Source organism: Streptococcus merionis DSM 19192, from assembly GCF_000380085.1.
GTDB lineage: Bacteria > Bacillota > Bacilli > Lactobacillales > Streptococcaceae > Streptococcus > Streptococcus merionis.
This window is the reverse complement of sequence record NZ_KB904556.1, coordinates 1-57,671: the sequence shown is the minus strand read 5'-3', so window position 1 is coordinate 57,671 and position 57,671 is coordinate 1. Positions and strand designations below refer to the sequence as shown.

53 protein-coding genes, 1 other RNA gene and 1 pseudogene (1 of these 55 running past the window's edge) are annotated in these 57,671 nt (G+C 44.0%); 18 read left to right on the top strand and 37 right to left on the bottom strand.

The window, feature by feature from the left end; genetic code table 11:
• The 3 genes from rhaD to rhaB all read right to left on the bottom strand — a co-directional run.
• Positions 1 to 379, bottom strand: the start of a protein-coding gene (gene rhaD, locus A3I5_RS0108210) for a rhamnulose-1-phosphate aldolase (RefSeq protein WP_018374115.1). Its footprint begins 443 nt before the window's first position; only the first 379 of its 822 coding nucleotides appear in the window; the start codon lies at positions 377 to 379; its stop codon lies beyond the left edge, outside the window.
• A gap of 71 nt (positions 380 to 450) precedes the next feature.
• Entirely contained in the window at positions 451 to 1,707 is a 1,257-nt protein-coding gene (rhaA, locus tag A3I5_RS0108205; RefSeq protein ID WP_018374114.1) for an L-rhamnose isomerase, read from the bottom strand.
• 21 nt (positions 1,708 to 1,728) lie between these two features.
• Positions 1,729 to 3,177, bottom strand: a complete 1,449-nt coding sequence (rhaB, locus tag A3I5_RS0108200) for a rhamnulokinase (protein ID WP_018374113.1) — start codon at positions 3,175 to 3,177, stop codon at positions 1,729 to 1,731.
• Between the two features lie 244 nt (positions 3,178 to 3,421).
• Here rhaB and A3I5_RS0108195 point away from each other — a divergent pair, with 244 nt between their 5' ends.
• Positions 3,422 to 4,402, top strand: a complete 981-nt coding sequence (locus A3I5_RS0108195) for an AraC family transcriptional regulator (protein ID WP_018374112.1) — start codon at positions 3,422 to 3,424, stop codon at positions 4,400 to 4,402.
• A gap of 456 nt (positions 4,403 to 4,858) precedes the next feature.
• Here the strand turns inward: A3I5_RS0108195 and trmB are convergent, their stop codons facing one another.
• Genes trmB through A3I5_RS0108175 form a run of 4 tightly spaced genes read right to left on the bottom strand, consistent with a single transcriptional unit; the run spans position 4,859 to position 8,094 of the window.
• Entirely contained in the window at positions 4,859 to 5,497 is a 639-nt protein-coding gene (gene trmB / locus A3I5_RS0108190; protein WP_018374111.1) for a tRNA (guanosine(46)-N7)-methyltransferase TrmB, read from the bottom strand.
• Positions 5,487 to 6,284: a cell cycle regulator CcrZ gene (ccrZ, locus tag A3I5_RS0108185; RefSeq protein ID WP_018374110.1), complete on the bottom strand. Its 798-nt coding sequence runs from the start codon at positions 6,282 to 6,284 to the stop codon at positions 5,487 to 5,489. Before ccrZ ends, trmB begins: the two co-directional genes overlap by 11 nt.
• A 47-nt stretch (positions 6,285 to 6,331) precedes the next feature.
• Positions 6,332 to 7,369, bottom strand: a complete 1,038-nt coding sequence (locus tag A3I5_RS0108180; protein ID WP_018374109.1) for an ABC transporter permease — start codon at positions 7,367 to 7,369, stop codon at positions 6,332 to 6,334.
• Positions 7,369 to 8,094: an ABC transporter ATP-binding protein gene (locus tag A3I5_RS0108175; RefSeq protein WP_018374108.1), complete on the bottom strand. Its 726-nt coding sequence runs from the start codon at positions 8,092 to 8,094 to the stop codon at positions 7,369 to 7,371. Before A3I5_RS0108175 ends, A3I5_RS0108180 begins: the two co-directional genes overlap by 1 nt.
• 61 nt (positions 8,095 to 8,155) lie before the next feature.
• Here A3I5_RS0108175 and A3I5_RS0108170 point away from each other — a divergent pair, with 61 nt between their 5' ends.
• Both A3I5_RS0108170 and A3I5_RS0108165 read left to right on the top strand, forming a co-directional pair.
• Positions 8,156 to 8,569 (top strand): HIT family protein, encoded by a 414-nt coding sequence (locus A3I5_RS0108170; protein ID WP_018374107.1) that lies wholly within the window; start codon positions 8,156 to 8,158, stop codon positions 8,567 to 8,569.
• Positions 8,570 to 8,571: 2 nt separating this feature from the next.
• A complete protein-coding gene (locus A3I5_RS0108165) occupies positions 8,572 to 8,865 on the top strand; it encodes a hypothetical protein (RefSeq protein WP_018374106.1) in 294 nt (97 codons plus the stop codon).
• A gap of 178 nt (positions 8,866 to 9,043) precedes the next feature.
• Here the strand turns inward: A3I5_RS0108165 and lytR are convergent, their stop codons facing one another.
• From lytR to A3I5_RS0108145, 4 genes are all read right to left on the bottom strand, one after another.
• The gene (lytR, locus tag A3I5_RS11870; protein ID WP_408640781.1) at positions 9,044 to 10,213 is read right to left on the bottom strand and encodes a glycopolymer--peptidoglycan transferase LytR; all 1,170 of its coding nucleotides are present in this window, start codon (positions 10,211 to 10,213) and stop codon (positions 9,044 to 9,046) included.
• A 2-nt stretch (positions 10,214 to 10,215) separates the two neighbouring features.
• On the bottom strand, positions 10,216 to 10,749 hold the full coding sequence (locus A3I5_RS0108155; RefSeq protein ID WP_018374104.1) for a GNAT family N-acetyltransferase: 534 nt from the start codon (positions 10,747 to 10,749) through the stop codon (positions 10,216 to 10,218).
• Entirely contained in the window at positions 10,742 to 11,182 is a 441-nt protein-coding gene (tsaE, locus tag A3I5_RS0108150; protein ID WP_018374103.1) for a tRNA (adenosine(37)-N6)-threonylcarbamoyltransferase complex ATPase subunit type 1 TsaE, read from the bottom strand. Before tsaE ends, A3I5_RS0108155 begins: the two co-directional genes overlap by 8 nt.
• 536 nt (positions 11,183 to 11,718) lie before the next feature.
• Positions 11,719 to 13,131 carry an NCS2 family permease gene (locus A3I5_RS0108145; RefSeq protein ID WP_018374102.1) on the bottom strand — a complete coding sequence of 471 codons (1,413 nt, stop codon included), beginning with the start codon at positions 13,129 to 13,131 and terminating at the stop codon, positions 11,719 to 11,721.
• A gap of 174 nt (positions 13,132 to 13,305) precedes the next feature.
• Here A3I5_RS0108145 and A3I5_RS0108140 point away from each other — a divergent pair, with 174 nt between their 5' ends.
• The 5 genes from A3I5_RS0108140 (at position 13,306) to A3I5_RS0108120 (ending at position 18,012) form a co-directional block, all read left to right on the top strand.
• The gene (locus tag A3I5_RS0108140; RefSeq protein ID WP_018374101.1) at positions 13,306 to 14,124 is read left to right on the top strand and encodes a Cof-type HAD-IIB family hydrolase; all 819 of its coding nucleotides are present in this window, start codon (positions 13,306 to 13,308) and stop codon (positions 14,122 to 14,124) included.
• Positions 14,125 to 14,500: 376 nt separating this feature from the next.
• Entirely contained in the window at positions 14,501 to 15,493 is a 993-nt protein-coding gene (locus tag A3I5_RS0108135) for a PTS sugar transporter subunit IIB (protein ID WP_018374100.1), read from the top strand.
• Positions 15,494 to 15,663: 170 nt separating this feature from the next.
• Positions 15,664 to 16,476 carry a PTS mannose/fructose/sorbose transporter subunit IIC gene (locus A3I5_RS0108130; protein ID WP_018374099.1) on the top strand — a complete coding sequence of 271 codons (813 nt, stop codon included), beginning with the start codon at positions 15,664 to 15,666 and terminating at the stop codon, positions 16,474 to 16,476.
• A 17-nt stretch (positions 16,477 to 16,493) separates the two neighbouring features.
• Positions 16,494 to 17,405: a PTS system mannose/fructose/sorbose family transporter subunit IID gene (locus A3I5_RS0108125; RefSeq protein WP_018374098.1), complete on the top strand. Its 912-nt coding sequence runs from the start codon at positions 16,494 to 16,496 to the stop codon at positions 17,403 to 17,405.
• 247 nt (positions 17,406 to 17,652) lie between these two features.
• Complete coding sequence (locus A3I5_RS0108120) at positions 17,653 to 18,012, top strand: DUF956 family protein (RefSeq protein ID WP_018374097.1); 360 nt, start codon at positions 17,653 to 17,655, stop codon at positions 18,010 to 18,012.
• Positions 18,013 to 18,321: 309 nt separating this feature from the next.
• Here A3I5_RS0108120 and ldcB read toward each other — a convergent pair whose 3' ends face one another.
• Positions 18,322 to 19,077, bottom strand: coding sequence for an LD-carboxypeptidase LdcB/DacB (gene ldcB / locus A3I5_RS0108115; RefSeq protein WP_018374096.1), 756 nt, complete (start codon positions 19,075 to 19,077; stop codon positions 18,322 to 18,324).
• A gap of 418 nt (positions 19,078 to 19,495) precedes the next feature.
• Positions 19,496 to 19,581, bottom strand: an RNA gene (ffs, locus tag A3I5_RS12370) — signal recognition particle sRNA small type.
• Between the two features lie 174 nt (positions 19,582 to 19,755).
• Between ffs and A3I5_RS12365 the strand changes: the two genes are divergently transcribed.
• Positions 19,756 to 19,875, top strand: coding sequence for a helix-turn-helix domain-containing protein (locus tag A3I5_RS12365; RefSeq protein ID WP_018374095.1), 120 nt, complete (start codon positions 19,756 to 19,758; stop codon positions 19,873 to 19,875).
• A 99-nt stretch (positions 19,876 to 19,974) separates the two neighbouring features.
• Here the strand turns inward: A3I5_RS12365 and ppk1 are convergent, their stop codons facing one another.
• The 3 genes from ppk1 to tadA all read right to left on the bottom strand — a co-directional run bounded on the left by ppk1 (position 19,975) and on the right by tadA (position 23,955).
• Positions 19,975 to 22,113: a polyphosphate kinase 1 gene (gene ppk1, locus A3I5_RS0108105; RefSeq protein ID WP_231869665.1), complete on the bottom strand. Its 2,139-nt coding sequence runs from the start codon at positions 22,111 to 22,113 to the stop codon at positions 19,975 to 19,977.
• Positions 22,114 to 22,145: 32 nt separating this feature from the next.
• Complete coding sequence (locus A3I5_RS0108100; protein WP_018374093.1) at positions 22,146 to 23,039, bottom strand: Ppx/GppA phosphatase family protein; 894 nt, start codon at positions 23,037 to 23,039, stop codon at positions 22,146 to 22,148.
• Positions 23,040 to 23,472: 433 nt separating this feature from the next.
• Positions 23,473 to 23,955, bottom strand: a complete 483-nt coding sequence (gene tadA / locus A3I5_RS0108095) for a tRNA adenosine(34) deaminase TadA (protein WP_018374092.1) — start codon at positions 23,953 to 23,955, stop codon at positions 23,473 to 23,475.
• Positions 23,956 to 24,040: 85 nt separating this feature from the next.
• On the opposite strand from tadA, the pseudogene A3I5_RS11865 reads away from it, so the two are divergent.
• Positions 24,041 to 24,675: pseudogene (locus A3I5_RS11865) on the top strand (YdcF family protein).
• 131 nt (positions 24,676 to 24,806) lie between these two features.
• Here the strand turns inward: A3I5_RS11865 and A3I5_RS0108085 are convergent.
• From A3I5_RS0108085 to A3I5_RS0108060, 6 genes are all read right to left on the bottom strand, one after another.
• On the bottom strand, positions 24,807 to 25,811 hold the full coding sequence (locus tag A3I5_RS0108085; protein WP_018374089.1) for an aldose epimerase family protein: 1,005 nt from the start codon (positions 25,809 to 25,811) through the stop codon (positions 24,807 to 24,809).
• A 310-nt stretch (positions 25,812 to 26,121) separates the two neighbouring features.
• The gene (locus A3I5_RS0108080; RefSeq protein ID WP_018374088.1) at positions 26,122 to 26,526 is read right to left on the bottom strand and encodes a PTS sugar transporter subunit IIA; all 405 of its coding nucleotides are present in this window, start codon (positions 26,524 to 26,526) and stop codon (positions 26,122 to 26,124) included.
• Between the two features lie 2 nt (positions 26,527 to 26,528).
• Positions 26,529 to 27,347, bottom strand: coding sequence for a PTS system mannose/fructose/sorbose family transporter subunit IID (locus A3I5_RS0108075; RefSeq protein WP_018374087.1), 819 nt, complete (start codon positions 27,345 to 27,347; stop codon positions 26,529 to 26,531).
• The gene (locus tag A3I5_RS0108070; protein ID WP_018374086.1) at positions 27,334 to 28,248 is read right to left on the bottom strand and encodes a PTS mannose/fructose/sorbose/N-acetylgalactosamine transporter subunit IIC; all 915 of its coding nucleotides are present in this window, start codon (positions 28,246 to 28,248) and stop codon (positions 27,334 to 27,336) included. The genes A3I5_RS0108075 and A3I5_RS0108070 overlap by 14 nt, the downstream gene beginning before the upstream one ends.
• Positions 28,249 to 28,286: 38 nt before the next feature.
• Positions 28,287 to 28,772 (bottom strand): PTS sugar transporter subunit IIB, encoded by a 486-nt coding sequence (locus tag A3I5_RS0108065; RefSeq protein ID WP_018374085.1) that lies wholly within the window; start codon positions 28,770 to 28,772, stop codon positions 28,287 to 28,289.
• 3 nt (positions 28,773 to 28,775) lie between these two features.
• On the bottom strand, positions 28,776 to 30,557 hold the full coding sequence (locus tag A3I5_RS0108060) for a glycoside hydrolase family 35 protein (protein WP_018374084.1): 1,782 nt from the start codon (positions 30,555 to 30,557) through the stop codon (positions 28,776 to 28,778).
• Positions 30,558 to 31,066: 509 nt separating this feature from the next.
• Here A3I5_RS0108060 and A3I5_RS0108055 point away from each other — a divergent pair.
• The 6 genes from A3I5_RS0108055 to lacD all read left to right on the top strand — a co-directional run bounded on the left by A3I5_RS0108055 (position 31,067) and on the right by lacD (position 37,563).
• Entirely contained in the window at positions 31,067 to 31,771 is a 705-nt protein-coding gene (locus A3I5_RS0108055) for a GntR family transcriptional regulator (RefSeq protein WP_018374083.1), read from the top strand.
• Positions 31,772 to 31,810: 39 nt separating this feature from the next.
• Positions 31,811 to 32,959 carry an AraC family transcriptional regulator gene (locus A3I5_RS0108050; protein WP_018374082.1) on the top strand — a complete coding sequence of 383 codons (1,149 nt, stop codon included), beginning with the start codon at positions 31,811 to 31,813 and terminating at the stop codon, positions 32,957 to 32,959.
• 315 nt (positions 32,960 to 33,274) lie between these two features.
• Positions 33,275 to 33,997 (top strand): GntR family transcriptional regulator, encoded by a 723-nt coding sequence (locus A3I5_RS0108045; protein ID WP_018374081.1) that lies wholly within the window; start codon positions 33,275 to 33,277, stop codon positions 33,995 to 33,997.
• 39 nt (positions 33,998 to 34,036) lie between these two features.
• Positions 34,037 to 35,197: an SIS domain-containing protein gene (locus A3I5_RS0108040; RefSeq protein WP_018374080.1), complete on the top strand. Its 1,161-nt coding sequence runs from the start codon at positions 34,037 to 34,039 to the stop codon at positions 35,195 to 35,197.
• 11 nt (positions 35,198 to 35,208) lie between these two features.
• A complete protein-coding gene (nagA, locus tag A3I5_RS0108035; RefSeq protein ID WP_018374079.1) occupies positions 35,209 to 36,360 on the top strand; it encodes an N-acetylglucosamine-6-phosphate deacetylase in 1,152 nt (383 codons plus the stop codon).
• Between the two features lie 198 nt (positions 36,361 to 36,558).
• Entirely contained in the window at positions 36,559 to 37,563 is a 1,005-nt protein-coding gene (gene lacD, locus A3I5_RS0108030; RefSeq protein ID WP_018374078.1) for a tagatose-bisphosphate aldolase, read from the top strand.
• Between the two features lie 474 nt (positions 37,564 to 38,037).
• Here the strand turns inward: lacD and A3I5_RS0108025 are convergent, their stop codons facing one another.
• From A3I5_RS0108025 to tsaB, 13 genes are all read right to left on the bottom strand, one after another.
• The gene (locus tag A3I5_RS0108025) at positions 38,038 to 39,165 is read right to left on the bottom strand and encodes an LPXTG cell wall anchor domain-containing protein (protein WP_018374077.1); all 1,128 of its coding nucleotides are present in this window, start codon (positions 39,163 to 39,165) and stop codon (positions 38,038 to 38,040) included.
• Between the two features lie 297 nt (positions 39,166 to 39,462).
• On the bottom strand, positions 39,463 to 40,371 hold the full coding sequence (locus A3I5_RS11860; protein WP_018374076.1) for a D-alanyl-D-alanine carboxypeptidase family protein: 909 nt from the start codon (positions 40,369 to 40,371) through the stop codon (positions 39,463 to 39,465).
• Positions 40,358 to 41,050: a histidine phosphatase family protein gene (locus A3I5_RS0108015; RefSeq protein ID WP_018374075.1), complete on the bottom strand. Its 693-nt coding sequence runs from the start codon at positions 41,048 to 41,050 to the stop codon at positions 40,358 to 40,360. The genes A3I5_RS11860 and A3I5_RS0108015 overlap by 14 nt, the downstream gene beginning before the upstream one ends.
• A gap of 222 nt (positions 41,051 to 41,272) precedes the next feature.
• The gene (locus A3I5_RS0108010) at positions 41,273 to 41,470 is read right to left on the bottom strand and encodes a hypothetical protein (protein WP_018374074.1); all 198 of its coding nucleotides are present in this window, start codon (positions 41,468 to 41,470) and stop codon (positions 41,273 to 41,275) included.
• Between the two features lie 220 nt (positions 41,471 to 41,690).
• The gene (locus A3I5_RS0108005; protein WP_018374073.1) at positions 41,691 to 43,028 is read right to left on the bottom strand and encodes a PFL family protein; all 1,338 of its coding nucleotides are present in this window, start codon (positions 43,026 to 43,028) and stop codon (positions 41,691 to 41,693) included.
• A gap of 12 nt (positions 43,029 to 43,040) precedes the next feature.
• Positions 43,041 to 43,307 carry an ACT domain-containing protein gene (locus A3I5_RS0108000; RefSeq protein WP_018374072.1) on the bottom strand — a complete coding sequence of 89 codons (267 nt, stop codon included), beginning with the start codon at positions 43,305 to 43,307 and terminating at the stop codon, positions 43,041 to 43,043.
• Between the two features lie 511 nt (positions 43,308 to 43,818).
• Positions 43,819 to 44,892 carry a type 2 isopentenyl-diphosphate Delta-isomerase gene (gene fni / locus A3I5_RS0107995; protein WP_018374071.1) on the bottom strand — a complete coding sequence of 358 codons (1,074 nt, stop codon included), beginning with the start codon at positions 44,890 to 44,892 and terminating at the stop codon, positions 43,819 to 43,821.
• Positions 44,893 to 45,123: 231 nt separating this feature from the next.
• On the bottom strand, positions 45,124 to 46,227 hold the full coding sequence (locus tag A3I5_RS0107990) for a phosphomevalonate kinase (protein ID WP_018374070.1): 1,104 nt from the start codon (positions 46,225 to 46,227) through the stop codon (positions 45,124 to 45,126).
• On the bottom strand, positions 46,205 to 47,287 hold the full coding sequence (gene mvaD, locus A3I5_RS0107985) for a diphosphomevalonate decarboxylase (RefSeq protein ID WP_051071101.1): 1,083 nt from the start codon (positions 47,285 to 47,287) through the stop codon (positions 46,205 to 46,207). Before mvaD ends, A3I5_RS0107990 begins: the two co-directional genes overlap by 23 nt.
• Positions 47,288 to 47,298: 11 nt before the next feature.
• Entirely contained in the window at positions 47,299 to 48,303 is a 1,005-nt protein-coding gene (mvk, locus tag A3I5_RS11855) for a mevalonate kinase (protein WP_018374068.1), read from the bottom strand.
• Between the two features lie 82 nt (positions 48,304 to 48,385).
• A complete protein-coding gene (tsaD, locus tag A3I5_RS0107975; RefSeq protein ID WP_018374067.1) occupies positions 48,386 to 49,399 on the bottom strand; it encodes a tRNA (adenosine(37)-N6)-threonylcarbamoyltransferase complex transferase subunit TsaD in 1,014 nt (337 codons plus the stop codon).
• 4 nt (positions 49,400 to 49,403) lie between these two features.
• Positions 49,404 to 49,838, bottom strand: coding sequence for a ribosomal protein S18-alanine N-acetyltransferase (gene rimI, locus A3I5_RS0107970; protein WP_018374066.1), 435 nt, complete (start codon positions 49,836 to 49,838; stop codon positions 49,404 to 49,406).
• Positions 49,816 to 50,508, bottom strand: a complete 693-nt coding sequence (gene tsaB / locus A3I5_RS0107965; protein ID WP_018374065.1) for a tRNA (adenosine(37)-N6)-threonylcarbamoyltransferase complex dimerization subunit type 1 TsaB — start codon at positions 50,506 to 50,508, stop codon at positions 49,816 to 49,818. Before tsaB ends, rimI begins: the two co-directional genes overlap by 23 nt.
• 492 nt (positions 50,509 to 51,000) lie before the next feature.
• Between tsaB and A3I5_RS0107960 the strand changes: the two genes are divergently transcribed.
• Both A3I5_RS0107960 and rnjA read left to right on the top strand, forming a co-directional pair.
• Positions 51,001 to 51,231: a DNA-dependent RNA polymerase subunit epsilon gene (locus A3I5_RS0107960; protein WP_018374064.1), complete on the top strand. Its 231-nt coding sequence runs from the start codon at positions 51,001 to 51,003 to the stop codon at positions 51,229 to 51,231.
• 3 nt (positions 51,232 to 51,234) lie between these two features.
• Positions 51,235 to 52,914 (top strand): ribonuclease J1, encoded by a 1,680-nt coding sequence (gene rnjA / locus A3I5_RS0107955; protein WP_018374063.1) that lies wholly within the window; start codon positions 51,235 to 51,237, stop codon positions 52,912 to 52,914.
• 462 nt (positions 52,915 to 53,376) lie between these two features.
• Here rnjA and nifJ read toward each other — a convergent pair whose 3' ends face one another.
• The gene (gene nifJ, locus A3I5_RS0107950) at positions 53,377 to 57,009 is read right to left on the bottom strand and encodes a pyruvate:ferredoxin (flavodoxin) oxidoreductase (protein WP_018374062.1); all 3,633 of its coding nucleotides are present in this window, start codon (positions 57,007 to 57,009) and stop codon (positions 53,377 to 53,379) included.
• Between the two features lie 449 nt (positions 57,010 to 57,458).
• Positions 57,459 to 57,671 (bottom strand): BMC domain-containing protein (locus tag A3I5_RS0107945; protein WP_018374061.1); only part of this gene is annotated, 213 nt, incomplete at its 5' end.

Genomic DNA, 57,671 nt, shown 5'->3' with positions numbered 1-57,671 from the left:
GCTCGATATGGCTCATGAGATGACTCGGAAATTCAGAAGTTGGTTTGCCACCATCTTCAAAGCCCCAAAGCAAGTCCGCAGACCGACCATCCTCAGAGATACGCACCAAGCCAAGGTCAAGAGTCGGCTGGTTGAACACATTACGAAAGTAACGCCCTGTTCCTGTGGTCAAATAGTAATAACCCGCGATAGCACTGGCATCAAAGCCCAGCTCAAAACTACGAATAACTGCTGTATTGTCCTCGTAGCCTGCAACCTCTTCGTCCAGCACACGGACAGAGACATTGCCACCATTACGCTCATCCCAGTAGCGCTCATATGACTGACGGGTCACTTCACACATCTTTTGCACAATGGCTGAATCAACAAATTTTGTCATCATTTTTTCCTTTATTCTTTGTAAAACCTTGCTTGCTATACTTTTTTGTGAATAATCGTTTGTGAAAAGTATTAACGCTCAGTCAATACGTTTTCTTCATAAGCACGAACTTCTTTGAGCCAGTCTAAACCGACAGGAACACCGTTTTGCTCACAGAAATAGTTCCACACGTCACCATATGGGAAGTCTTTAAGCTCTTCCGTGTAGGCCAAACGGCTGGTGAAATCAAAGCTGTTTTCCATTTCTTTGAGCTGATCAGTTGGCTCGAGCATGGCTTTAAGTAGAGCCTTTTGCGTATTGCGCGTACCGATGACCCAAGCTGCTACACGATTGATGGTCGCATCAAAGAAATCCAAACCAATCGCTGTCTTCTCAAGAAGGTCGTTGCGAACAAGCTCCTTGGCAATGTCTTGCAACTCGTCATCCATAATCACGACATGATCAGAATCCCAGCGAACGGGACGAGAGACATGGAGCATGAGATTTTTCTTACTAAAGAGTGCGAGGGAGGACAGTTTATTCGAAATCACTTCTGTCGGATGGAAATGCCCTGCATCTAACAAAATCGCCTTATTGCGCGTCAATCCGTAGCCCATGTAAAACTCATGCGAACCAACCGTATAAGCTTCTGCACCAAGGCCAAAAAGTTTACTTTCCACTGTATCCACATTGTACTGTTCGTCAATTTCCTCTGCAAAAATCTCATCTAGGGATTCCATCAAGCGTTTACGAGGTGACAGACGGTCAATTGGATTATCCTTGAAGCCATCTGGCACCCAAAAATTAGTATAGCAAGTCTCGCCAAGTTCCTTACCGAAGTACTCCGCAATCTTACGGCTACGTTTTCCGTGCTCAATCCAATAATCACGAACAGCCTTATCAGGGTGAGAAAGTGTGAAGCCATCTTTCATCATCGGATGCGAAAAGAAAGTTGGATTAAAGTCCAAACCGAGCCCTTGTTCCTTAGCCCAAGTCACCCATTTTTCAAAGTGTTTCGGCTCAATCTGGTCAAGGTCAACAGCCTCATCCGTGTCCAGATAAATAGCATGAAGATTGAGCTTGTGCTTACCAGGAATCAGCGAGTAAGCTTTCTCCAAGTCTGCCCGCAGTTGGGCAGGTGTATGAGCCGCACCAGGGTAATTTCCAGTTGACATGATTCCACCAGTCAATTCGCCGTCCGGTGTCAAGAAGCCTTTCACATCGTCCCCTTGCCAGCAGTGCATGGAAATCTTCACCTGCTGCAGTTTTTGCAAGGCAGCCTCAGTATCGACACCGATTTCTGCATATTTTGCTTTGGCTAATTCGTAGCGCTCTGTGATAGTTGTCATAAATAGAATCCTTTCCTTTCATTAAACTGTTTTTTCCTGAAATGCAGCTAGATGCTCACGCGCAGCTATATCTTGAGGTTCATAACGGTCATAATCGAACTGTTTTTGCAACCAAGCTCGCGCTGCTTTTAAATCCTCAAACACTCCTTTAGCAATGAGCTGTACCATCAGATTTCCGATAGCCGTAGCTTCGCCAGGACCTGCGATGACTGGCTTTCCGATCACATCTGCTGTCAACTGGTTGAGCAATTTGACATTGGAGCCGCCGCCCACGATATGAAGAGCTTCAAGTGTTTTTCCAGTTAATTCCTGCATAACCTTACACTCATGAGCGTAGAGCAACGCTAGATTGGAATAGACACACATGGTCAACTCGCCGACCGTCTTGGGCACGATTTGCCCCATCTCACGACAGACTGACTGGATCTCAGCAATCATATCATCAGGCTTTGTAAAACGGTCATCGTTGAGATTGACATACTGAAGATACGGCTCGACCTTGTAGGCTTCTTGAGCCATTTCAGCATAGCTATATTTGTAATCCAGCATCCGCGCAATTTCCTGTACTGCCCACATACCCGTGATGTTTTTTAAGAATCGATAAGTCCCATAAGCCCCGCGTTCATTGGTGTAATTTTCCTCAAAAGCACTTGATGTTGCAATAGGAAGACGATTTTCCACGCCAATGAGCGACCAGGTACCGCTTGAGATATAGGCAGGCTGCTCTGCTGTTGACGGTACTCCTACAACCGCTGAAGCGGTATCGTGGGTTGCCACCGCAATGACCTGACACTCTGGCAAATCATAGGACGTTTGAAGTTCGTCTAGCAAGTCACCAATGACCTGCCCCGCTTGAATCACTGCTGGGAACTTCTCACGAGAAATGCCAATTGCCGCAAGCAAGTCTTCATCCAAATCAGCTGAGTTAACCTCCAAAAACTGGGTTGTTGACGCATTAGTTACTTCAAGTGTTTTCACACCAGTCAAACGGTAAGCTAGATAATCTGGCACCATCAAAATCTGGTCTGTTCTCTCTAGCAACTCACGATTCTCACGAAAGAGCTGATAAAGAGTGTTAAACTTGAGAAACTGAATCCCCGTCTTGGCATAGACGGTTTCGGCTGGAACTGCCTCAAAGAACTCTTCCATGACACCGTCTGTTCGCGCGTCTCGGTAAGCAACCGGCTGGGCTAAGAGGTTCCCCGACTTATCTAGCAAACAGTAATCCACCGCCCAAGTATCAATCCCTAACGTGCAATTGTCAACGCCAGCTGCCTTGACCTTGACAAGGCCTAGCAAAATTTCCTCAAAGAGGTAGTCAATATCCCAGCGGTAATGCCCATCAACAAAGGTCATTTCATTTTTGAAGCGGTGCACTTCCTGTAAATCTAGTTTTTTGGCATCATCTAGCCGAGCTAAAATCACGCGTCCGCTTGATGCGCCAATATCCACTGCCACATGATAGGTCATCTGCCACCTCCCCTATTTTTTTGTAATCGTTTTTACACTTCTATTTAACTACTTTTAATATTATGGTACAATGTCTAATATACGTTAAGATTGTATCAAATTTACAGGTGTTAAAAATAAAGCTGTCCCACAAAGGATTCTAGACTCAGTTGCACCCAAATAGCACATTTTTGTTTCAACAAAGACTGCCAGATAATTAGTCAAAAGCGGCCTAATTGTCATTCATTGACCCATAGGAGATTTCATGAACAACCTCGACCAACTTCTCTTTGCCCATACCGAACACGAGCGCGCCCAGCTTCAAAAGCACGACTTCATCGCTGATTTTCCAGAGCTCAAAACCTACTCAGGAAGCCAGATTCCTGTGATCAGCCAGCAAATCTTTGGCAATAATAAGGACGTCTACATTAGCAAGCACAGCCGTTTTGCTGCTTACCCGACCCACTCTCACCAATTTTTAGAGATCAATTACGTCTATCATGGAGAATGTCGGCAGACTATCAATGGCCACGACTATCATTTTCAAGCAGGAGATATTATTCTCATGGATAGTGAGAGTACCCAGTCGATTCAGGCTTTGGGCGAAGAAGATATCCTCATCAATATTCTCTTTCGCAATAAAGACATCTCGCTTGACTGGCTCAATCAACTCCAAAGCCACAACAGCGTGATCTACAACCTGCTTCTAAACGCGACCTTAGACCACAGGCAACAGGCTAATTTCGCTATTTTTCCCAAAGAAAAGACAGGTGCTGTCCTGCCTGTCCTTCATCAGCTCTTGACTGAATACTTTTTTCCAAATGACTTTTCTGATAAGATGATTGAACACTACCTCTCCATCCTCATGTATCATTTGGCACGCACACTCTCCCAAGTCAACCAAGAAGCCATCCTCGCCAAGTCAAACGATCCTTACGCTAAACTGTTAGACTTGATTGAACAAGAATTTGCAACCCTGACCCTCGCTCAGGCTGCTGACAAACTGAATTTTAACAAAAACTATCTCAGCAATCTCGTCAAAACACGCAGTGGCCAGACTTTCACCCAACTGCTTCACCAAAAACGCCTCTCCCATGCTAAGCTCCTCATCACTTCAACAGAGCTTCCGATTCAAGAAATCGCTCAGATGACAGGTTTTTCCAACCGTACTTTCTTCTACCAAAAATATCAAGAAACTTACGGTTGCAAACCTGCTGATAGCCGCAAAAAAACGCAATCAAAATAAACCAGCAAACAAAAAAACGAATGATAGGTAACCTTTGTATTACAAAGAATTGTGATCATTCGTTTTTGGTTTATTAGATTTTGACGAGGCTGGGACAAAAGTAGCTCCAACCTCCTGTATTTTTAGATTTACTAACAAGACGCAGTGGTTGGGAGTAAGACTTGTTGGCTATGCCAACTTAGTCTTACCCCTGCACAGGTCATTAGGCGCTTTAGCGCCAATGAGCCACTGCTGAGTGGGCTCTAATACGTTGATAAATCAACTTTTAGAACCCTACTCAACTGTGCGGAGGTGGGACGACAAAATCGAATTTCTGAGAAATTACCGATTTTTGTCCCACTCTCCCATCTTATCAGCGCTTTAAAGGCGCTAATTTCTTAGATAGTTTTCTTTTAAGCAGGCCTTGGTTGAAGAAGCGCACGCTTGACTGGCCTTGCAGCATTTCTGCATGACTGTCTAAACAAATCTGGCTTCCACTCGATAAATCGGTTGTCCTTTTTGGGAAAATTTTTCCTCATACTCAGTCATGACATTGCCTTCATAATCAGAATCATGCAGGTCTAGCCAGACCTGCTCTAAAATCATGCCATACTGCGAAAAGCTTGCTAGACTGTATTCAAAAAGGCCACGGTTGTCGGTCTTGAAATGTAGCTCTCCTTTTTCGGGCAGGATTTGCTGATAGGTTTCAAGGAAGGTCTTGTAAGTCAAGCGACGCTTAGCATGTTTTTTCTTGGGCCATGGATCTGAGAAATTAAGGTAAAGACGGTCAATCTCTGCCTCTGCAAAGTAGTTCGTCAGGCTTGATCCGTCCACGCGCAGCAATTTAACATTAGGCAGTCTTTGCGCTAGCACGCGATCCAAGGCGTAGCTCAAAACAGAAAGTTGAATATCAATGCCAATATAATTGATGTCTGGATTAGCTGCTGCCATGCCTGTCACAAAACGCCCTTTACCAGAGCCGACCTCAATGTGGATGGGCTTGTCGTTGCCAAAAACCTCATGCCACTTGCCCTTATAGTTTTCTGGGTCTAAAATCACATACTGAGGATTATTCTCCAGCATGCTTTCTGCGCCCTTGCGTTTTCTAACTCTCATACTTTCCTCTCAACTCACGGAAATGGCGCAGGGCATAAACTTCCTTATTGACATTTTCGATATTGTGGGTTTCAAAGCACTTATTGATCTGGTAGAGGTAGGACAGCTGTCCATACCACTCGACCTTGCTCAGCACTAAAGAATTATACTTATAACCATAGAAGGTCAACCACTCCTTCCAGTGGTGACGTGGAATATAATGACTAAGCATATGAGCCACATCAAACATACGATCCGTCAAATGCACCGTATCCCAGTCAGTCAGGTAAATCATACCAGATGACGTTGCCAACCAATTGGTATGGTGAATGTCTCCATGGACAATAGTAGCATGATCCTCATTGAACTTCGGTTGATTCTGCAACAGCTCCTGAGCAATAGATTGCAGGTAGGTATTCTCACGCACTTGATTGACCGAGTCAGACTGCCATCTGCGAACCAAATCTGCTGGACGCTCAATAGTGTAACCAAGCTGCAAGAGTTGATTCACCAAAAGTTTTGAGCGATGCAGACGGGTCAATATCCCAATAATCTGCTTGCTCTCCATCTCTTCTTTTTCAAGCACCTTGCCATTCAGCCATTCCTGGGCACTCATCATTGATCCTGTCTGAGTGCGCTTAGACCAGAGCAACTTCGGTGCAATTTGTTCCTTGGCCAATGATGCCAAAAGCGGTGTCGTATTCATCTTAATGAAGACTTCTGTCCCGTCAGGATAAGTCCCCTTGTAAGCTTGTCCACTGAAGCCTGGAATCGGCGACAGCATCAAGCCATCATCTGTATTTTGCATCTCTTTCTCCTTAGACATTCTTTACCATTTTACTTGTTTTGACCAGCTTAGTCAATCAATTTCTCTATTTTATAAGGCAAATAAATCAAGTTAAAGACCAATTGAACACCAACCAAGCCCAGCAAATAAACCTTATCTTGGAAAAAAATAGTCGCTAAAACCACTTGAAGGACCAGCAAAAACAGGAAAAATCTGTTCAAAAAGACTTTTAGGCTCTTCTTTTTCTCGACTAATGGCAATGGAAATAGACGGGTCAGGTACTGATAATCGTAGTGACCATAAAGCGCCAACAACTGAAAGAGCAAAAGATAATTGAACAGTAAAACCAAAACCGTTGCCACCAAGTCCTGATTGACAAAAACCACAGACAAGATACTCAGAATCACTAAACGCAAACTGAGGGTCAGATAATCCCCTGAGCGCAAGAAGGCACGAGCAAAAAGATGCTGCCAAGTCCCCTGTGGAAACAAGGTCAAAAAACGATCCAGATAAGCCCGCCGCTTGACACCCTGAGAAATCCCCTTGACTTGGGTAAAGAGAGAGAAAAATTTGAGGACAGACTGCCTTTGATGACGGTCATGGTCAATTACAGAGCGCCAATCAAGTCCTGATGTCTTCAAGAGACGATTGACTTGCCACTCAAACATGCCCCACTTTAGCCCTAAAGAAACAAGGCCTAAACCAAGATAAATCATCAGAGGCCACCCCAAAACCCTAGCTAAAGGATAAAAAAACGCTAAAAGGAAGAGCTGAAGCACACTCCAGGTGAGCAAAGCGCGATTCTTAGCCTCTTGGACCTCCTTGATGACATCTTTTTCCTTAGTCAGCAAGAAATGTTGATCTGCCTCCTCCAGGTAAGCATTAAAATTCCCCATAAAGCTAACAGCTAGAAGAACTCCGACCAGAACCATCTGTAAGAGAGTCCTTTGCACCGGTGGATTCTGGATGAGCTGGCTATATTGAACCATGAGAAAGCCTACGCCTAGCATCAAAAAGAGAACAAAGTGATCGTTAAAGACATATTTGAGGTACTTGGCGCACTGGCTTTTGAAAAGCTGGCGCCGTTTCGCAAATAAGGCGTTCATTAGGCCTCCTCCGTCAAACGCAGATAGATGGCATTGAGACTAGCTTCTGGCATAGCAAAAGCCTGACGCAGCTCTTCCAGATTTCCCTCCGCCTTAATCTCACCATGATGTAAAATCACAAAGCGGTCACACATCTTCTCAGCCGAGTCCAACACGTGAGTAGACATCAGTATTGAAGTCCCTTTGGTTTTTTCCTCAGCTAAGAGATCCGTCAAATCCTGAATAGCCACAGGGTCAAGTCCCAAAAATGGTTCATCGACAATCAGAAGACTTGGAGTGACGATAAAGGCACAGATAATCATGACCTTCTGCTTCATCCCTTTTGAAAAATTCACCGGAAACCAATCCAAACGGTCCTGCAATCGAAAAATCTGTAGCAAACGCTGAGCCCTCTCCATAACCACTTCCGTTGATATACCGTAAGCCAATGCCATCAGCTCAATATGCTCACGAAGCGTCAACTCCTCATAGAGACTCGGTGTTTCTGGAATAAAGCCAATTTTTTTACGATAATCTTCAGGATTTTGGGCAAGGCTTAGCCCATCAATCGTGATTTGACCTTGATAGGGAGTCAAGAGTCCGATGATTTCGTTGATGGTAGTAGATTTACCTGCACCATTAAGACCGATTAAGCCGACTAATTCGCCGTCATTAATGGTAAAGGAAATGTTTTTGAGGACAGGGATATTGGCATAGCCACCTGTCACCTTTTCAAGTTTTAGCATCTATTTCTCCGAAATTTTTGATATAATTTATTATAACAGAAAGCCAAAGAGAGGTAAAACCATGACTGACTGTATCTTTTGTAAAATTGTTGCGGGCGAGATTCCATCTTCCAAGATTTACGAAGATGATCAAGTCCTAGCTTTCCTAGACATTACCCAGGTCACTCCTGGCCATACCCTCGTCATTCCAAAAAGCCATGTCGCAGATATCTTTGATATGGACAGTGAAGTGGCCAGTTCAGTTTTTGCTCGCGTGCCTAAGATTGCTCGTCAACTCAAAGAAAAACTAGGGGCTAAGGGGCTCAATATTGTCAACAATAATGGCGAAATAGCCGGACAGACTGTCTTTCATAGCCACATCCATCTCCTGCCTCGACTAGAAGAGACAGATGGATTAGACATTCGCTTTGATACCCACGAGCCAGATTTTGAAAAACTCGGAAAACTGGCTCAAGAACTTTACTTGGAGGCTTAATCATGAGTTTAAGACGACTTCTTTGGGCAGGAACAGCTGCCTATATTTCCTATAACTTAGTTAAAAACCGTAAAGTCATCCAACAAGAAGCGGTGGAAACCAAAGAATTGACAGATGAAGCCACCGCTCAAGTCAAGGATATTCTCAAACAGATGACCATTATCCAAAATCAACTTCCTGTTGTTACAGGAATCGTACAGGATTTGAATAAAAAGGCCGAAACCTTCAAACATGAAGTTGACATTCGAACCAAACAGATGCCACTTCTCCATAAAGAAGACACCTCCACCAAATAAAGTCACTGAAAATGTGATACTCGCGACACTCCACTAGATCAAACAAGGCATCCCTTCATCAAATCTATTACCTTAGATTTGGTAGGGATGCCTTTTTTCAGAGTTTCAGAGAATGAGAAAAATCAGTCAATCATGGATAGATATTTGCTCTTGTCTGACTCTCCCTCCTAATCATCACCTACTCTGCTCCCACATTCCCAGCCTGTTCAGGACTTTCTACTGCTGTATGAGACTGATCATAAGCAGGTGCTTGATTCGTTGCGACCGCAGGTGTCTCTGCACTCCCTTGCGTACCATTGTAATAGGATGAAGTCCCCTCATTTCCAGTATAGTCTGGTGTCTCTGCACCAGCGCCGTAGAGGGTTTCGTAAAGAACAGCCGTTGTCACAACATTTGTATAAGCTTGTCTCCCTAGAGACGTTTGCAAAATATTTTGCATCTCAAGCATGTGATCCGTCGCGACAATCTGATAACTCACGCCATCAATCGTCGCGTCCAAACCGGCTAACTGATAGGTTTTAATATTTTTCAGAGCATCACGGTAACCAAGCAATTGTGGAATGGTCTCTGTGGTAATTTCAACGTCTGTCTGCACATTTCCAGAGACCGCTTTGAGGATTCGATTGTACGAACTCACACTGTTCATGCTGAGCAGCTTCGCTACAATCAGCTGAATCACCTCACGCTGACGCTTTTGGCGACCATAGTCACCCTCAGGATCTTGATAGCGCATGCGAGCGTAAACCAAGGCCTGTTCCCCATTGACTTTTTGAACACCCGGTGGGATAGTAGCCGTGTACTCAGGCTCTTGTTCCTCAATCGAAATATCAAAATCAAAGGTGTTATTGACCGTAATGCCACCAACAGCATCAACCAGATCAATCAAGCCCTGCATGTTAATCATGGCATAGCGGTCAATCTGGATATTCATCATATCTTCAATCGTCGCAATGGCAGACTGGGCGCCACCCTCTGCATAGGCCGCATTAAGCTTAGCTTGAGTGCCTGAAGGTGCACCATTTTTCTTCGAGATATCAACCAGAATATCCCGCTCCAAACTCATCATGGTCGTGGTTTTGGTATCGGGATTGACCGTGACTAAAATCATGGAATCACTATTTCCAGCCCAATCGTCTTCACGAGAGCCTGTCCCCGTATCCACCCCCATAAACAAGATGGTTAAAGGCTCCGTTGCCTCGATCACCTCATTCGATTTTTTGGAAAAAGGGGTGTAGGTTTTAGACAACTCGCTAGCTGTTGCGTTGTAGATCGTGAAAAAGTACAGGGTGAAAGCACCGAGAGTTGTTAATATAATCGCAGTCAACATAGCTGCTATTTTTTTACCAATTGTCATTCTGTCACATTTTCTATCAATTTTGCCATCAGGTAAACGTCTAGAAAGTCTCCATTCTTTGTTTTGGCACCACGTCGCTTGGTGCCTTCTATTTCAAAACCAAATTTTTCGTAAATATGGACTGCTCGCTCATTCCGTGCTTGTACGGTCAACTCCAAGCGCCTAATGATGCCTGAGTGTTCCGCCCAATCAATCGCTTCTTCCAACAGAATTTGCCCCAAGCCATGCCCCCAAAACTCCTTGGCCACTGCGATAAAAATATCACCAATATGGTTGACACGGACATGCGAAGCTGCTTCGATGTTCAAAACACCAATCACACGAGCATCACATTTCGCAAGTAAGCATACCTGATTTGGGCTCTCCAGATGATTCTGGATAAAACATGCGGTTTCTTCGACAGTCATATTGGGACTGTCATCGTCTTGACTCAAAAAGTCTGACTCCGTCACTACCTGCTCAAGAAAATCTGCCAGCCCAGCGGCATCGTCTAGCTCAGCTTCCTTAAACACAATTTCTTGCCTAGCCATGCTGGACAACCTCCATCAATGTCGTAGCCCTTTCACCATGAGCAGACAAGCTGATCTCCCGGCCTTGCCCAGAATGTTTGAGGGACACTTCCAAGTAATCCTCAGGCAAATGCTCTCCAAGAAGTCGCCCCCACTCAATCACTGTCACCCCATCGCCAAAGAGAAAATCATCCAAATCAATCGAATCTGGATCATCACCGATACGATACACATCCAAGTGATAAAGCGGTAAACGCCCTTCATATTCACGCACAATGGTATAGGTCGGGCTCTTAATCATCTGAACAATGCCTAGTCCTTGAGCAAGTCCTTTGGTAAAAGTCGTCTTTCCAGCCCCCAAATCTCCCGTTAGGACAATCACATCCTGAGCTTGTAGATGCCCTCCAAAATTTTTGCCATAGGCCATCAAATCTTCTTCATTTTGAAAATACATGGCTCTATTATACCAGAATCTAACCTTCGCTGTCATCAGCCATCAGACCTGTTACCTAAATGTAACACAGATATAAAAAATCTCGTTAGTTATATTCAGTCTAAAAAGCTCCACCCTAAAAATCTAATAGGCTTGTTCGGAAACTCACCAAAAAGACATTTGTAAGTTTTTAAATTGCTGTTACAGTCAACTCTCTTAGACAGTGGAGAAATCTGGCTTCAGAAACATCTTTCAGTTTCCAAATAAGTCTAACAAAAAAAACGAATGATAGCATTTCTTGACAAGTCCAAGAGATGCGTATCGTTCGTTTTTTTTTACGATTTTTATTTTTCAAATAATATCATCCATATGACAAACTATTATTAAGTAGGGCACAAGCAGAGATTTATAAATGTCCTCACTGCTCAATGCTTTTCGTCAAGGTTAGTTTTTTTGCTACTATCGTTTATTTTTTCAACATACGACCAGTATTCTTTCAAAAAACCGCCCTGATGATTGACAAGTGACCTCCTAAATCAGAGGATTACAGGTTTTCATTAAGCCAAAAGGAAATGAATGATAAAGAGAACATTCAAGACCCAAGTGACAGGATGAATCTCTTTGGCACGGCCTTGAACCACCTTACCAAGCGTGTAGAAAAGAAAACCAAAGGCAATACCATTTGTAATGCTGTAGCCAAAGCCCATAAAGATGGAGGCAAAGAAAGCAGGAATCGCTTCGGACATATCGTCCCAATCAACAGCCTTCAGACTTGAAATCATCATGATCCCCACCATGATCAAAACAGCAGCTGTCGCCTGCGTTGGAATGATAGACAAGAGCGGACTAAAGAAGCTTGAAAGCAGAAAGAGGCCTGCAACAACCAAGGATGTCAAACCAGTACGACCACCAACACCGATACCTGCTGCAGATTCAACGTAAGTCGTCACATTTGATGTCCCTGCAATCGCACCCGCCGTTGAACCAAAGACGTCTGCATAGAGAGCCTTTTTCAACTTAGGATCTAGATCTGTTGCATTTTCACTCGTTGTGTCAAAAATGCCCGTCTTCTGGCTTGTCCCGATGAGAGTTCCGATAGTGTCAAACATATCTGTCAGAGCAAAGGCAAAGACAGTCATAATCACTTCGGTAATACGACTAGAATCCGCAAAAAGCGTTCCAAGACCTGTGAAGGCCGCACCGAAAACAACACCTAAATCCTTAAAGGCCGTTACGATATTATTAGCCGCAAAGTCAATATTTGAAATGCTTACAACACCAAAAACAAGAGCAACGACCGTTGTCAAGAACATCGCGACCATCACGCCACCCTTGACATTTTTCACAAGAAGCACTGCCGTAATCACGATACCGATCAAAGCTACAATAACATTGATATTGTCAAAAGAAACCAGTGCTGGAACAGCTGACGCATCACCGACAATGGTCGCTGCCCCTTCTTGAGCTCCTTCACCTAAAACAGCGTAGCTACCTGGATTAAGGGTGAAATTAAGCAAACCAGCATTTTTAAGACCGAGATAAGTCAAGAAAATCCCGATACCACCACCAATAGCATGCTTTAGGTTTTCTGGAATTGATACGATGATCGCATGACGCAGCTTGGTCAAAGTTACGATAATCGAAATACATCCACAAAGGAAAACCATGGCTAGGGCTTCTTGCCAAGTATAGCCCAACCCAAAAACAACCGTGTAGGTAAAAAAGGCGTTCATTCCCATACCTGGTGCTTGGGCATAAGGCACATTGGCATAAAGGGCCATGATCAAGGTTCCAACGACCGAACCGATGATGGTCGAAAGAAACACCCCCTGAATCGGCATGCCAGTCTGAGCTAACATAGCTGGGTTGACAAAGAGAATATAAGACATCGCAAAGAAGGTCGTAAAACCTGCAAGGATCTCTGTACGAATTGTCGTATTGTGCTCCTTTAATTTAAAAAACTTTTCCATTAGCGAAAAGAATCTCCTTTATTTACGAATGATTATTTTATTATAAACAAAAATATTCGTTTTTACAAGTGTTCTTGTTCAAAAACTGTCAAAATATCCCATTTTCAAATTTATTGATATTATGATAGCCGAAAATTTCCCATAAGGATTCGTTTTTGTGTTACAATAGTAGCTATGATAACAGAAAAAAAACTGATCGCTGTCGATCTTGACGGCACCTTATTAAATTCAGACAGTCAACTCTCACAAGTCACCATTGATACCATTAAGCAGGTCGCAGGCTTAGGTCATCATGTGGTCATCACAACCGGTCGCCCATACCGCATGGCCAAGCATTATTACGACCAGCTTGGAATGACAGGCCCTATGATTAACTTTAACGGTTCTCTGACCCACATCCCTGGTCAGCGCTGGGCTTTTGAGCATGAACGAACCCTCGACAAGGCTATCTTTCTCGATATTTTAAAGCGAGAGCAGGACTGGCAAGCTGATTTTATCGCAGGAGAATTTCGGAAAAACTTCTATGTCACCCACACCAATCGCCATGCTATCTCTCCTGCTTTCTTTGCCGTTGAGAGCATTGATGACAACTCCGAACTAAAGCAAGAGAAAGTGACAAAAGCGCCAAATGTCATTCTCATGCAAACACGACACACGGACAAGATGGCTCTAGCTCGTGAAATGGAAACTATCTATCAAAATCAAGCAACTATCACCACCTGGGGCGGCCCCATGAATATTTTAGAAATTTCGGCCGAGGGCGTTCACAAGGCCTATGCGCTGGAGAAACTGCTAAGCGCTCTAAACATGAATCGCTCGCAGTTAATTGCCTTTGGAGATGAGCTTAACGATGATGAGATGCTAGCTTTTGCCCACACTGGCTATGCTATGAAAAATGCCAATCCAGAAATCCTACCCTATGCTGATAAACAACTCTCACTCACAAACGATGAAGATGGTGTTGCACGAAAACTTCAGGAATTGTTCTTATAGTAAATAAATTCTACTCACACAAAAACGGTGAAAACTCTGATTCTCATAAATAGAATCAGGGTTTATTTTTTCGCTGTTTCAAGCTAATACTCTTCAAAAATCACATTCAAGTCGTCACATCGCCTTGCCGTACTCTAAGTACGGCCCTCGGCTAGTTTTCTAGTTTGCTTTTTGATGTGTATTGAGTATCCACTTACATGACAATTACTTTTACTGATATTTTTGAATAATTTTAGTAACTTTCAGTAAATGTTTAGGCAAATGGTGAAATAAACCAGTAAAGAGCTTGACATTAGTGTGGAAGCGATTTATACTTTAAGAGTAGCCTTCTCGGTCTTAAGACTGAGAAGATTAAAAAATTAAGGAGGAGTCAATAATGAGTATCGGAATCATTATTGCAAGTCATGGCGAGTTTGCCGCTGGCATTCATCAGTCCGGTCAAATGATTTTCGGCGATCAAGAAAAAGTACAAGTCGTTACTTTTATGCCGAGCGAAGGACCAGACGATCTTTATGCTAAAATCGTAACCGCTATTGACGCATTTGACGCTGATGATGAGATTCTAGTCTTGGCTGACCTTTGGAGCGGGTCACCATTTAACCAAGCTAGTCGCGTCATGGGTGAACGCCCAGAACGTAAGTTTGCAATCATCACAGGTCTCAACTTACCTATGCTTATCCAAGCATATACTGAACGTTTAATGGACGCCAATGCTGGAGTGGACAAAGTTGCCGCCAACATTATCAAAGAATCCAAAGACGGTATCAAAGTTCTTCCGGAGGAATTGCAACCTGCTGAAGCATCACCTGCAGCGACACCTGCTGAAGGAGCACCACAAGGCGCGATCCCAGAAGGAACAGTCATCGGCGATGGCAAACTTAAAATCAATCTTGCCCGTATCGACACTCGTCTCTTGCACGGTCAAGTAGCAACAGCTTGGACACCGGCTTCTAAAGCTGATCGTATCATCGTGGCTTCTGATAAGGTTGCCGCTGATGATTTGCGTAAACAATTGATCAAGCAAGCTGCACCAAATGGTGTTAAAGCTAACGTTGTACCTATCAAAAAATTGATTGAGGCTGCAAAAGACCCACGTTTTGGCAATACACATGCCCTGATCCTCTTTGAAACACCTCAAGAAGCGCTGGAAGCGATCGAAGGCGGTGTTCCTATCGAAGAGCTCAATGTCGGATCAATGGCTCACTCAACAGGTAAGACAATGGTCAGCAATGTTCTTTCAATGGATAAAGACGATGTGGCTACCTTTGAGCGTTTGCGTGACTTGGGCGTTAAATTCGACGTCCGTAAAGTGCCGAATGACTCTAAGAAAGACTTATTTGAGTTGATTAACAAAGCCAATGTTCAGTAACTTGTGAAACTTAAGGGGCTAAAACACCTCATTAAGTAACGGTAGCCACTATGGTGTCTACCTAAATAGCTTACTAGTACTGATTCCTGACTAAATGTTAGTCATTCTGCTACGGCAATGCCTTGCCTAGCTTTCTTACTAGTTTATTGATTTTAACGAAAGGATTTATCATGTCAGATATTTCATTTATTTCTGCAATTCTGGTTGTCATTGTTGCCTTCTTTGCTGGTCTTGAAGGGATTCTAGATCAATTTAACATTCACCAGCCCCTTGTTGCCTGTACACTCATCGGATTGGTAACAGGTAATCTTGAAGCTGGAGTTATGCTCGGTGGCTCTCTTCAAATGATTGCCCTTGCTTGGGCTAATATCGGTGCAGCTGTCGCTCCTGATGCAGCATTAGCTTCTGTCGCTTCTGCTATCATCATGATTAAGGGAGGAAACTTCTCTAATGAGGGGATCGCAGTTGCAACAGCAACGGCAATACCTCTTGCCGTTGCTGGTCTCTTCCTTACTATGATTGTACGTACTATCTCCGTTGGTCTCGTTCATACAGCCGACCACGCTGCAAAAGAAGGAAATATCGCTAAGGTTGAGCGTACACATCTGATTGCTTTAGTTCTTCAAGGTCTTCGTATTGCGATTCCTGCTGCTGCTCTTCTTGCAATCCCAGCTCATACAGTTCAAGAGACTCTCGGTTTGATGCCTGACTGGCTCAATGGAGGCATGCAAATTGGTGGTGGTATGGTTGTTGCCGTAGGTTATGCTATGGTTATCAACATGATGGCAACCCGCGAAGTATGGCCATTCTTCGCTCTTGGTTTTGCCCTTGCAGCGGTTAACCAATTGACGCTTATCGCTCTTGGTACTATTGGTGTCGCTATGGCTCTCATCTACCTTAATCTTTCTAAAAAAGGGGATGCCGGTGGTGGAGCTGCTTCAGGATCAGGCGACCCAATTGGCGATATCCTTGAAGACTACTAAGAAGGGAGCGACATAAAATGACTGAAAAATTAACTCTTACAAAAGCTGATCGTCAGAAAATCTGGTGGCGTTCACAATTCCTACAAGGTTCATGGAACTATGAACGCATGCAAAACTTAGGTTGGGCCTACACATTAATCCCAGCTATCAAAAAACTTTACTCCTCTAAAGAAGACCAAGCGGCAGCTTTAGAGCGTCACTTAGAATTCTTTAATACTCATCCATACGTAGCAGCTCCAATCATTGGGGTAACACTCGCTCTTGAAGAAGAGCGTGCTGCTGGCGCTGACATTGATGACACTGCCATCCAAGGGGTTAAAATCGGTATGATGGGACCTCTTGCTGGTATCGGTGATCCCGTCTTCTGGTTTACAGTACGTCCAATTTTAGGTGCACTCGGAGCTTCCCTTGCTCAATCTGGTAACATCGTTGGACCACTCATTTTCTTCTTTGGTTGGAATATTATCCGTATGGCTTTCTTGTGGTACACTCAAGAATTTGGTTACCGTTCTGGTAAAGAAATCACCAAAGATATGTCTGGTGGCATCCTCCAAGATATCACTAAGGGTGCTTCCATACTTGGTATGTTTATCCTTGGTGTTCTTGTTGAGCGCTGGGTTTCAATCAGTTTTGCAGTTAGCCTTCCAGCCAAGCAATTGTCAGAAGGTGCCTATGTGACATTCCCTGAAGGGGCCGTTACAGGACCTGAACTGAAAGGTATTCTTGGACAAGCATTAGGCGGAATGAGCTTAGATAAATTCCAACCTCAATCTTTACAAGGCCAATTAGATTCTCTCATCCCTGGTTTCATGGGCTTAATGTTAACATTGCTCTGCATGTGGTTGCTTAAGAAAAAAGTCTCTCCAATCACCATCATTGTCGCATTATTTATTGTTGGTATTTTAGCACGTTACTTTAATATCATGTAATAACCAAAAAGAGGCTGGAACAAAAGTTCTGGCCTTTACAAAATAGTACCATCTTAGGAATTTAACAGTCTGTGAAATACCGTTGAAGCATCAAAGCTTTCAGCCTTCCAATATTTTATACGTAATCTTCCTCGATTATAAGCTCTTGGGAAGCGATGGTGAGCCATCAGAGCAGTCTGTCCTACACCCTTTTCCTTTATGATATTATAAGGCAATAAGCAAAAAATAATTCTTAGAAAGATTTATCATGGCACAATCACTTAATTCCCAGATAGACTTACACACCACAGGTGTTAGCTATATGGGCTTTGGCAACAAGGTTGGCAAATTCCTAATCGGCGACAAGGCTATCGAATTTTACTCCGATGTCAATGTCGAGCACTATATCCAAATGTCTTGGCAGTCTATTCAACATATCGGAGCTAATGTCTCAGGCAAAAAAATCAGTCGCCATTTTGAAGTACAAACCGAACAGGGACGTTTTCTCTTCGCTTCAAAAGACTCCGGTAAGATCTTAAAAATAGCCCGCGAGAAATTAGGGAATGACAAAGTTATCAAACTCCCAACACTTTTGCAAAAAATAGCTGGTTTCTTCAAGAAATCCTAATTGAACTAAAAAGCAACGGTAGCCCGACTCAAAAAAACCTACATATTCTTTCTGCCCATGCGACCGATTTAGAGATATGTTATCTGATGACAAGAGTAATGAGGCCACAGCACTCATAAAATTATCAAAAAGCAGACAGATATTGCTTGGCAGTCAAAGAAAATCAAAAGGGATTGTTAGACGAACTCCAGCCCTTCTTTGAGGTGAACAAGACAATTTATACCGACCAGCTAAGAAAGAGTTGCCCCGCCTTTATTATTTTTAGGGTTAACAGAATTTTCTCGTACGCCCTCTTACAGGTTGGTATTCTTAATCAGCGTAGTCACCACCTTCAACACCATAATATTCTTCCAGAGTCAAGCCAGACTCATAGATATCCGTCGCTTCTTGGCCGATATAGCGGATATGCCAAGTCTCTGGCATATAGCCTGTGATGGCTTCCTTACCTGGTAAATAGCGCATCACAAACCCGTATTCATGGGAATGGGCTTTAAGCCAATCCACTGAGGCTGAATCTTCTAAAAGATTACCCGAAGTGTCAATCAGATCAAAACCGAGACCGGACTGATGTTCACTGTAGCCTGGACGAGCTGAATATCGGTCAGCAGCAGCTTGTCCATCACGATCAACATAGCTTTGATAGAGCGTTGCTTGATAGGCATAACTGCGAAAACCACTGTAGTTATCAGAGATCGGATACCCCAGAGCCTGCATATCTGCCTTTAATTGATGAAAGGCTGCCACAGCCGAAGGATTTTCACCAGGTGCATAATCCGCTGATAAAGGATGTTTTTTATTCACAATGATGATTTCGTCACCGTATTTATTTTTAACACTAAAGTAGGTGCCGTTGTGTGTGACTTCCCCTTCCTCCGTAGAGGATGTTGAAGATCTAGAAACACTGCTTTGTTGCGTTTCTGTTGAGTGGTTGTTAGACTTATTCACCGTTTTTTTCTGATTGGATGATACCGCTGCTGAGGGCTCGTTTTTCTGCTCTGCTTTTTGCCCACAAGCCCCTAAAAATAAGGCGAACAAACCAAGTAAAACTAAGGCATACTTTTTCATCTAGACCTCCCATTGTCGATTCTTATCATTGTAATTGTAACACTTTCCAACACTTTTGGGAAACAAAATTAAAAGGTGATGCTACAGATATTTTTGGAACTCACTAAGAAACTGAAGTTAGAGTTTCAAATTAGTTCTTGTAACCACAGGTAGGATTTTTGATTTAAGAAAGCCTTTTTCGAGAATCGAAGCAATTTTTTAATGGAACACGTATTAACGATGACTGACAGAAAAGTAGCCTTAAATAAAAATGTTAAACTACAGATACAGGGGCTTACATACCTTTTCTGAAACGGGCATATCACCCTCACTTCAATCAATTGGATTTTATAAAACCTGCCCCTTTTTTGCCCCTTCTCCCTATCCAATTCCAAAGAAAACCCTCTGAAACGTTGATTTCAAAGGGTTTTTAGGATGCACAGAAAAAGAGCACACACCTTACCTCGCTTAGGGCTGCTGGATTCCTCCTCTGACCCGCTTCACGCAAAGATGTTGCTCCAAAGAATATTATATCATAATGCACCAAATATGCAACTGATTTATTTGAAGGGTATGTGCCTAAATTTTCGATGTAACTTCCCAAAGTAAATTCCGTTTGAGGCATGGGACTGGAAGTTAGTGTGAGATGTGTTATTATGGTGGCATTAAGTCTGAGATGTTTCTAAGAAAGAGGTTCCTATGACATCCCAAAAACACAAACACTTAACTCTTTCTGAACGCATGGATATCCAACTGGGATTGGAAAGTCAGAAATCATTCAAAGACATTGCTCTGTCTATTCAGAAAGCACCTCTCTAACGATTTTTAGCATTAGGACATTCAAAAAATGATAACTACCAGACTAGCAATGTTAATGGCATATCTTTGACTCATCTCCTGTAGATTGCCAGAGAGATATTACTTTCTGAGCCATGAAACGAGCTTTGCGAGAAAACCTCTTCTGGATGCAACTTCTTCTATTGATGGTCCCTTGTGAATTTCCTCCTCTAGTAGACCGGCATCAAGTTGAAGTTGGTATTTTTCTTCAGCTTCTTGAATGAATTGATCCTGAGAAGATAGGGCACGACTGCCCATCTCCATTTTGATGAAGGAAAAATCACCTGTAGACTGGATCTGACGTCCCTTGACGGTATCATTAAATTGTTTTTCCATATAATCCAAAATTCTAGCACGAATATTAGCATCAAAAATAGGAGCTGCAATTTCCACACGTTCCTTCATATTACGCGTCATCAAGTCAGCCGAAGCAATATAAATTGTCTGAGATTCATCATTTCCAAATATATAAATGCGAGGGTGTTCCAAATAGCGCCCAACAATGCTATGAATCTCAATATTGTCTGTCTTGCCCTCAATGCATGGAAGGAGACAGCATATCCCACGAATAATTAACTTTACTCGAACACCCGCTTGGGCGGCTTCTACCAGCTTATTAATGAAATGGTAATCTGTTAACGAATTAAACTTAAAGAAAAGATAGCCATTCTGCCCTTTCGCAATCTCTATGTCAATTAGCTCTTCGAATCGTTGCCCCATACTGGTAGGTGCTTGTAGGAGATGCTTATATTTTCCATTGAGATTGCCAAGTGATAGGTTTTTGAAAAAGTCACTGGCATCCAAACCAAGTTCATAATTAGCTGTGATGAGCGAAAAGTCGGTATAGAGTTTGGAAGTCGATTCGTTATAGTTTCCTGTCCCGATCTGAGTAATATAGTTAAAATTATCCTTTTCATCTTTGAAGATAGCTAAAAATATCTTCGAATGTGTCTTATACTCTTCAAAACCGTAAATGATGTTGCAACCAGCCTCAGCTAGAATGCCAGCATACTTGATATTGCTCTCCTCATCAAACCGCGCCTTTAGCTCCATTAAAACAGTCACTTCAATTCCATTTTCAGCCGCTTTGCAAAGGTATTTTACAATTTCTGAATTCTTAGCTAGGCGGTAAATCGTTATTTTGATTGCCAGACAGTCCGTATCGTTTGCTATTTCCTTCAAAAGTTGAATGTAACCGTTGATATCGTCGTAGGGATAAGATAAAAATTGATCTTTTTCACGCACCTCGTTGATAATTGATGGGCTGTTCAGAAACGGGTTAAAGGCATGAATCGGTTTGTAGAGCAGTTCTTCTTTGTACGCAGATGGAACTGCATTGATGAGAGGAAACACAAAATCCATAGCTAGTGGGCTCTGTGATACAAAATAGTGATTATTATCTAGTTTTAAATTTTCTAAGAGGAAGCTCTTAATATGGTTGGGCAACTTCCCTTGAGATTCCAGCCGAACCGTGCTAAGACGCTTGCGCTTCTTAACGATAAACTTCATAAACTCTTTGTAATCTTCAAATAGATCTTGATTTTCATTGTCCGCGTTCAAATCAGCATTACGCGTGACAGAGATAATCGTTTTAGACATAACTTTGTAGTCTTTGAAAATTGATTCGACTTTCCCTAAAATCAATTCTTCCATCAAGATAAAGCCAACCTGGTGACCCGTCAACATCAAAAAACTGGGAAGATGCTTCTGAATTGGAATCAAGCAAAGCAAGCTTTTCTCATTTTTTTCTAATTCCGTAATGATGTAGAGTCTGTTATTTTCTAGAAAAGGTAGGGGATGCCTTTTATCAATGACCTGTGGAAAAATCAGCTCTTCAATCTGTGTATGATAATATTTCTCCGCAAACTCTAGCTGAGAATCGCTCAATTGCTCAAAACGCAGCGAACGGATATGATGGAACTCTAATTGTGAAAGGAGTTTGAGATAAATACTATCTTTTTTCTGGTACATAGCAGGCACTATCTCAAGGATTTTTTTGATCTGTTGATCAGGAGTCATTCCCGTTTTGGAATCTTTAGTGAACTTTTCAAGCAATTTCAAATCACATAAAGCTCCGACTCGAACCATAAAAAATTCATCGAGATTACTGTCATAAATACTAATAAATTTTAGTCGCTCTAATAGAGGAACCTCACTCATTTGTGCTTCATCAAGAACACGCTCATTAAACCGCAACCAAGCAATTTCTCTGTTTTGCATAAAAGGGGAATACACCATCTCAATACGTTCCTTTATTTATTTTTTTCAAGATAATCTAGCAAGTATCCTTCACGAATACCTTTATTAGAAACAAATACCATTTCAACATCGTATTTCTTACAGATTTCTAACAAAATGGCCATACCTGGTACAAAAGTATGAAGACGGTCAGGTGCAATCTTTATAAGCGTTTTAAATGCTCTTTTATCATATGAGACCATTTTCTTCGATAGATTCTTCAATTGCTTTACAGAAAACTGAGTGCTACTTTCTGTCTTACCCATACTCTGAATCACACGTCCAATTGCACGAACAGTGCCGCCAATTCCAAACAGGGTTTCAAAAGTTCCTAAATCAGTTTTAGATTTTAATAATCCTTTTACATGGTTGCGCATCGCAAAGAATTCAGCCTCGACTGGCAATATTTCTTTGACAAATTCCTTAGAAAGACTCAGACTTCCAATCGACAGACTAGCATCTCCAACGATTCCATCATCTTGATAGATGGCAACCTCAGACGAACCACCTCCGATATCGACAAAGAGACCATCCGTTTTACCGTAAACTTCTTCAATTCCGATGTGACCTAGTCTACTTTCTTCATCCTGACTCAGCAGATCAATCGTGATTCCTAACTCATCTTTGACTTCAACGATGATTTCCTGATTATTAGTCGCATTTCGCAATGATGCTGTCGCAAAAAAGAGCATTTGTTCTATCTTAACCGATTTCTTGATATCAAGAATATTAGAAATAGTCACTTTCAACCCTTCAATTCCCTCACGAGAGAGCTTGTCTTCCTCAAAATAAGAAGCTAAACCGACTGTGTATTTTTTAGAGAATAGAATCGTATATCCGTTTTCTTCTACCTGATAGACGTTCAAACGAATTGTATTTGAGCCTATGTCGACAATTCCGTAGTTCATAAAAGTCCTCCATAGCCATATTATACACCCTTAATAGCAGGATAGTGATAGTGACAAGGAAATTTTACTTAAATTTTACAATAAATTGTTATATCTGGATCACTAATCAATTACAATAAACATATCGAAACAAAACTAAAAGGACTGAGTTCTGTCCAATACAGGATTCAATCCTTCGCGTAAATATAATGTCTAACTTTTGGGATGGTTCAAAACGAGGTGGTTGTACACTAGCTGTAAGCCGTTGGACTCCAGCTGCGCCTAAAGATGCTCGCTGAATTTCGTTCAGATGATGCTGCTATTATTTGACTGCTGAGCGGACAATTTGTCTAGAAAACCCGCCTTGCCCGTTGAACAACGTTTAAGCCTACGTTCCCACGTTTTCTTTTGCCGTCTGATCAAGGTCACACGATCCTCTCCAACGACAATCAGCTTATTGCGTTTTCGTTTTCTTCGCTCGTCGTTGCCGAAAAAAATCCTGCATGATGCCTGCGCAGGCTAGTTCAAGGATACCCGCCTCCACCTGAACACGGTGATTGAGGCGTTCGTCTGTCAAGATATCATAAAGGCTGCCAGCTGCGCCGAACTTGGTATTGGCTGCGCCGTAGACGACCCGAGGAATGCGAGCCAAACCAATAGCACCACTACACATGACGCAAGGCTCGATGGTCACAAATAGCGTACAATCCAACAAACGCCAGTTGCCTTCGTGGGTATTGGCTGCGTTGATGGCCATAATTTCAGCATGCATAACGGCTTGATTGAGTTCCTCACGCGCATTGTGCCCACGGCCGATGATTTCTCCGTCCTTGACAATGACACAACCGATAGGGATTTCCTCATTAGCTAAGGCTTTTTCAGCCTCCTGCAAGGCTGCCCTCATAAACACTTCTTTTTCTTCTAAGCTATATTCCATACTCTTATTTTAGCAGAAAATCATCAATTTGTAAGAAGATGTGGTATACTAAACTCTCAAACAAACGGTCAGAAAGGAGGCCCGTATGAAGCCCTTAATTTCTAAATCACCTGATGTTCCTTCCTTATCTACTGAGGAGATGGCATTTCTCACTACCTTAATCTTTGGTAAAAAATGATGCCTCAACCCTGCGATGTTCTCTTTATCTTTAGCGGGACTCATCCAGGTCACTGGGAAAAAGCGATCGAAGCCTACCAAAAGGGCTATGCTAAAACGATTATCGTCACAGGAGGGCGCAGTCTGACTGGAACAGCACATCCCGACTGGCAGGGTGAGACGGAGGCCGGTGTTATTATCAATCACCTAATCGCCGCAGGCATCCCTAGCTCTAGCATCGTTGCTGAAAAACAATCAACCAACACCCTAGAAAATGTGCTTTATGCCAAAAAAATCTTTGATTTTGATGCCATCAAATCTCTGATGTTTATCTGCAAAAGCCATGCAACAGGTCGCCAGTGGCGGACACTGACCAAGCATTTACCGCAGCATATTCCAATGATTCCCTACACATTTGACACTGCCTATCAGGAAACAACCATTACACGCGACAACTGGATGACCACTGGGCGCTCGCGCGTCTGGGGAGAATACCCCCGTATCTGTCATTACGGTGAAAAAGGCGACATTACACCGCTCAGCGAGCGGCTACATACAAAATAAAAACTGGGTTCAAGTTTAGACCCTGCGCTTAAAAGGTGACTTGGTGAAGCGAAAACCATCCCATCCAGTAGCTAGTTTCAGCCAAAGCTTGGAAAGCCTTTTTTAGTTAGCTGAAATTGATTTCAATTCCATCATTCATAAAAAACTTCAAAGCTTGTTCTGCTAGTAAATGTTTGGCCTGCTTTGAGAGTGATGTCACCAAAATGAGGATTTTTCAAGGCATCGGGCAGAATTTGGGTTTCTAGAGTAAAGGCGCCGTGTGGCACAATGCTGCGCCCTTCTGCCACAGGCCAACCGTAAGTATAGATGACCACAGCGGGTAAATCCGTATCCAAGGTTAGTCGAACCTTGCCATCACCTGATTTGGCCTCAACCTGAGGAGCATTGCCCTCCAAGACCCAAGCGTGATCATAGCCTTGGGCAATCTGATGCTGCAAATCATCGCGGTTAAATCCTTGCGAAATAGGTGACAATTCTCGGAAATCAAAAACCGTATTGTCTACAGACTCCAGTTGACCAGTAGGCGTGTTGTCTTCTTTGAGTGGTGCGTACTGCTGGGCCTGAATCTTGAGCTGATGGTCATCGATAGGTTTGGTGATGTCACCATCTAGGTTAAAGTAGACATGATTAGTCGGGTTGAAGACCGTGTCTTGCTCGGATTTCCCCTCAACTGTGTAAGTCAGGCGATTGCCCTCTAGCTGATAGATCACTCGCACCTCAATCGGCCCAGGAAAACCATTTTGCCCATCAGTCAAAAGAGTTGAGAAAGCCACACTGGTCTCGTTCAAAACCTCAGCATCCCAGTAAGCTGCGTGCAGACTCTCAGGTCCGCCGTGCAGGTTATTGCCTTTTTCATTTGCAGTCAGCTGATGACGTTTGCCAGCAACCTCAATCTCTGCACCAGATAAGCGCCCTGCGACAGGACCGACCATAGCTCCCATATAAATGTCTTCTTGACGGTAAGCCTCATCACTGTCGTAGCTGACCACAATGTTTCGTTTGCTCGCACCATCTGGCACTAAAAAAGACACAATACGAGCTCCAAAATTCGTCACAGCAACCTCGACACCTGTCGGACTGCTAATTTGGTAAAGCTTGGCTTGCTCACTTCCAAAAGATGTCATTTCAACAGTCATAAAATCTCCTTTAGATTAGTTACAAACGAGGCTAAGTCCAATGTACTCAGCCTCGTTTCGTTTATAGTTTGAACAGTAGCAGTGGTTCATTGGCGCTAAAGCACCTAATGATCTTTGCAGGAGTAAGACTGAGTTGGCATAGCCAACAAGTCTTACTCTCAACCATACAGGGAGGGAGACAACGAAAGCGATTTCACTGAAGTCACAGCTTCTGTCTCATTCCCTCTTTTTCTGTTTGTAGGCTTAAATTTAGTATATAACATTTACACTTAAATGTTAACTAAAAGCCTTTGCATCTACTAACTACCCTTTATTCATCTTCCTCATCGTCTAGATGAGCTAACAAGCCGTTAACTTTCTTGGTATTGCTGGTTGCAAATGCCACCAAATCTTCATTCATACCAACCAATTCATTGTTGATGAAGCCAATAACCATCGGCATGCTCATGCCTGCATAGAGTTCGAAGTCATACCCCTCCATTAACAATCTCGAAGCGACATTGCACGGGGTGCCTCCGAGAAGATCCGCAAAGACAACAACATCGTCAAAATCCTTAATGAGCGCCTCAAACTTCGCCCGGAAGTCCTCTGCACTCTCAGAAGGCTCTAAGCTCACTGTATGAATATTATCCTGTGTTCCCATCAGCATCTCTGTACTGGCCTTGAGCCCTTCACAGAAACTACCGTGGCTGATTAATACGAGTTGTTTTGCCATAATTACGCCATCCCAAATAAGAAGTGACCAAGCGCTGAGAAGCCAACCGCAAGCAAGATAATAATCAAGATAGCTTTCGTTGAAGTCATGCCTTTACGACCAAGAAGCCAGAAGACAAATCCTGTGAAGATAGCTGGTACTAAGCGTGGGAAGATAGAGTTAAGCAAGTCTTGAATGTCAATGACTTTTTCGCCGATCGTTGGCATCCAAGACACTTCAAAGTTGATCATCGTCGCAATCAAAGCGCCAACCATGAATACCCCCATAACAGAGGCTGCATCAACCAAAGCATTGAGCTGGTCGCGCATGGTAGTGATCAGTTTAGTCCCTTCACGGTAAGCAATTTCCAGCTGTTTCCAACGAAAAACATTAATAGCCATAGTCACTGCTACCCAAAGAAAGACACCAACTGGGTTTCTTTGTGCTGCTAAAGTCGCTGCAATGGTTCCCATAATAGCTGGCACAAGGGAGCCAAAGATAGAGTCACCGATAGGTGCAAATGGTCCCATAAGACCTGTCTTGATCCCGTTAACCGCATCTTTAGAGGCCACTCCTTCATTTTCCTCAAGAGCAAGGTCAATACCTGTGATAATCGTATGGAAGAAGTTTGATGTGTTGAAAAATTGCGTATGCAACTTCATCATTTCTTTCAATTCAGGTGTGCCGTCCCCGTACATTTTGCGCAATTGAGGCAAGATGATGTAGAGATAGCCTGAACCCTGCATCCGCTCGTAGTTCCAACCTAATTGAAAAGTTAAAAGACTCCGCTTGTTAATCTGATTAAAATCTTCTTTGGTTAATTTGTAATTAGAGTTCGTCATCTTCAATTTCCCCGCTTTCTACATTAGAAGCCGTTGGTGCAACAACTGTCACGCGCTGGCTATTCTTATAGTGAAGGATAGCCAGAAGAGCACCGATGATCGCAATACCAATCATAGGAAGTCCCTTGAAATTATTGACAAAGCTTAATTGACCATCCTTTGGAAGCAAACCATTGATTGGTTCTAAGTAGCTAGCAACCGCAGTGCCTAAGCTTTGAATGTTCGCATAAACAACGGTCAACATAGCCGTAATCCCAAAACCTGCCGCCAAGTAATGGAGATTACGTTTGAGTGGCAAGTAGTGAAGCAAGATAGCAAACCCGAGACCAGGAAGCATCCGTCCTGCAAGCGTCAACCCTGCTGCCAACCATTTCACACTATCAACAAAGTCCACAACAGTCTGTACAAAACTACCACCCAAGGCAAGGGCCAAGAAAACAGGAAGCGCACGAGAGAGCGCCCAAGGAATGGCACCGAGAAGATAGTTGCGTTCGATTCCTTTGTAATCAAAGCGTTCTACTGCGGTATCAATACGGTGCGCAAAGTAAGTTGTGGTCATACGCCCCAAGATATCAGTGTAAACCAAGAGTGCCGCTACCGGTACAGCAATCGTTGTTACCGCAAGCTCAGGGTCAATCCCCTGTGCTACTGAGAAAGCTGTCGCCAAAACTGCACCTGATGTCGCATCAATACGTGATGCCCCACCAAAAGTTCCAACACCGAGAACGGTGAGCTGCAAACTAGCACCAATCACAAGACCAGTACCTAAATCGCCCATAACAAGACCTGCGATAAATCCAGCAAAAACAGGTGAGCCTGCTGACGTATTAATCGTCAACTCATCACAGATTTGATAAGCCGAGTACAAGGTAAGTAAAAGAATTTGCCACCATTGAATCATGATGTAACCTCCTAAAAAATTTTTGAATGATTCCGAAATTATCTGACCTTATCAAGTAAGGGCATGAAAGCTTTAGGACTGTCACCTGGCACCATCTGAGCAATCAGGTTAACTCCCTTGGCTGCAAGCGCATCAAAGTCTGCAATGTCTTTCTCGACGACATTTATAGACCTTGTGACAGCACGTGTTTCAGCTGTCTGAGACATGTTCCCGACATTTAGCTCAGGAATGGAAACACCGCGCTCTACCAAACCCAAGAAACGATCTGGTTTACGAGCCACGATCAAGAGTCGTTGGCTATCATACTTACCAGCCAAGATGTTCTCTGCGGCCTTATCAACCGTCAGAACAGATAGTTTAACACCCGCAGGGGTTGCCAGCTTCAATCCTGATTTTTCAATAGCATTGTTAACCACTTCGTTGTCAACAACCATAATGCGACTAATGTTTAGTTTAGTTGTCCAAAGATTAGCGACTTGTCCATGAATCAGACGACCGTCAATTCGAGTTGCGATAATAGCCATAAGTTATATCTCCTCCATTTGTTTATAATGATGTTGTTTAACTAGGTTAATATATTCTGGCGCAATCCCCTCCGTCTCAAAGACGATGATTTCGTTGCGCCCTTTCTTTAAAAATCCTTTTGGAAGATACAAAGAGAGAATCGGTCCCACATTCCAAAAACGTCCAAGGTTGACACCGTTGATAAAAGCGACACCTTTGCCAAACTCGGCCATATCTAGATACGTATCTTCCAACTCTTCTAGCTCAAATTCATAGCGGTAGAAGGCTGGCTGATTTGGATTCCAACCAGCGCTAAAATCAATTTTTTCAGTATTATCCAGCGATAAACAGTACTGCCTCCAACCAGTCAAGAAGTGAAGATCTGCCATAACCCCTTGGCGAAGACCTTTTTGCTGAGTCTCTGCTAAGAGCTTGTGTCCGTAGTTGACACGCCCCATGTTTTCGATTAGAACATCCACTTGGCTCAGTCTATCCTCCAACTGATAGAAGATGTCCTCGCCGATTTCAGCTTGATACTGAGTTGTTACCAATTTTTCATTGATGAAAAATTGCGCTCTATCACGACCATCAATAATGCGGAAGCGTTCTGGCTCTGACCTGTCGTTTTCCACTTGAGTCCGGTAAAGAAGATAGCCCGTAGACTGACCTAATGCTTCCATAGTCAAGGGGTAAACTGTCTCAATTGGCTCTGCCAAGCTATCAAGAGTAGCAAAAAGCGATACCCTGTCTTTGAGAGGAATCCCTTCTTTAGAGAGAGTTTCCTTGATTAGCGGCTCTTGTTGCTCCAAGTCTGGATAAAATGTATGGAGCATGCTCTTGATAGCAAAGTATTTTGCTGTTGGATTTCCCTGCTCGTCAAGCAGTGCATCATAGTCATAGGAAGTTACCTGCGGCAAGTCTGTCACTCCGCGGGCTGAACAACCATTCATAAAGCCAAAGTTAGTCCCTCCGTGGAACATGTAGAGATTGATGGAGCCAAGTGAGATACACTCATGGACAGCCTGAGCCAGCTCTTCTGGATTCCGCCTGATAATCGGCTCTTTCCAGCGATTGAACCAGCCATCCCAAAATTCCATGCACATCAGCGGCCATCTCTTGCCATGTTCATCAAAGAAAGCCTGCATCTCTTGAAAGTTCTGAGCTGCTTTAGAACCAAAGTTCCCTGTCGCAAAAATTCCCTCTTCAATCAGGCTCCCAGCTCTTAGTGTAGCCCGCCATGGGCCGTCTGAGGTAAAGAAAGGAACACTGACACCTCGTTCTTTCATCAGGGCTTTCAAGGCTTTTAGGTACTCTTTTTCTTCTCCAAAGGATCCGTACTCATTTTCAATCTGCACCATAAGGATATTGCCCCCACGATCCAGTTGACGCTTAACCAACTTTGGTAAAAGAATGTCATAGTAGTCCGCCACATGCTTGAGATAGCATGGATCTGAGGACCTTATTCGCATCTTTTCAGTCAAAAGCCATGCTGGCAAGCCACCAAACTCCCATTCAGCACAGATAAAGGGCGAAGGCCTAACAATCGCATACAAACCCAAGTCTTTAGCCGTGTCTAAAAACCTTTCGATATCCAAAATTCCCTCAAAATCAAACTGCCCTTTTCGAGGCTCGTGAAGATTCCAAGCTACATAAGTTTCAACGGTGTTGAAGCCTAGCGCTTTCAGATTGTACAGCGAATGATACCAGTCATCTGGATGAACCCTGAAGTAATGAATGGCTCCAGATAAAATTTTAAAGGGGTGGCCATCTAAATAAAACTCATCTGATATTTCAAACCTTGTCACCCAAATTCCTCCTTACATAAGATATGAAACCATAAAAAACACATAAAAGACAGACAACAGGTCTCAAAATGCTGAGACTGATCGTTATTGAAGTGGCTAATCAGCCAACAACCACTTTTTAGTCCACAGGTTTTATTTTAAAAGCGCTTTCGTATATTGATATAATATATCTACCTGAATCAAAAGTCAAGGTGATTTTTTAACATTTTTAATCATTTTAGCTTACTATTTTAACCAATCCATCTCTTTTTTGACAATTATTTTATTTTAGCGGCAAAACCGACTTATTCTTTCATAAATGTGTAAATTATGTTAATATTATAATCAAGAAATGGCTTAAGATCCCGTCTTTACAGCTCTACACTTTTATTCAAGGTGTCTTTTTACGTTGCTCACTGGTCATTTTTCAAAATAACCTTGATTGCCGAAAAACGGTTCCCCGAATTAAAGTATTTTGCTTGTGAATGTCGGTTCTAAAGGCTAAAATCATACTAGAAAGGACTTCCATCATGAGAATCCCAAAATATCAGATGATCAAAAATGATCTCAAGCAACAATTACGCTCTGGAAAATTTGAAAACGGCGATAAGTTTTATACGGAAGCCGAGCTCATGGATATTTTCCAAGTTAGCTCTATAACCGTCATCCGTGCCCTCAATGATTTGGTCACAGAAGGCTATCTGACGCGTCGTCAAGGCAAGGGAACCTTCGTATCCCGTGCCCGCAAAGGCAAGCGCGTCCGCTTCTCTGATGTGGAAGTCTTTCCTTTCGATAAGGACGATGTCACGGTTCTAGCTCTTGTCCGAGAGCAAGACCCTGCTATCCTTAACTTATTAAAGCTTGGTAAAAAAGACGCCTACTTCCGCATTGAACGTCTCCGTCGCGCTGAGGGAGTGCCTTATATTTATCAAAAATCGTTTATCCCTGAGCAATTTATTGACACCAGCAAGAATGACCTTTCTTACTACAGTTCGATCTACCAGCATTTCAAGACGGCATATGACCTTCATCTCAACGAGGAAGCCTTTATCGAAACTAACGAGATTAGCTTCCCTACGCCAGATTCTATCGCTAAAATCTTAGAGATTGATCCAACTGAACCCACTGTTTTACAAGTTCATACAACCTTTAACGAGACCAGTCAGCAGGTCTTTGAATATGTAGAATCTTACAAAAAATGGGACTTTTACAAGTTCAAACTATCCTCAGACTGACCTCCGGCTTTGCTCTAATTTATTGAAAGGCTGCCTACTATGTTTACAAAGACATCCGCAATCGATAAGAACCTTTACTTTAAATCTGTTTCTGGACCAGGACCTAAGTCCTACCAAGCTAGCAGTATCTCTTTGACCAAAAATAGCGTGTCCTCTGTCTTATCAAGTGAAAAACCAGTCTTTGTCTCGGCTAAATCAGGCATTACTCTCTTAGTCGTTTCCGAAAATCCAGAGGGCCCTTACGAGAAATTCATTCTCCATGGCACCATCAAAATCAAACCTGGTATCTTTTACAACTTGACGAGTGTTTCTGAAGTAAGTGTCATTGAAAAAAAGCTTGCTCCTTTTTCAGATGAATCTGAAACCACTTTATCTTGCGAAATTTCTTGGGAGCCTATTGCTCCTGTCATTCAAATCGCAGAGATTTTCACGCTTTACTATCAGGTAAAAAAAGCCCCTTATCATTTCGGACCGGAGCAACATCATTTTTGTGAACTAACTATTGTTGAGCAGGGACAGCTAGAAACCACGGTTGATGGGGTGACTTACCAGCTTGGAAAGAATGACGCCATCTTATATCAAAAAGACCAAGTTCATTCTCAGGCTGTTACAACGGACGAGACGACAACCTATATCACTATCCTCTTTGATATGACCTTGACAGATCCACAGTTTTTCGATAAGGTATTCCACCTCAATTCTGGACAAATTTCTCAGGTAGAAACCTTTATTAGAGTTAGCGAAGAGGAGAGCCTTCCTTACAAAAGCGATCACTTGCTTGCTCGCTTAAAATTATTCATCCTTTCTCTGGTTAGCGAGACCAGCCCTTCCCCGTCCAAAGGAACGTCCATGAAGGAGAAGTATGATCAAGATCTAGCTCAGCAGATCACAGCCTACATCAAAGAACATCCTGAGGCTCGCGTTATTGATGTGACCCAAGCCTTTGGGATGTCGCGCTCCATCATTCAATCCCTCTTCCACCGCTATATAGGCATGCAGCCTCATGCCTATATTGAAGAGCAACGTCTGAAACAAGCCAAGATTCTAATGCGTGACTCAAGCTACTCTCTCACAGAAATTGCACTTTTAGTTGGTTACCGCTCTCTTCCAGCCTTCTCAAGATCCTTTAAACACGCCCTAGGCTATTCCCCATCTAGCTACGCTAAAAAACTCTACAAACAAATTTAAAAACCTCAAAAAACGCCATTTTGCTGGCGTTTTTTATAATGCTTCAACGTATAAAAAAAGCACAGCTTTCCACTTCAAAAACATGCCTCAGTCTCTCGCTTATAAACATTAAAATTTAGAATAAAGCTGTCACAAAATCAGAGGATCACCTGGCATGCTTTTTTAAGCAACGTTGCTCTATCTTTTAAGCCAGTTTACACTTGAGCTTTTTCGTTAAAAAGTTATTCAATTTTGGTAAATTATTCCCTAGCTTTCTCTATGGCAAAGAGGTACAATATAGGTAACTGGTCACTACCAGTTGGGAGGTAGATATGAATGATGATTGAACCAAAACCCCTTTACCTTCAATTGAGTGAGCAGCTCATTCGAAAAATTAAACAGCTAGAGAGTCCTCAAAAGTTTCTATCTGAGCGGGAAATCTGTAGACAATATGACGTTAGTCGAACGACTGTTCGTACAGCTCTAGACCATCTTGAGAGTCTCGGTTATATTTCCAGACAACATGGCAAAGGAACCTTTACCTCCGATGCTTGGCAGGATCGTCCGAAGCTCAGTATGGGCTATAGTTTTAGCGAACAAATGCAGGCTATTGGAAAAATCCCCAGCAGTAAGATACTCAGTTTTGGGCAAGTCATCGCTGATACTTTTGTCGCAGAAGAGCTTGAAATCCCTGAACAGACACCTGTCTGGTATCTTTATCGGCTTCGCTTAGCAGATAAACGGCCAATGATGCTGGAAATGACTTATCTACCCGCCCAGCTTTTTCCGAATTTAATCAGCCATAAGCTGGAAGAGCAGTCTCTCTACGAACTATTTGAAACCGCTTATGACCAACGCATTTTATTTGCAGATGAGATTTTTACAGCTGATCTGTTAAGCAAGGAACAGGCAGCCCATTTAGACGCTGTAGCAGGTGACGCTTGTCTCAGTCTGACGCGAAAAGCCTATAATCCAGACCGTACCATTGTCGAGTACACGCGCAGTGTCGCTAGGCACGATTGTTTCTACTATCAGGTGCGGCATTATCAAAACCAGTAATCAAGCTATTTTACCAATCAAACCATTAGGAGAGCATATATGTTCCATTTATCAACCGCTGAATTGGAGTCCCTAGGAGCCGAGATCACGACTCGCGAGATTCGTCAGCAACCTGAACTCTGGCTGGAGACTCTTGACTATTACAAGGCTAATCTTGAGCGTATCACAGCCTTTCTTGACAAATTACCAGCAACCAAGTTACGCGTTATTTTTACGGGTGCTGGAACGTCTCAGTATGTTGGAGACACTATCTTACCTTATCTGAAGCGAGTCGGTGATGAGAAGCACTTTGACTTCCAATCAGTAGCCACAACACATTTGGTCTCAAATCCTCAAGACTATTTCAAGAGCGATGAGCCAACGCTTCTTGTCTCCTTTGCGCGCTCTGGTAACTCTCCTGAAAGTGTCGCCAGCGTTGAGTTGGGCCAGCAAATCGTCAACGATTTCTATCAGATTACCATTACCTGCGCGCCAGAGGGCAAACTGGCTCAAAAAGCTAGCGATGACGAGCGTAATCTTCTGCTCATGATGCCTGAGCGTTCCAACGACGCTGGCTTTGCCATGACAGGGAGCTTCACTTGTATGTCTCTCACAGCTATCTTGGTCTTTGATCAGACGGATCTGACTTCCAAAGAAGACTATGTCAAGGCTATTGTCAAGGCAGGAAAGAGCATTATTGAATCAGAAGAGAAAATCCAAGCCTACATCAACCGAGATTTTGACCGTGTCATCTATCTCGGCTCTGGTGCTCTAGCTGGACTTGCCCGTGAAGTGCAACTCAAAATCTTAGAATTGACCGCTGGCCGTATTGCTACTGCCTTTGACTCTTCGATGGGCTTTCGTCATGGACCAAAATCCTTCGTCAACGATAAATCTCTGGTCTTTGTCTTTGTCTCCAATGATTCTTACACCCGCCAATACGACATTGATATCCTCAATGAATTAGCTAGCGATGATATTGCTTCTCTGGTCTGTGGCGTTCAAATCAATCAGAACACCACCTTTAATGGAAACAGCTTTACTCTGGACGCTGAACTGGCCAATATCCCTGATGGTTATCTAGCTCTGCCCTATGCTATTTTCGGTCAGACAGTTGCACTCCTTACCTCCATTAAGGTAGACAATAAACCTGACACACCATCTCCAAGCGGCACTGTCAATCGTGTCGTAAAAGGAGTTACCATTCATCCCTTTACTTAGAAAGGCAAATCATGACAACTTATCTTTTTGCAAAACAATTTTACTTTACTGATGAAATCAAGGGACCAGGCTATCTCCCCATTCTTGATAATGGTACTTTTGGTAGCTATCAGACCGATAAACCAACGGATGGTACTATTTTAGATTACAGTAGCTTTAGCATTGCCCCTGGCCTCGTTGATACCCACATTCATGGCTTTATGGGCCACGACGTTATGGACAATTCGGCCGAGAGCCTGCGTATTATCTCAGACGGTCTGCCATCTTGTGGAGTAACCTCCTACCTACCTACCACTTTGACCGCTCCACGTGAACTTCTCAACGCTGTTTGCCAAACTGTTGGCGAACATGCCAAGAATACTCCTGGCGCTAAAATTCAGGGAATTTTTCTAGAGGGACCTTTCTTTAGCGAGGTTTACAAGGGCGCTCAAAACCCAAGCTATATGAGCGATCCTGACATTGACTACCTAGAAGAATGGCAGGAAAAATCCCACGGTTGGGTCAAGAAAATTGCTCTCGCACCAGAGCGCGAGGGAGCTATTGACTTTATCAAGCAGGCTAAGTCCATGAACATTTATAGTGCCATTGCCCACACGGATGCCACCTATGAAGAATGCCGTGCAGCTGTTGAGGCTGGCGCCAATATCTTTGTCCACACCTACAATGGCATGCGGGGGCTTCACCACCGCGAACCTGGTGTCGTCGGATCTGCTCTTACTCTTGGTCAATTTGATGAATTGATTTGCGATGGGCATCACGTTCATCCTGCTTCTGCTAAAATCGTCATGCAGGCTGCTGGTCCTAAAAAGACTGTGTTGATCACCGACTGCATGCGGGCAGGTGGTATGGGTGAGTGCGAGTCTACCCTCGGTGAATTTGACGTTATCGTGAAAGATGGTACAGCCCGACTCAAGCACAACGGTAGTCTAGCTGGCTCTGTACTTGAACTCATCCAAGCTGTCCAAAACGTGGTCAAGTGGGGCAATGCCACCCCAGCTGAGGCCCTTCGTATGGCCAGTCTCAACCCAGCTGCCTCAGTTGGCATTGACGACCGCTGCGGTAAGATTGACCCTGGTTATCCAGCCGACTTTATCGTTCTAGATGATGAGCTCAATCTTCAAGCGACCTTCATTGATGGGCAACCCTATTTTAAAAATCATTAAATCTTCATTCACAAGCAAAGAACTTGCATAAAGGACTTTCTTTTGGCCAGCAAATTAGCAGTTTAATGGCATAGTGACTGCATTCCAAGAATTGTTTACAGTGAATAGCTTTATGATAAGCGCTTTTGTTGTGGAAAAGAGGTTTTTACGATTTCCATTTGACCTCGCACTACCCAAACCATTTCAGAAAGGATGATTATGACAACTTTAAAACTGACTCCTAGCAAGTTACAGCATTTAAAAAACCTGTCCAATAACAACGATGTGATTGGTGCGCTGGCTATTGATCAGCGCGGCGCTCTTCGAAAGATGATGACAGCTGGTGGTGGTTCTACAGATGATTCGTCCATCATTCACTTCAAGGAACTCATCTCTCAAGAGTTGACACCATTTTCAACATCTATCCTTTTGGATCCTGAATACGGTGTGCCTGCGGCAGCATTGCGCCATGAAAATAGCGGTTTGATCATTGCTTACGAAAAAACTGGCTACGATGCAGCAACAGTCGGTCGGATTCCTGATCTTTTGCCAAACTGGTCTGCTAAGCGCATCAAGGAATTAGGTGCTGACGCGGTCAAGGTCTTGATTTACTTTGACATTGACGAGAGTGATGACGTCAACGACATCAAAAAAGCCTGGGTCGAACGTGTCGGGTCAGAATGTGTCGCAGAAGACATTCCCTACTTCCTCGAAATTTTGACCTATGACGCTAGCGATAGTGATGTCAAGGGGGAAGAATACGCTAAAATCAAGCCGCATAAGGTTATTGAAGCGATGAAACTTTTCTCAGATTCTCGCTACAATATCGATGTCCTTAAGGTTGAAGTGCCTGTCAACATGGCTTACGTTGAAGGTTTTACCAAAGACGGTATAGCACCACTGCATACACGCCAAGAAGCGCTGAACTTCTTTAAAGCTCAGTCGGATGCGACCCACCTGCCATTTATCTTTCTTAGCGCAGGTGTTTCAGCTAAACTTTTCCAAGATACGCTGCGCTTTGCCAAAGAGGCCGGCTCCACCTTTAACGGCGTTCTCTGTGGTCGTGCTACTTGGGCTGATTCTGTGGCAGTGTATGCTAAAGACGGTGATGAGGCAGGACGCGCTTGGCTAGCAAAGCATGGGCGCCAAAACATGGAAGAGCTTAATGCCGTCATCAACGAAGCAGCCACTCCTTGGACAGATAAGGTCGAACTCAAAGCTTAAGCCTACAGAAAAATAGCTGAACTTCTGAGAAGTGCTTCATAGGAAAATACCGCTAAGCTTGTTAAGTGTTTCTTTAAGCTTTCTTGAACCATCGCCTTCCAATACTATAAACGGATTAAATCAAGAGGAAACAACCACCTTACAGAAAAGCATTTAGAACCTGTATTCATAAGTCAAATCCTTAATTAAATTGTTTTTCGAACAACAAGCAATGAAAAACTGGTCTTAAAGGAAACTATTGAACGGTGAATGCAAAGTCTTCATTTAACAAGAGTTTCTGACTTTCAAGGATTTTACTGTACTTCCATGGTTCTAATTCCCTCAAAACCTTTTCTGTCAGCTCAGATGAATAAAAAAAGAAAAAAGATAGCCTTCCGCGTGTGCATCGAACACAAGGAAGGCTATCTTTTTTTCGAGTTTTTAGTCCGAGTTCAATTTGTCTGCCTTTGTACATTGACTGGATTTTGTATGCTTTTATTTACGACGGCGGCTAATGCCAAAGATCGCAAGGATAGCAAGAAGTCCTAGGCCGATAAAACCTGCTACTGAAGCAACTTCACCCGTTGATGGCAAGGCTGATTTTGCTTTAGTAGCCTGCGAACTAGCTTTTTTAGCTACTGCATTTTGATTCAGAGGTTTTTGTTTTGAATCTTCCCCTGTCTCCTTTTCTGTCGCACCATTTTTGGTAAAGGATTGCACAAAGTAGCTGACGCCATCTTTTTCTACAATTTCTGCGGAGGCAAATGTGTAACCAGACACATCATAAATCGGGATAAAGCCTTCTTGTTGAGTCGCAATTTCCTGACCAGTGGCTTGATCAATAAAACGGGTGTAGTCTGTCAGACGCACGTAATAGTTACTGCCACCGTAATTGATAAAGTCTTGCTCAGTCATATAAAAAATCTTGTAGACCTTCTCACCATTCTCCTCAACAATAACATCGTAATAATAGTTCCGATCACCAATCTTCGCAGCAAATACTTGGCCTTTCTGATCATCCTGAATTTTCTTACCAGAAGTGCCATCATAATACTCTGTCCGCACAATAGTCTTGTCAATGTAGGACGCATCGCGGTAAATGTGAACCAGAGCTGGTCCTTTATCCGTAGTTGTGATGATAGAAGACAAGTAAGTATAGCCAGTCAAGTCAAAGGGAGCTTGATAACCATCAACGTTGGCATGAATTTCCTTGCTCTCACCATCCGTGCGAAATAGTGTCTGTACGAATTGGAATTGGTGCTTTTCGATCCAAGTTTTAATTTTACTGTCGTCTAGTGTCTTGAGAGATTTTGCCTCAGTCGTTGCTGCTTTCGTTCCAGTCTTTTCTTCTTTTTTCTCACTATCTACTACTGTGGTTGTTGCTTCTGATGGCTGAGTATTATCATTTGTCTTAGATTGATCCTCTGATGCTTCTGAAACGTCTTTGGTAACAGCATTATCTCCTGATTGGGCTAATGCTACTGGCTCAGCAGTGTTAGCTGCCACTGCTATTGATGCAGCAGGCGTATTTCCTGCTTGCTCATCTGCCTTAATCATGTAAGGTTGGGCTAATTGTAGAACTGCTGTAGCCAGTAAGAAATAGCTCGTGTTCGTTTTTTTCATGGTGTTGTCTCCTTAAAATATTCCTTCTGAACCCACTCAAAAGGGCTTCTATCTCTTTATTCGTAAGAAAATATAAAAAGTGAAAAGTTTTTTCCAATATCACTAAATTAAGTACTCAAGCCAGAACAAAACGATTTCAGTCAACATGACCATATATTGTATTTGATGTCAAGTGATATATAACTCCTCTTTAAAGGAGGAAAAATTCCTCTTTCGTGTACCCAAAAATAACCATCTGAATATCACCTCTTGAAAAAAGTATATCCAGATAGTTAGGCTTATTTTAATGACATTGGCTTATCTCCTAGCCTCTGTCGTTGTTTTTTCCTCACTAGCTTTGCTCACTTGATCGGCCTGATGTTGGAGCTGCACTAGGAAGGTCTCAAGGGGCATATCAAAGTCGGTCATAAAACGTGCAGCCTCAACACCAACATAGCGGAAGTGCCAGTCTTCAGGAGCAACTCCCGTTTTCCCTTGATAGCTTTCCTTGTAACGCAGAACAAAGCCGTAGTCTGGTGCTATCGCAGCAAGTTGGGCTGCGATAGCTGGATCCATCTGATTAACATAGTCAACTGTTGACATATCAATCGCCAACCCCGTCATGTGCTCACTGGTTCCAGGCGCTTGGAAATAAGCATTCACAAAAGAAATAGCTCCCTCACGCGTAATGCCTTGGGCTTCCATTTCTTGGGCAATAAAAGACTCGTAAAGGCTAGACTGGTCTGCGACACTGCGATAGCCTAAAATCAAATGGACAGTTGGGTCAACCGTCTGAGCTGCCGCTAGAAAATTAGCGGTCGCCTCAGCAATCCGACTGTCAACTAGAATGCCAGAAACTTCACTGAGTTCTGGGGTCATCTCCTCAGTCACATGATGGGGACCAACTAAAACCAACTCCCAACTATCCGTTGGAAGATTCGGCAAACTCTGAGTTGAGTTGAGCTGGCTCAAAATCTTGGTCGTGCTAGTTGCCTGGGCAAGGGGTTGATTGGCCTGAGATTTTTGTGGATTGATTAATTCCTGCGCAAAGATCAAGCCGATAAACACTCCTAAGGACAGTAAAAGTCCAGCAAAAATTGCAAAAAGACTGATTGGCTTATCAGGAACATCTGATTCTTCCAGCGCAGCTTGATCCTGCTCCTCACCCAGCTCTTCCTCGCTGATAGCGTCTTCTACCAAATTTTCAATCGGATCAAATTTTGCCATCAAGCACCTCGGCACCGCGAGCACGGTAAGACATATCTCCCACAATCTCTACGGTAAATTGACCATTGTCATAGGTGAGAACCGTGATCGAACCATTGTCCAAGCTCTGTTTTGGGATTTCAGGCGCGATAAGATAAACCAGCGTGCTGATGGTCATCCCGTGGCAAACCACAAGCGCATTGCCACCACCTTGGCTCTCAATTTTTTGGGCAATGTCAGTAAAACCTGAGAGGATACGGTTCTTGAGGACCTCCCAAGGTTGCGCCCAGCCTGCCGTGTCAGCTTCATAAATACCAGTAGCCATCTCTTCATAGGTCAGGTTGCGAAACTCTGTTTCAGTACCAAAAATACGTGGCAAAACCCCCATAAAAAGCTCAGCATCATACCCACCATCTAGGCTGCCAAAGCACCACTCGCGAATCCGCTTGTCCCGCGTGTAAGGAATCTCCGTCTGCCCCAACTCATGAAGAAGGATTTCCATGGTTTGCAAAGTCCGACCAGAGTCGCTGGAGAAAGCTTCTTTAAACGTGAGATCAAAGCTCTTCAGCCCTACACCCAGCTCTTGAATGCCACGCTCACCAGCCGCTGTCAGCGGTGTGTCGCTCCAACCTTGGGCGCGCCCAATCGTATTAAACATCGTCTTCCCATGACGGGCAATATAGAGGGTTGTTTTTGCCATACTCTTCTCCAATCATCAGTTTCTTTCTATAATATCTATTATACCATGCGACACAGAAAAAGGCCTGCCAAAAGCAAGCCTTAGCTCTTGTATTCACAACTCAGCACTTTCATTCAAGGCTACTTTTTTCGGACGCATCGCTCGTTTTTGAAAACACAGTCTTAACTACCAAGAAATCAAAGCACGTCACTTGTGGCTACAAGTTTTAGCATCAAATATCTTTTAATCTTTCTTCTTCCATAAAACAAGACCTAAAATAAACAGCCAGTTGCTCAATGAAATCAAAGCTAAAATCCTAGTTAGCGTATAATTAGTTATCTCCTCAAGCTGATACAACTGAGAAATATCCCTGTTAAAAATCAGCCAAAGCGCCAGCATAACCGCAACAGCCATAAAAATAATTCCAATTTTTTGAGACATCGCATCCTCCTTAACAACTGCACATGTTTACAATAGACTTGTTCAGAAACCGAAAAATGTTTTGAAAGTCCGACCTTTCCGTCGTCTAATCGAGTTTACTATAATGACCGTTATGAAAAGGAAATGACTTTTTCCATGTGTTTCCGACCCGATCTAATACTACTGTATTCCTTTTAGCCCCTATTCGCAAGCGTTTTCTAGTTGTGTTTGAGCCTTTAAGCTAGTTTTTAAAACTATGGATCGGTGCTGGGATTTGCCCGCCACGGTTGATGAAATCGGCTGAAGAAGCACCGTTAACCCGCATGACAGGTGCAGTACCAAGAAGGCCTCCAAACGCGATCATGTCACCTTCTTTACCTTTTGGAATGATGCGGACGGCGGTCGTTTTCTGGTTGATGACTCCAATGGCCGCTTCGTCTGCAATCATGGCCGCTATGGTCTCATAAGGCGTATCTTCTGGAATAGCAATCATATCCAAACCGACCGAACAAATAGCAGTCATTGCTTCTAATTTTTCTAGATTGAGAGAGCCTGCTTGCACCGCAGCGATCATGCCTTCGTCTTCTGAGACTGGAATGAAGGCACCTGAAAGGCCCCCGACTTGGTTGCAGGCCATGACACCGCCTTTTTTAACAGCGTCATTGAGCAGAGCAAGGGCTGCTGTCGTGCCGTGGGTGCCGACCATCTCAAGGCCCATTTCCTCTAAAACCCTAGCCACCGAATCCCCAATTGCGGGGGTCGGCGCTAGTGACAGGTCCACGATTCCAAACTTGACATCCAAGCGCTCACTGGCCATGGTACCGACCAACTGCCCGATACGAGTGATCTTAAACGCTGTCTTTTTGACAGTTTCAGCAACAACATCAAAACTCTCACCCTTGACTTTTTCGAGAGCTCGCTTCACCACGCCAGGACCTGACACCCCGACATTGATGACTACGTCTGACTCGCCGACACCGTGAAAAGCTCCTGCCATAAAGGGATTATCCTCAACTGCATTAGCAAAAACAACCAGCTTAGCTGCTCCCAGATCGGATGCTTCAGCCGTTTCCTTAATAATACGCCCCATATCGCGAACCGCAGTCATGTTGATACCGGTCTTGGTCGAGCCGATATTGACCGAAGCGCAGACCTTATCTGTCTGAGCCAAAGCCTGCGGAATGGAGTTAATGAGAATCTCATCCCCTTTGTGATAACCTTTTTGCACGAGGGCTGAAAACCCACCGATAAAGTCTACTCCAATCGTCTTGGCGGCCCGATCCAGAGCATGAGCCAATGGAAGGTAGTCCGTCGCCTCTGTCGCCGCACCGATAATAGCAATAGGAGTCACTGACACACGCTTGTTAACAATAGGAATCCCCAGCTCAGCCGCTATCGCATCACCTACCGCCACTAGATTCGCCGCCTTGGTCGTGATTTTCTGATAAATTTTGTCCGCTGCCTTATCTATATCCGCATCAATGCAGTCCAAGAGGGAAATTCCCATGGTGATGGTTCGGATATCAAAGTGCTGCTCCTCAATCATGGCGATAGTTTCTGTTACTTGTCTAATATCCATAGTTAGCGCTCCTTACAGATTGTGCATCGCATCAAAAATCGCTGCACTCTGAATGTTGATCTTGACATTGAGCTCCTGGCCAAAAGCCTCCAAAGCCTTGCGGACCGCTGTAAAATCAACAGCCTTCTCGCTTGATACGATAGCCATCATGGTGAAATAACCATCCAAAACTGTCTGAGAAATGTCATCAATGTTAAATTGCAAATCAGCCAACTTAGCTGCAACCCCTGCCACAATCCCTGAATTGTCCTTACCAACAACCGTCACAATAGCTTTCACACCTATCTCCTCCTTGAAAATCCAAGCCCAGCTAGAACAACCTATCAGGCTCTCTCAGCTGAGCATCTCTATCTTTTTTCACTAGTTTAGAGAAAAAAACGCATTTTGGCAAGCCAAAGCCTGATAAAAACAGTAAAAGGTGAACGATGGGAAACTACTTAGCTACAGATAAGCAATAATTGTGAGAAGTTCATTATCAAACCTCTATGGCCTTATTTTTCCACATCAGTATTTTTGATCACAGAAAGCCCGCTTTCCATTTGTTCTTATACATGGACAACTCCAAGAAAGGTAGTTTTCGAAGTCATGCTCTTTTTATCAATTATCATTCTAAGTTGTCAAATCGCTATTGCAATCAACTTTCTTAGGCTATGAGGAATTTGATCTTTGACCTATTTTTCGATTCCTAAACAACTCCAGTGATAAACTATTTTGACATCGTGTTTGAACTGTAAAACGGCTAGATAGCAGATTTAAGAAAGTCCACTATCTAGCCGTTTTCTTTTTCAATTTAAATGCTGCTTCGCCTAGCGTACTCTGACGTGTCAATCCCACGCGCCTGAGCCCAGTTTTGGATACTGGCTGGAAGAACTAGGTCTGTTTGGCGAAGGTCAGCGATAGTCTTGGCCCCCAAGATCGTCATGATTTCTCTGATCTGCTCCTGCATGATCTGAATGGTCTCAATAGCCGCACTTAGGCTGTCCGGCTTGCGGACCCACTGGAGAGCTTGACCTGATAAGCCAACGAGATCCGCACCTAAAGCCAGACACTTAATCACATCCAACGCATTTTGGACGCCGCCTGAGGCGATGATTTGCGGTCTTTGTCCAGCTGATAAGCTCATAGCCTCAAGCAGACTTTCTACGGTGCTCAGTCCCCAATTTTCCAAAAAATCGTACTTAGCCCTTTGCCTGCGAGCATTTTCGATGCGCACAAAGTTTGTTCCTCCGCGACCTGAAATGTCTACCACCTTGACGCCACGAGCATGGAGCTCTGCAACTGTCTCTCGGCTCATGCCAAAGCCAACTTCCTTAACGATGACAGGCACAGGTAATTTAGCGGCGATAAGCTCGACATTGTCCAGCCAACCTCGGAAAGCGCGTTCTCCTTCTGGCATAACGATTTCCTGAGGCACATTGACATGAATCTGGAGAGCATCGGCTTCCAAGAGTTCAACAGCCCGCTTGGCATTTTCTAAACCATGGTGAGCACCTAAGTTGGCAAAAACTAGTCCCTTGGGATTTTCTTGACGAATGACCTTAAAGGATTCAGCTGCCTCGAGGTCTTTCATGGCGATACTGACAGATCCACTCGCAAGGGCCAGACCGGTCTCACGCGCCAAGATTGCCAAGCGCTGATTGATTTTTGTCGTCTGAGGACTTCCGCCCGTGATGGCATTAATGAAAAAAGGGCTAGTAAAAGCGAAGCCAGCGACACTCGTTTCCGTGCTAACTTCTGCCACATCTAGCTCTACAAAGGATCGGTGAACAAAGCGCAGTGCTGCTAAATCAGCCCCCGACTGGGCTTGGTACTGTTGATTAGCAAGGGCCACGTGCTGGTCTTTGCGATTGATTTGCTGGGTCATGGTCTGTCCTTTTTCTTTGTCAAAGAGGTTTTATCGTCAATTGAATCAAGAACGATACAACTGTGGTTCAAAAATGTATACTAGCTGATGCTCTGATTTTGAAATAACTTTGTCCTAATCTTGTTTCAATCAACTATAAAATCTGTATTACAAGTAACATTTTTAATTGTCGGTTGAATAACAAACGATGAAGAGGGAGCAGCAACTCCAAAAGAAAGCGTTAAACCGTACTTAATCTTGGGACTTAGCTGGTGTCAAATCCAAGGGTAAAATGCCTGCACGCTTCCAAACAAGTCTGATTTGAACTTCTTGTTCTGGCGTTTCTAGCAGACAAATGCCGCAGTCGCCCCCTCCAGCACCTGAGGTCTTGCTGGCTGCACCAACTTCTTCTGCTAAAGTCATAAGACTAATCAAGGCAGGAGTCTCAATGACAAAACCGACCTGCTTAGCATAGGCTTGTAAAATCTGGCGGTTCTGGCGCAATCCTGCCAAGATAGCATTCTTGTCGCCTCTTTTAAAACCTGCTATCAAGCCATCGACGCAGGAGTGGCTCTTAGCTAGAAAGTCCTGATGAACTTGGATTTTATCCTCTTCAGAGAGAGCCTGCTGCATCTGCCCAACTAGGTCTTCTGTGGAGGCGACAGATTTGGTCCATCCGACTAAAAGTTTCAGCTCTGCTGGCAAGCTCAAAGACTCTACTTGTAAATCTGGCCAAGCTTGATCAGTGATTTGCCAAATCGTCTGCTCTGCCATTGCCCTCAAAAGCCAATCCTTATCAGGACGACAATAGGCAATCCAGCCACCAAATGAAGAAGCCGCCAAGTCGCCAAAAGAGCCCTTGAGCTGGAGTTTGAGCTGGGTCAGGACGGCCAATTTGTAGACCAGCATAGCTGGTGCGGGCTGGCCAAAATAGGTCAGAATCGCACGAATGACTGCCACGGTGACCGCCCCACTAGAGCCTAACCCGTACTTCTGACCGGTAATCTCATCATCTAACTCACTCTCAATCTGAAGAGCGTACACTTCATCTGTAACTGAAATGCCACAATCGCTCAGATAGTCCTCTGCCATCTGCATGGCTGTCACCACCAGAGTGAAAGGTTGGTGCTGTGAAAAAACAATTCGTCCTGCTTGACGAGTCCATGAAAAGCTCAGATCTGGTTGCTGGCTGGAAGTCAGGCTACCTGTGGCGTCCGTCGGAGTCACAGTCACCTTCAAATAGCGATCAACCGCCACGATGATGGCTGGTGCTCCGTCAACGACAGCGTATTCCCCTGCAATGAAAAGTTTGCCAGGCGCTTGGGCTTGAATTTTAGTTCTTGTTGCTTTGTTCATAAAATACCATTTGGCTAGCTTGCCAGTCTTCGGCTGTCAGATGATGAGCGGCTCGACCTGGTAAGCTCGTGATGATTTTCTCCCGTGGGAAGTCTTGGGCAAGGACAGCCACCAGCTGATTCATTTCCGAAGCGCGGCAGAGAATCTTGATATTTGGCCCCGCGTCCATGGTCATATAGGCCAAAAGGCCCGTTTTCTCACGGACTTGGCGAACCAGATTTTGCACCCGCACTGATTCTGGCTCCCAGTAGGTAAAAGGCGGATTAGCTGAGAGCATGGTCGCATGCATCTTCATGCCATTGTGCTCAGTAATTGCCCCCATCTTGGTAAAATCTCGCTGAGCAATAGCTTTCTTGATGGCTGCTAGATCCTGCTTGCTCGTTTCTACCCATGCTGGATAAAAGGGCGATGTCGCCACAGTGTGCTCCATCCCCACACGGCTAGAAACTTTCTTTTGCTGGGTGTTAATAGCTAGAACAATCATAGCCACGTCCCAGTCAGCATCGTCTACAGGACGCGCGACCGAGTCGCTCGAATTGGTCCCCATATCCCATTCAACAAAGCCACCAAAAAGAGAACGAGTGCTGGATCCTGAACCTTGTCTAGCATAGGTTGACAACGTTTCTCTATCCAACTCAAGACCAAGCGCTTCCTGCGTTGCCATGGCTAAGGCTGCAAAGGCAGAGGCTGATGAGGCTAAACCAGCTGCCGTTGGAACAAAGTTGTAGGACATGACGTGAGCTTTGCGATTCTCTTTAAAGTCCTGACGAAAGAGGTCCAAGAAACGGCTGATTTTAGCGGTTTCTGTCTCTGACTGTGTCAAACCATTGAGAACGAAACAATCCTCAGTCAAGTTTTCATCAAAAATCACCTGAGTATCCGTATAAAAGGCGTCTAAGGTTAAGGACAGAGAACTGTTCATAGGTAAAAAAAGACTCTTATCTCGCTTCCCCCAGTATTTGATAAGGGCGATATTGGTATGCGCACGCGCTCGTCCGACTGTAGCACCTTTCAAGTCCGTCTGATGAAGCAATTCACCAAATTGGTTCGGATTATTCATCTTTAAAGCTGTCATACATCTCCTTTGAAAAAATCTCCCTGCAATAGCTTCTCGTCTGAACTAGCTCCCAAACTCTGTAACCAAGCCTGAGTCGCACCACTCTCTTTTAATTTCACAGCGATTTTTTTAGCACTGGTTAAACTTTCTACGAGAGCAATCATACAGCCACCACGACCGCCACCTGTCAACTTAGCTCCCAGTGCTCCCGCTTGACGCGCAGCAACAACCAGTCTGTCCAACCCCTTGTCGGACACCCCTAAATCAACCAAATAGGTCTGGGCTTGGTTCATGCAGTCTCCTAAGGTTTTGATGTCCTGATTGAGCAAGGCTTTTTTGCTAGTCTTAGCCAGTTGGCCCAGAGCTTCGATATGACCTTGTGGGCTAAAATAGAGGTCGGCAGTCCCTTCATTTTCCATTTCCATCCAATCTGCCACATGCTGGACAGCTTCTAAGGTATGACCAATTTTGCCCGTATCTGCTACGACCAGATAGGCTGGTAAATCTAGATTGAGCACCTCGATTGCCTCATCTTTAACAAAATAAACCGATTGTTCCCGACTGATGGTCGTCACATCCACCCCCGAAGGATTGCCATGAGCAATGCGCTCCGATGATTGAGCAATATCCCAAAGTTCCTTGGCAGTCAGTTCCTTGTCATAAAAGCTAAAGAGGGCTCTAGCGACAGAGACTGCCACTGCAGCGCTTGACCCCATCCCCCGCTCTGCTGGAATCGTCGATGTAATCTCAATGTGAATGGCCGGGTTTTGCGAAACACCTAAGCGATAGAGAGAAAAGCGAATAGCATGCTTTAAACTCTCATAAACCTTAGGCATTTCGTGAACCAGGCCATCGTAAAAAGCGCAGTTGACCGACAAGTCACCTGTTGTCTCTGTCACAGTCGTCAAAACCTGGACCGCAGCAAAAGGCAGAGCAATGGCTGGTTTGCTATAAACCACCGAATGCTCTCCCATCAATATAATCTTGCCGCTCGCGCGTCCCTGTGCTGACTGAACCATGTCCTTTTCCTTTTTCTTAATTCTTCTAGCATTATACCATAGATTTAGAAAGTTTTTCAGAAAACCCAAGCTTGACCTATCGTTAAGGCTCTAAAGAATCAAAAGCCAGACTAGGCCGTGCATTGAGTGACCAATCCGAAAAATGCTCCTTTTCCAACTCTACCGCTGCTGCCATAGCAATCATACCCGCATTGTCCCCACAGAGACGAAGAGGCGGAATAATCACCTCCACATCTCTGATTTCCTCAGCCAAGCGCTCTCGCAGCCCCTGATTGGCTGCAACACCACCTGCCACGACTAGGGTCTTGACAGGATAGCGCTCCAGCGCCTTCTTGGTCTTAGCCATAAGAATATCCAAAACGGCCGCCTGAAAGGAAGCTGCTAAGTCTTCTTGAACCAATGCCTCGCCTTTCTGGGCAGCATTGTGGTGCAGGTTGATAAAGGCAGACTTGAGCCCTGAAAAGGAAAATTCCAAGTGGTCTTCCTTAATCATGGCCCTTGGAAAATCATAAACGTCCTGACCCTGATGAGCTAGCTCATCAATCAAGCGCCCCGCAGGATAGGGCAAGCCCATGACACGACCAACCTTGTCATAAGCCTCACCAACCGCATCATCCCGTGTTTCACCGATAATCTTGTAATCTCCTGGTTCCGCCACATAGACCAGCTCTGTATGACCACCGCTGACCAGCAAAGCCACAAGCGGATAGACCAAGGCTTTGACTTGACGTGCCGCCATGAGATGCCCTGCCATGTGGTTGACAGCAATCAGTGGCAAGCCGTGCGCCCAAGCAAAGGCCTTGGCCGCTGAAAGGCCAACCAAAAGGGCTCCAACTAGGCCTGGCCCCTCCGTTACCGCTACCGCAGATAAATCTTCTACCGTCACGCCTGCTTCGTCCATAGCTTCACGAATGCAAGCCGTAATAACCTCCACATGGTGACGACTAGCCACTTCAGGCACCACACCACCAAAACGCTGATGACTCTTAATCTGACTTGCAATGACATTGGAGAGGAGCTGGTCTTCATTTTTAAGCACAGCAACACTGGTTTCATCACAAGACGTTTCAAAGGCTAAAATATATCTATCTTCCATTTTTTCACTCATTTTCTTTTCTACCCTCTCGCATCATCAAAAGGGCATCCTCTATCGGATTGTGGTAGTAGGCTCGACGACAGCCGACTTTTTGAAACTTGTGTTTTTGATAAAGGGCAATAGCTGGCGCGTTGCTAGCTCGCACTTCCAGAAAAATAGGTTCTATCCGATCATCTAAAAACTGCATCAACCGACTGGCATGCCCCTGACCCTGATGGGCTGGTAAAACCGCAATCTGAGTGATTTCCAACTCCCCTGCTAATTCCTGAAGAGCTAGAAAACCGACCCAATCCTTGTCCGCCACACCATAGTAAATCGTGTCTTCACGCGCCATATCCGCTTCAATCTGAGCCATGCTCCAAGGAGAGGTTTCATAAACCTGATTTAGAATGTCAAAGACCAGCTCCGCAGTCAGCCTAGACCCGTTTGATGTAGTCATCACGGTCACTCTCCTCATGGTTTTTAAGCCAATTTTCCTCAGCCTCGACACGCTTGAGGTAGCAAGGCTCAAAGCTATCGATGTCAACTGGTTCTAAGCTTGCTCCTAAACGCCCAATGCGGTAGGCACAGGGCAGGCTTGGTGTAATGACAGCCGCTGGAAAAGCTGTCGCAATCTGCTCAGCAAAGGCAGTCGTCTCTCCGACAAAGGTCAGTTGTTCAAGATCCATCTCTTGCAGTTTTGCAAGGACATCTTCAAAACTGCGGTGACCATCAGGCACAACTGCTCTGCCATTTTCATAAAATCCCGTGTAGACGTTATTACGGCGAGCATCTATGAGAGGAACCACTATCCCTGAGCGTTCATCTGGCAAAAGGGCCTCAAGCGAAGACACGCCGACTAGGTCAATCTGGAGAGCTTGAGCCAGAACCTTAGCCGTCGCCACTGCAATCCGCAAGCCGGTGTAGGAACCCGGCCCCTGAGCCACCACAAGGCGATCCAAATCAGCCGGCATCCAGCCAACCTGTGCCATCAAAAAATCAATGGTCGGCATAAGAGTAATAGAGTGATTTTTCTTAATATTAAGCGTCATGTCTGCAAGCAACACTTCATCTGCTAAAAGAGCGACAGACAGGGTTCTGTTAGAGGTATCTAGGGCTAAAATATTCATAGGTTTTCTTTCGTTTCTCACCATTTTCAAGCAATATAATCTTCCTCTATTTTACTAAATATATGTCAAAAAAGAAACCTGAACCCTTTAAAAGACTTATTTTTCAACTGTTCAGAATATTTGAATCCGTGGACACGCCTAAGCATGCTCACTCAAGGCTATTTTTCTGTACTTATCAATCGCCTTTTCAGCATGCAATCAGTATGGGCTTGATTATTTATACGTAGTCTTCAAAGATAACATAGTTTTTCGGGCAAGGACGAAGCCATCATGGTTGTCTGTTTCAACCTCTTTACTCACCTTCCAACTGAATCTAAATTATTTTCCTGTGCTTCTGAACTTGCTCATTTCCCTCACATTATGATATAATTTGAGTACAATTACATCAGGTCAATGCATTACACTATTTTGGATCAGCCATTCTCAACCCGCTTTTGCGAGTTGGGTGTTTTTCCACAGACATTTTTGGCCGTTTTTTATGAAAGGAACCACATGATTTACAAAATTTTTTACCAAGAAACGAAAACAACTAATCCTAAACGCGAGATGACTAAGGCACTTTATCTTGAAGTTGACGCTGACAATGAGCTGGCTGGTCGCATCAAGGCTCGCCAAATCGTAGAAGCTAATACTGCTTACCACATCGAGTTCATCGAGCTGCTATCTGAGAAACACCTAGCCTATGAAAAAGAGACTGGTGCCTTTCAATTAATGGAGTTTTAGTCTATGTCCAGTATTAACCTAAAACCAGAAGAAGTTGGCGTTTATGCCATCGGTGGTCTGGGTGAGATCGGGAAAAACACCTACGGCATCGAGTATCAAAACGAAATCATCATCGTTGATGCTGGGATTAAGTTCCCCGAAGACGACCTCCTTGGGATTGATTATGTCATTCCAGATTATTCTTATATCGTTGAAAATCTGGATCGTGTTAAGGCCCTTGTCATCACTCACGGCCACGAAGATCACATCGGAGGGATTCCTTTTCTGCTCAAGCAGGCCAATGTTCCTATCTACGCCGGGCCTCTAGCGCTCGCTCTTATCCGAGGGAAGCTTGAAGAGCACGGTCTTCTTCGCAACGCCAAACTTTACGAAATTAACCACAAGACCGAATTGACCTTCAAGCACCTCAGCGTGTCTTTCTTTCGTACCACACACTCGATTCCAGAACCTCTCGGTGTGGTTATCGATACGCCTCAAGGCAAGATTGTCTGTACGGGTGACTTTAAGTTTGACTTTACACCGGTTGGGGAGCCCGCAGATTTGCATAAAATGGCTGCGCTTGGTGAGGAAGGTGTCCTCTGTCTCCTGTCAGATTCGACCAATGCAGAGATTCCAACCTTCACCAATTCTGAAAAAGTCGTTGGTCAGTCCATCATGAAAATCATTGAGGGCATTCACGGACGCATCATCTTTGCTTCTTTTGCCTCAAATATTTTCCGCCTACAACAGGCCGCTGAAGCCGCTGTCAAGACGGGACGCAAGATTGCGGTCTTTGGACGTTCTATGGAAAAAGCCATCGTCAACGGGATCGAGCTTGGCTACATCAAGGTTCCTGAGGGAACCATCATCGAGCCAAACGCCATCAAGAACTACCCTGCTGGTGAAGTGCTGATACTCTGCACGGGAAGCCAAGGAGAGCCGATGGCAGCTCTAGCTCGTATTGCCAACGGTACTCACCGTCAGGTGAGCTTGCAACCAGGTGATACGGTCATCTTCTCATCTAGCCCAATCCCTGGCAACACAACTAGCGTCAACAAACTGATCAACACAATCACCGAAGCTGGCGTTGACGTCATCCACGGGAAAGTCAATAACATCCATACCTCCGGACACGGTGGCCAGCAAGAGCAAAAACTCATGCTCAGCCTCATCAAACCTAAGTACTTCATGCCTGTCCACGGAGAATACCGCATGCAAAAAATCCATGCTGGTCTAGCCTTTGACACTGGAGTACCCAAGGAAAATACGTTTATCATGGAAAATGGCGATGTCCTTGCCTTAACGAATAACTCTGCTCGTATTGCAGGCCATTTCAACGCTCAGGACATCTATGTTGATGGTAATCGTATCGGCGAAATCGGCGCAGCTGTCTTACGTGATCGTCGAGACCTCTCAGAAGATGGAGTGGTCATCGCTGTTGCGACTGTTGATTTCAAATCTCAAATGATCCTAGCTGGTCCAGACATTCTCAGCCGAGGATTTGTTTACATGCGTGAATCTGGTGATCTCATCCGTGAAAGCCAACGTCTGCTCTTTAATGCTATCCGCGTTGCCCTCAAAAACAAGGACGCTTCTGTCCAGACCGTTAACGGCGCCATCGTCAATGCCCTCAGACCTTTCCTATCTGAAAAAACAGAACGTGAACCCATCATCATTCCGATGATTTTAACACCTGATAAGTAAGAGCTACTGTTAGTGAGAAACTGACAGTAGCTGGCTTTTTTAACCTCTATTCACAAGTAAAGCACGATGACTGGAATAATTTTTTACGATAATGAGAGTGATTTTTGAAAGAATACTGACTGTATTTTGAAAAATGATTGAATAAGAAGCAGAAAAACTAGTCTTAAATGAAAGTATTAAACTGTGATTCTAGGTTCAGGAACCTATTAGTTCGTACAATAGATTTCATTGATTGTAGTCTATCATACACCACATTTCCTTGCCTTCCACTGAAAAGATATACTTATGAAAATCAATTTTCCATTACGAAAAAATGGGGCAATTGAACCCCATTAACTACTTTGTATTGCTACCAGCTTCTCTGAACTTTAGAGAACTACTGGACTTCCTAGTTCAAGCAGTCACGATCTACAGTTGACACAGAGCACAAATAAACACTCATTTTACTCTCTCAAACAGCACTTAGAAGTCTAGCGTTTTGAGAATATCCGTAAGAGAATTTTCCCTGTGATGATTTTCTTTAAGAGGTTTCTTCTTGGTTGTTTTTTGTTGCTCTTCTTGCAGTTTGTCATAATCTCCTGATAGCTTAGCATAATTCATAAAACGACGTTTCGCATTTTCAACCGTTTTTTGGAACAGTCGCTCCGCCTCCTTTGGATTCACTTGTTTTAGGGAAGCAAATCGTTTTTGATTCAGCATAAAATCAGGCATTTTTTCAAACTTAGGTCGCTTGAAATCCAGTACCATTGGATTTTTATTTTGGGCTATTAAGTCTGGATTGTAACGGTACAAGGACCAGTAGCCCACTTCAACGGCTTCTTTGGCTTCCTGCAAGCTCTGCTTCATTCCCCCTGCAAGCCCATGAGCAATACAAGGCACATAGGCGATAATAATGGACGGACCTGGATAACTTTCGGCTTCTTCAAAGGCTTTAATAACCTGAATAGGATTTGCACCGCTAGAAACCTGAGCGACATAAACGTTACCATAAGTCATCGCCATCATACCTAGGTCTTTTTTCGCACCTTGATTACCTGCTGCAGAAAACTTAGCAATAGCTGATGTTGGTGTCCCTTTAGAAATGTGTCCTCCTGTATTTGAGTAAACTTCATTGTCCAAGACCAAGATATTAACATCTGCCCCACTGGCAATCACATGATCTAGCCCGCCGTAGCCAATGTCGTATGCCCAACCATCGCCACCAATAATCCACTGGGATGGTTTCACAAAAAGGTCGCGTTTGTCATAAATTTCTTGCAGAACAGGATTGTCTGACATTTCAGCTTCCAGCAAACTCGTTAGTTTAGCGCTTCTAGCTCGCGTCCCTCTTCCTTGATCTATATGCTCGATCCAATCTTGCATCAGCTGAACCAAATCAGAACTCGCGATTGGCATTGCCTTTGTCATAAGAGAAATTAGGGATTTTCTTCGTATATTGTTAGCAACCATCATCCCATAGCCAAATTCAGCATTATCTTCTAAGAGTGAGTTGCTCCAGGCCGGTCCCTCGCCTTTGTCAGTGGTACAATACGGCGTTGAGGACTCTGTTGCTCCCCAAATGGACGAGCAACCTGTAGCATTCGCAATCATCATACGATTACCAAACAATTGCGTTAACAATTTGACATAGGGCGTCTCTCCACAACCTGGGCAGGCTCCTGAAAACTCTAGCAAAGGTTTCTCAAATTGAGTGTGCGCCAAAGTGCCTGGCTTAGCTGGGTTATTTTTAGCTTGTAGGGTCATTGAAAAGGCCCAGTTGATGGCTTCTTCTTTTAACATTTGTTCGTTTTCAAGGGTCGCTGGAATCATTTTTAAAGCTTTGCCTTTAGCTGGGCAGGCCTTCACACAAAGTTCACAGCCCGTGCAATCATCCACAGAAACCTGAATACGATACAAGAGTCCATCTGACCCTTTTAAATCCCTAACTCGGTAGCCTTCAGGGGCAATATCAATCTCGTCTTGATCTGCCAAAAAGGGACGAATGGCCGCATGAGGACAGACAAAAGCACAGCGATTGCATTGCACACAAAAATCGGCATCCCACTGAGGAACTTCTAGGGCCAAACTGCGTTTTTCAAAGGCAGATGTTCCCAGAGGAAAATCACCAGCAGTCATGCCATTTCCAACCAGCTGACCTACTGTGATCTGATGTCCCCTCAAGCAGTGATCAGAGGTTTGGATTTGTTCTTGATCCTGTTTTTTTATCTGGCGCAAAGGTTTTGAAAGCTCACAATGACGCCATTCTTCAAGGACCTCGACTTTCTCCACTGCATCAAGAGAGGCAGAGATGGCCTGACAATTTTGCTGGACAAGCTCTTGGGATATTGAGCCGTAGGCTTGCCTCACTTCTGCCTGCATTAGCTCAACGGCCTTATCCATAGGCAGACTTTGCGTCAACTGGAAAAAAGCTGCCTGCATGCAGATACCCGTCCTTCTCATAAGACCAGATTGGGTAGCAATCTTATAGGCATTGATCGTGTAAAATTGGATGTCCTTATCTGCTAGATACTTTTTAATGCTGTTTGGCAAACTTCGATAAAGTTGCTCTTTCGTCCAAGTGGTATTCAAAAGGAAAATGCCTCCTTTTTTCAACCCTTTTAGCAAATCATGATTTCTTAAGTAAGCAGGCGTCGCTACACCCACAAAATCAGTGTTCTGGATAAAATAAGAGGAATTAATCGGCTCATCCCCAAAACGAAGGTAGGAGATCGTCAGGCCATTTTGTTTGCGCGAATCATAATAGAAATAGCCCTGAACTTGTTTATCTGTCTGAGAGCCAATGATTTTGATACTGGCCTTATTCATACTGACAGCACCGTCACCACCAAGTCCCCAGAATTTAGCTTGATAAGTTCCTGCTGGTGTCAGATCTAGCGGCTCACCAATTGGAAGCGATAAGTTAGTGACATCGTCATCAATTCCAATAGTAAACCGGCGTTTTGCCTGATCACGCCGTAACTCATCAAAGACAGCAACTATGTGTTCAGGCCTTGTCTCCTTAGAGCCAATTCCATAGCGTCCCCCTATGACACGAGGGTGTCGATCACTTTCATAAAACGCAGCTTGCACGTCCATAAACAGAGGCTCACCAATAGCTCCTGCTTCTTTCGTCCGGTCTAAAACAGCGACAGCGACAGCCGTCTGAGGAATTTTAGACAAGAGCGTTTCTGTCGGAAACGGACGATACAGATGAACCTTGAGAAAACCTACTTTCCGCCCCTGACGATTAAGGTAATCCACTGTCTGCTCAATCGTTGATGATACTGATCCCATAGCAACAATCACTTCGGCAGCCTCAGGATGACCATGATAGGTCACTAGATCATAGGCCGTTCCACGCAAAGCATTAATTTTGGTCATATACTTTTGAACAACATAAGGAAGCATCTGATAGTAGCGATTGACCGTCTCTCGCTGCTGGAAAAACACGTCTGGACTCTGGTTGACCCCTGATACTGTAGGATGATTCGGATTCATACCGCGAGAACGAAAAATTTCCAAGGCTTCTTGATTGATAAGCGGAGCTAAATCATCAGAATCCAAAACGGTAATTTTCTGCCATTCATGACTCGTCTGAAAACCATCAAAAAAACTGATAAAAGGGACACTGCTCTCCAAGGTTGCCAAATGCGCAACTGCTGATAAATCCATTACTTCTTGGACAGAACTTTCAGCTAGTAAGGCAAAACCTGATTGGCGGGTGGCCATCACATCACTGTGGTCTCCAAAAATGCTCAAGGCATTTGTTGCTAGAGACCGCGCTGCCACATGAAAAACAGTCGGAAGCAACTCCCCTGCCATTTTATACATGTTTGGCAACATCAAGAGTAAACCTTGTGAGGAGGTAAAGGTGGTCGTCAAGGCTCCTGTCTTTAATGAGCCATGAACGAAGCCAGCTACACCTGCTTCTGACTGCATTTCAACCACTTTAAGGGGCTGCCCAAAAAGATTAAGCCGCCCCTGTGTCTGCCAAATATCAGCATGTTCTCCCATGCTAGAGCTCGGTGTGATTGGAAAAATACCAGCTACCTCACTAAAATGATAGGCAATATGAGCTGCAGCTGTATTCCCGTCCATAATTTCTTGATGCGCCATAATGCCTCCTTCTCTTTTTATATAGTAAGCCCAGTAGTCAAGGTACTTTAGAGTGATCTTCAAAACCTTCATTTCTTAAAAAGAAAGAGTGGGTTACTCTGACCAATTAGGAAGAATCCTCTTGCTTTAGTGTTTTTAGGTTCAAGCGAATCCGAGATAAAAGGATCTAGCCTGTTCAAATCATTATGTCAATTGAACAAGACACAATAGTTTAGTCCTTTTCATGTCATTTCATTGACTTCCTAATACAAAAGTCATCTCCTACGCTTTCTTTAACAGTCCCCAAAGCTAAGGACATTGCTAAAAACTCTAAGATTTCCATCTTTGATTAGCCGACCTTGGCAGTTAAATCTTCACAAATAAGTTTTTAACAGACCTTTTAAGAAAAACGCTTGCATTATAGCGGAAAAGTCATCTTGAACGAACGTGTTGAGTTGTGAATACCAATTCTAAGGTAAGATGTTACCGACTTCAGCATGCGGGCGTGGAATCACATGCACTGATACCAATTCGCCGACACGCTCAGCAGCTGCCGCACCTGCATCTGTGGCTGCTTTGACGGCACCAACATCGCCACGAACCATGACCGTTACCAAGCCACCGCCGACATGTTCTTTACCAATCAAGGTCACGTTGGCTGCCTTAACCATTGCATCAGCCGC

Bases quoted from the DNA above. Each gene is read 5' to 3' on its own strand.
- A3I5_RS0108120 (WP_018374097.1), top strand. From the start codon at position 17,653: ATGGCACAATCACTTAATTCCCAGATAGACTTACACACCACAGGTGTT.
- A3I5_RS0108075 (WP_018374087.1), bottom strand. From the start codon at position 27,347: ATGACGAACTCTAATTACAAATTAACCAAAGAAGATTTTAATCAGATT.
- A3I5_RS0108010 (WP_018374074.1), bottom strand. From the start codon at position 41,470: ATGTCTCAAAAAATTGGAATTATTTTTATGGCTGTTGCGGTTATGCTG.
- A3I5_RS0108040 (WP_018374080.1), top strand. From the start codon at position 34,037: ATGTTCCATTTATCAACCGCTGAATTGGAGTCCCTAGGAGCCGAGATC.
- mvaD (WP_051071101.1), bottom strand. From the start codon at position 47,287: ATGAATAATCCGAACCAATTTGGTGAATTGCTTCATCAGACGGACTTG.
- lacD (WP_018374078.1), top strand. From the start codon at position 36,559: ATGACAACTTTAAAACTGACTCCTAGCAAGTTACAGCATTTAAAAAAC.
- A3I5_RS11860 (WP_018374076.1), bottom strand. From the start codon at position 40,371: ATGGCAAAATTTGATCCGATTGAAAATTTGGTAGAAGACGCTATCAGC.
- nifJ (WP_018374062.1), bottom strand. From the start codon at position 57,009: ATGGCGCATCAAGAAATTATGGACGGGAATACAGCTGCAGCTCATATT.
- A3I5_RS0108165 (WP_018374106.1), top strand. From the start codon at position 8,572: ATGAGTTTAAGACGACTTCTTTGGGCAGGAACAGCTGCCTATATTTCC.
- A3I5_RS0108100 (WP_018374093.1), bottom strand. From the start codon at position 23,039: ATGAACTACGGAATTGTCGACATAGGCTCAAATACAATTCGTTTGAAC.
- tsaD (WP_018374067.1), bottom strand. From the start codon at position 49,399: ATGGAAGATAGATATATTTTAGCCTTTGAAACGTCTTGTGATGAAACC.
- A3I5_RS0108125 (WP_018374098.1), top strand. From the start codon at position 16,494: ATGACTGAAAAATTAACTCTTACAAAAGCTGATCGTCAGAAAATCTGG.
- A3I5_RS0108055 (WP_018374083.1), top strand. From the start codon at position 31,067: ATGAGAATCCCAAAATATCAGATGATCAAAAATGATCTCAAGCAACAA.
- A3I5_RS0108195 (WP_018374112.1), top strand. From the start codon at position 3,422: ATGAACAACCTCGACCAACTTCTCTTTGCCCATACCGAACACGAGCGC.
- A3I5_RS0108080 (WP_018374088.1), bottom strand. From the start codon at position 26,526: ATGGCAAAACAACTCGTATTAATCAGCCACGGTAGTTTCTGTGAAGGG.
- A3I5_RS0108145 (WP_018374102.1), bottom strand. From the start codon at position 13,131: ATGGAAAAGTTTTTTAAATTAAAGGAGCACAATACGACAATTCGTACA.
- rimI (WP_018374066.1), bottom strand. From the start codon at position 49,838: ATGACTACATCAAACGGGTCTAGGCTGACTGCGGAGCTGGTCTTTGAC.
- A3I5_RS0108070 (WP_018374086.1), bottom strand. From the start codon at position 28,248: ATGATTCAATGGTGGCAAATTCTTTTACTTACCTTGTACTCGGCTTAT.
- A3I5_RS12365 (WP_018374095.1), top strand. From the start codon at position 19,756: ATGACATCCCAAAAACACAAACACTTAACTCTTTCTGAACGCATGGAT.
- ccrZ (WP_018374110.1), bottom strand. From the start codon at position 6,284: ATGCAAAATACAGATGATGGCTTGATGCTGTCGCCGATTCCAGGCTTC.
- tsaE (WP_018374103.1), bottom strand. From the start codon at position 11,182: ATGTATTTTCAAAATGAAGAAGATTTGATGGCCTATGGCAAAAATTTT.
- A3I5_RS0108175 (WP_018374108.1), bottom strand. From the start codon at position 8,094: ATGCTAAAACTTGAAAAGGTGACAGGTGGCTATGCCAATATCCCTGTC.
- A3I5_RS0108170 (WP_018374107.1), top strand. From the start codon at position 8,156: ATGACTGACTGTATCTTTTGTAAAATTGTTGCGGGCGAGATTCCATCT.
- A3I5_RS0108140 (WP_018374101.1), top strand. From the start codon at position 13,306: ATGATAACAGAAAAAAAACTGATCGCTGTCGATCTTGACGGCACCTTA.
- tsaB (WP_018374065.1), bottom strand. From the start codon at position 50,508: ATGAATATTTTAGCCCTAGATACCTCTAACAGAACCCTGTCTGTCGCT.
- A3I5_RS0108180 (WP_018374109.1), bottom strand. From the start codon at position 7,369: ATGAACGCCTTATTTGCGAAACGGCGCCAGCTTTTCAAAAGCCAGTGC.
- ppk1 (WP_231869665.1), bottom strand. From the start codon at position 22,113: ATGCAAAACAGAGAAATTGCTTGGTTGCGGTTTAATGAGCGTGTTCTT.
- A3I5_RS0108135 (WP_018374100.1), top strand. From the start codon at position 14,501: ATGAGTATCGGAATCATTATTGCAAGTCATGGCGAGTTTGCCGCTGGC.
- A3I5_RS0108155 (WP_018374104.1), bottom strand. From the start codon at position 10,749: ATGGCTAGGCAAGAAATTGTGTTTAAGGAAGCTGAGCTAGACGATGCC.
- tadA (WP_018374092.1), bottom strand. From the start codon at position 23,955: ATGGAATATAGCTTAGAAGAAAAAGAAGTGTTTATGAGGGCAGCCTTG.
- A3I5_RS0108005 (WP_018374073.1), bottom strand. From the start codon at position 43,028: ATGGATATTAGACAAGTAACAGAAACTATCGCCATGATTGAGGAGCAG.
- A3I5_RS0108130 (WP_018374099.1), top strand. From the start codon at position 15,664: ATGTCAGATATTTCATTTATTTCTGCAATTCTGGTTGTCATTGTTGCC.
- rnjA (WP_018374063.1), top strand. From the start codon at position 51,235: ATGTCCAGTATTAACCTAAAACCAGAAGAAGTTGGCGTTTATGCCATC.
- A3I5_RS0108065 (WP_018374085.1), bottom strand. From the start codon at position 28,772: ATGGCTATTATCGCAACTCGAATTGACGGTCGTCTGATTCATGGACAA.
- A3I5_RS0108085 (WP_018374089.1), bottom strand. From the start codon at position 25,811: ATGACTGTTGAAATGACATCTTTTGGAAGTGAGCAAGCCAAGCTTTAC.
- rhaB (WP_018374113.1), bottom strand. From the start codon at position 3,177: ATGACCTATCATGTGGCAGTGGATATTGGCGCATCAAGCGGACGCGTG.
- fni (WP_018374071.1), bottom strand. From the start codon at position 44,892: ATGACCCAGCAAATCAATCGCAAAGACCAGCACGTGGCCCTTGCTAAT.
- rhaA (WP_018374114.1), bottom strand. From the start codon at position 1,707: ATGACAACTATCACAGAGCGCTACGAATTAGCCAAAGCAAAATATGCA.
- A3I5_RS0108050 (WP_018374082.1), top strand. From the start codon at position 31,811: ATGTTTACAAAGACATCCGCAATCGATAAGAACCTTTACTTTAAATCT.
- trmB (WP_018374111.1), bottom strand. From the start codon at position 5,497: ATGAGAGTTAGAAAACGCAAGGGCGCAGAAAGCATGCTGGAGAATAAT.
- A3I5_RS0107960 (WP_018374064.1), top strand. From the start codon at position 51,001: ATGATTTACAAAATTTTTTACCAAGAAACGAAAACAACTAATCCTAAA.
- A3I5_RS0107990 (WP_018374070.1), bottom strand. From the start codon at position 46,227: ATGAACAAAGCAACAAGAACTAAAATTCAAGCCCAAGCGCCTGGCAAA.
- A3I5_RS0108015 (WP_018374075.1), bottom strand. From the start codon at position 41,050: ATGGCAAAAACAACCCTCTATATTGCCCGTCATGGGAAGACGATGTTT.
- A3I5_RS0108025 (WP_018374077.1), bottom strand. From the start codon at position 39,165: ATGAAAAAAACGAACACGAGCTATTTCTTACTGGCTACAGCAGTTCTA.
- nagA (WP_018374079.1), top strand. From the start codon at position 35,209: ATGACAACTTATCTTTTTGCAAAACAATTTTACTTTACTGATGAAATC.
- mvk (WP_018374068.1), bottom strand. From the start codon at position 48,303: ATGGTTCAGTCAGCACAGGGACGCGCGAGCGGCAAGATTATATTGATG.
- ldcB (WP_018374096.1), bottom strand. From the start codon at position 19,077: ATGAAAAAGTATGCCTTAGTTTTACTTGGTTTGTTCGCCTTATTTTTA.
- A3I5_RS0108045 (WP_018374081.1), top strand. From the start codon at position 33,275: ATGATGATTGAACCAAAACCCCTTTACCTTCAATTGAGTGAGCAGCTC.